The sequence below is a fragment of the Anabaena cylindrica UHCC 0172 genome, assembly GCF_034931625.1.
GTDB lineage: Bacteria > Cyanobacteriota > Cyanobacteriia > Cyanobacteriales > Nostocaceae > Anabaena > Anabaena cylindrica_A.
The window spans coordinates 47,948-105,618 of record NZ_JAYGGY010000004.1 but is presented as its reverse complement, the minus strand read 5'-3'; the positions used below and the strand labels follow the sequence as shown (position 1 = coordinate 105,618).

Below are 57,671 nucleotides of genomic sequence, written 5' to 3'. Positions count from 1 at the left end.
AAAATTCAATCAGACGGACAATTTAAAATTGTTTGGAATTCAGGTAAACCAATTCGTCCTATACCTTATCCTATCTCTCGTTCTAAAGCTGACTGGGAAATATTTATAAACAATCTGTATCAAGGCTGGAATCGAAATTGGGCTAATCCTAATACTAATTAAATAAATAAATAAATAAATAAATAAATACCTAAATTTGGAAGTGAAGGATTTGAAAAATAAAAAACTTGTTAATAAACTGCTGTTTTGGTTTTTATTAATTGCCTTAGTACCTCTGAGTATAGTTACCTCTATACAATATTACATTGCCAGGAATTCTTTAACAAAAGAAGTTGATAATAATTTGATTTCCATTGCAGACAGTAAAGCAAAATTTTTGGATTTTTATATTAACGAAAAAGAAAAAAATGCCGCAATTATTGCACAAATGCCAAATGTAATTGATGCCACAGAAAAATATCAAAAAGCATTTGATGAAAATGGAATTAATACCAGAGAATATCAGCAGGTAGATAAAAAATATCGCCAGTCTATTACTAATTATTTAGATATATTTGCTTATTCTGATATTTTGTTAATCTCTCAATCTGGAAATACTATATTTTCTGTCAATAACAGTAAAGAAATAATAGGTAAAAACTACTATCAAGAAACTTATAAAAATTCTGAACTTGCCAAAGTATTTGACCGTGCCAAAACATTAATGCAAGTAGAAATATCCAATTTCACCTATTATGCATCTAATCATGAACCCACTGCTTTTATTGCTGCCCCTATTTTTAAGAATAATTTGATTATTGGTGTAGTAGTGCTGCAACTGAATAATCAAGAATTTAATAAAGTAGTCAATGACTATACTGGATTAGGCCAAAGTGGTGAAACAATTGTCGGTTCATTAGTTGATGAACGCATAATTTTTACTGCTCCAACTAGACATGACCCAAAAGCAGCTTTTCAAAGATATATCAATATTAGCAACAATAAATCACACCCACTCAACCAAGCAAATCAAGGGATTAAAGGACATAGCATCACAATTGATTACCGAGGTCAAGAAACAATTGCTGCCTGGAGATATTTACCTTCTTTGAATGCAGGACTTTTGGTAAAAATGGATGTAGCAGAAGTTTTTACACCCTTAAAAACCCTCCAAAATATTGTTATTCTTTTAGGAATTATTACACTTTTATTAGTTATATTGGCAGCTATTGCAGTAGCAAAATCTATTTCTCAGCCAGTTATTGAACTTACCCAAATAGTTCAAGAATTTGCTCAAGGAAATCTCAAGAAACAAGCATCTGTTCTTAGCGATGATGAAATTGGTCAATTAGAACTGTCATTTAATCGCATGGCAGCACAACTGAAAGCATCCTTTGAAACCATTCAAGAACGGGAACAGGAACTGACTACAGCCAAAGAACAACTAGAAAAAGTTTTAGCAGAGGTGCAGCAGGAAGCACATCAACTAGCTGCTCAATTGATTCAAAGTGAAAAGATGTCAAGTTTAGGACAGTTAGTAGCGGGTGTGGCACATGAAATTAACAACCCAATTAACTTTATCTATGGTAATCTTACTCCTGCCAATGAATACATTCAAGATTTACTTAGACTGTTAAAACTTTATCAGCAGCACTATCCTCACCCAGTCAAAGAAATTGAAGATGAAGTAAAAGCAATAGATATGAATTTCTTAATTGCAGACCTGCCTAAATTGCTGAGTTCAATGAGAATTGGTGCTACAAGAATTACAGAAATTGTGCGGTCACTGCGAAACTTTTCTCGTTTAGATGAGGCAGAAATGAAAGCAGTAAATATCCATGAGGGTATTGATAGCACACTAATGATTTTAGAAAATCGTCTCAAAGCTGCACCTGATCGTCCAGCAATCGAGGTGATTAAGAACTACAGTGATTTACCACTAGTAGAGTGTTATACAGGGCAACTTAATCAAGTATTTATGAATATTCTTGCCAATGCAATTGATGCTTTGGAAGAGAGCAAAATCAAGAACTTTGTAGGGTTGGAGAAACTCCAGATTCAAATTTACACAGAATTAATTAATGACAAACAAGTAATGATTCGCATTCTAGATAATGGCGTTGGTATCCCAGAGAAGTTGAAAAAACTATTGTTTGATCCTTTTTTTACTACTAAACCCATAGGCAAAGGTACGGGTTTAGGTTTATCTATTAGTTATAAAATTATTATTGAACAACATCAGGGAAAATTGCAGTGTATTTCTTCCCCTGGAAAGGGTACAGAATTTATCATCACCATTCCCTTATATCAAAATCTTAAAAAGGGTAACGAAGAGACTTCCAAATAAATCCAAATAAAAAATATCCCGTATTTGTGATAGCGTAGCGTGACGTAAGTCATGGGCAGAGGGAGGAAAAGTCGTTTTGATTTCACAAATTGGAGCATCTTTTTTGTGGAGTTTTCTCAAAGGAACTGGAAACCGGATGATTTTCCTGTATCCCCAGTCCCCAGTTTCTAATCCCCAGTTTCTGAATTTGGTGGTAATTTTTCCGGTGGTGCTTCTGCTGGAGGAGCAAGTACCGCATCTGGTGCAATTTCCTCAACAGGAATTGGCTGTTTTTCCTCAGTTTCTGTTTGCGCTTCTGCGACTAATTCAGGAGTGGGGGGATTTGGGGGTGTTGCTTCTGGTACATTTTCAGTTTTTGCTTCGTTATCACTTTCAGGTGTCACTTCCTCACTCACCTTTGCTGCTGGTGCTTCCGTCTCAGTCGTGGGGATAGAATCCACAGGTTTTTCTGGTGCGGGAACAGTTAACGCTTCAGCCGGTAATGCTTCTGTTGCAATTGGTTGTTCTGGAACAGGATTTCTCTGATCAATAATTTCCGCTGTAGGTTTTTCTATGGGTGCAGGTGGCTTTTTGCTCATAGTTTGCTGTAGCTTACCTTTGACACCACTGAAGACACCGCCAATTAAGGCTGGTAATTGTCCCAGCTTTTCCCGCCACGCAAAATTAGATACCTGTTCTTGTATACTCATCTTCACTAGTTCAGGACTGGGTATTGGCGTTTGTTGTACTTCTGGCGTGAGTTGTCGTCGTAATGAGAGGGTTTGCCAACCGAACCAAACCAATAGAGCGACACTAGCTACATGACCGAGCAAAAGACCTCCAGTAATACGCGGTGCAAAAATCCATAATACCAAGGCGTAAAATAATCCAACACCACTCCAGATAAAGTCATTCTTACGGTGGATTTCAGGAAAGAAAAAAGCTGTTATGTAAATTGCTAAACTTCCAAGTCCGACGATTAAGGCTAGGACATAGGTCAGCATTTTTGGATACTCCTTACTGTTTCATTTGACTCGATATTTTAATTTTGCAAATTTTGTGACTGAATTGTTGACTTAGATACAAATTAAAATTAATTATTGATGTTAGTTGTGATTCTTTGTCGTCTACATCAACTCTTAATATCTTCTTTAGGAGTGAAGCGAAAATCTCGGATTACCCTTAAAGAGAAAGGATCTGCAAGAGTTAGCCAAACAAATTTATGACCCTACAAAGCTTTGGTGTGATTGGATTAGCCGTTATGGGCGAGAACATCGCTCTCAACGTCGAGCGTAATGGCTTCCCAATTGCAGTTTACAACCGCTCTCGTGAAAAAACCGATGCTTTCATGGCGCAGCGTGCAGGTGGCAGGAATGTTGTTGCAGCTTTTACGCTAGAAGAGTTTGTTGCTGCACTAGAACGTCCCCGCAAAATTTTGGTGATGGTACAAGCTGGTAAACCTGTTGATGCGGTAATTGCCCAGCTTAAACCTTTATTGCAAGAAGGTGACATCATTATTGATGGTGGTAACTCCTGGTTTGAAGATACTGAAAGACGGACTCAGGAATTAGAACCTACTGGTTTACGCTACATCGGTATGGGTGTGAGTGGTGGTGAAGAAGGTGCGCTGAATGGTCCTTCTCTCATGCCCGGAGGTACAAAAAGCTCCTATGAGTATCTTTCCCCCATTTTCAACAAAATCGCCGCTCAAGTTGATGATGGTCCTTGTGTAACTTACATTGGTCCCGGTGGTTCTGGTCACTATGTAAAAATGGTTCACAACGGTATTGAGTACGGCGATATGCAGTTAATTGCAGAAGCTTACGATTTGCTGAAAAATGTGGCTGGTTTAAATGCAGCACAACTCCATGAGGTGTTTTCCCAGTGGAATACAACTGACGAACTCGATTCATTTTTGATTGAGATTACAGCTAATATTTTCCCCTACGTTGACCCTGAAACCAAGAAGCCTTTGGTTGATTTAATTGTTGACGCGGCGGGACAAAAAGGTACTGGTCGTTGGACTGTACAAACTGCTTTGGAATTGGGCGTTGCGATTCCTACAATTACAGCTGCTGTAAATGCTCGGATTCTCTCTTCAATCAGAGATGAGCGGATTGCTGCTTCTAAACAAATCAGCGGACCCAATGCTAAGTATACCGGAGACATTAAGGCTTTTGTAAACATGGTGCGTGATGCACTCTATTGTTCCAAAATCTGTTCTTATGCTCAAGGTATGGCGCTGTTATCTACAGCTTCCAAGACTTACAATTGGGATTTGAATTTGGGCGAAATGGCTCGGATTTGGAAGGGTGGTTGTATTATTCGCGCTGGTTTCTTGAATAAGATTAAGAAGGCATTTGACGAAAATCCAGCTTTACCAAACTTGCTATTAGCACCTGAGTTTAAGCAAACAATTCTGGATAGACAAGCTGCTTGGCGTGAAGTAATTATTACTGCTGCTAAGTTGGGTATTCCTGTCCCAGCTTTTAGTGCTTCTCTAGATTACTTTGATAGCTACCGCCGCGATCGCTTGCCACAAAACTTAACTCAAGCACAACGCGACTATTTCGGCGCTCACACCTACAAGCGTACCGACAAAGAAGGAACTTTCCACACTGAGTGGGTTCCCATTGCTGAAGCTAAGAAGTAAGACACTTCTGGTAAGGCTTTAAAGTGAATTCTTGCTGTTGATTTCGGCAAGGTTCACTGTAGGGGCGGGGTTTTCCCGCCCTTAATTGTTAAGATTGATACTAAGTTTTTTGAATATAGCAATTACCATTCAAGTGAGGTATGAGCTGTAATAATTAAACGCAGATGGACGCAGATAAACGCAGATATCTCGTAGAGGTTAATTGGGAAAGCATCTGATGAGATGAATAATTTTGTTTGAAGCAGAAGCTTTTACTGTCTCTAAATTGTATCTGGGTCAATATTTAATTCCCGTAATTTTGCCGCTAAACTTTCTGCTGTTTCTTCAGGCGTGGGGACTAATTTTCCTTCTGGGGTAAAATAGCGTAATAAACCCTCATGAATTCCCAAATATAATTCTAATTGTTGACTCCATAAATGTCCTTTTTCATTTGCTTCTAGCGGTTGATATTTGCCATCTAATAAATGAAATCCTGCAAATTCTAATGTATAGGGATCAAACCAAAAATAATCCGGTGTCCGAAATGTATCTTGATAAAGTTCTTTTTTAGATTCCCTATCAGTCTTCGCTGTTGTTGGTGAGAGAATTTCGACAATTACATGAGGATATTTACCATTTTCTTCCCACACTACCCAACTTTTACGCGTTTTGCGTTCTGTTCCTAAGACTACAAAAAAATCAGGGCCACGAAAATTTTCTGTTTTTTTCTGGTTAGGACTATAGTAAATACTCAGATTTCCCGCTGCATAGAAATCATTTCTATTTTTCCATAACCATTTAAGGCATTTGATTAAGAGCATAATTTGCTCTAGATGTAGTTCTGTTTCCACAGGGGGTTCATCACTATATAAATCGCTGGGAGGAAAAATTATATCTTGTGAGATGTTTTGTTCAGATGCTAATTCTTGAGTAATCATCATAATATGATACCAAGTAGTTATTTGTTTATTTGGCGATCGCACGATAGAGTAAAGTGCGATCGCTATTCACTCGATAGAAACGATCAAAAATCTGAGCTAGTTCCTGTTGCAGAATCCCAATCCCAGTATCTTGAACCTGAACCACAGCATAATCTCAGGTGTCTATTTTTTATACCAAGCTTGCCGCCACTGTTGCATTTGCTTAATCTCTGCATCTTGGGATTTGATAATATTTTCAGCCAATTTTTTAATTTCCGGACGCTGAGACTTTTGCAAGGCATCCTTTGCCATCACTACAGCCGCTTCATGGTGAGGAATCATGGCGTTGATAAAGCGCAGGTCAAATTCTGCATCAGCTGCACCCAAGTCCATATTCATCATCATGGCTTGCATTTGCTCAGATGACATTTCCATGTCATGACCCATTTTGGCATCATAAGCTATTGGTTTATCTCCCGCTTTGGGATACCAAGCTGTACGCCACTGTTTCATTTGGGTAATTTCTTGGTTTTGTGCTTTGGTAATTTCTTCTCCTAGCTTTTTGATCTCAGGGCGTTTCGATTTCTGTTCTATGTCTTTGGCCATGACTGTTGCTCCCTGATGGTGGGGAATCATGGCATCAATAAAGCGCAAATCATAGTTGGCATCGGCTGGGCCTAAATCCATTGTCATGCTGTGGTTCATCATGCCATTACCATGATCCATCTGTTGCTTGTCATTTGTAGCAACAGCAGTGGTGGCAGGGTTTGATGCTTGGTTTTGGGAATCGGTTTGAGAACAGGCTGTTAACAGTCCGCTGGGTACAGATGCGATCGCTATCAAGGTCAATGAAAAGAAGCTGTTTTTTAGCGTAGAAAGTTGCATAGGGAGCATCTAAATATTTTCTGATTTCATTCTAAAGTCTCTAGTTGGCTAGAGAGTCAAGCCTTGATGTAATTTATTTTGAGTCAGAAGTCAGGAGTCAGGAGTCAGGAGTCAGGAGTTCAGGAGTTCAGGAGTTCAGGAGTTCAGGAGTTCAGAAGTTCAGGAGTTCAGGAGTTCAGGAGGAAGAAGAAGAATATTTTTCTCTTCTGTTCCCTGTTCTCTGCTATATCAAATATTCTGTATCCTGAATCCTTACCCATTACCCATTACCCATTACCCATTACCCATTACCCATTACCCATTACCCATTACCAATTACCAATTACCAATTACCAATTACCAATTACCCATTACCCATTACCCATAAACTTAGCTTTCATCTCCTCTAGTTCTTTGTCTATAGGATTATTACTAGTAGGCACAGATGTAGGATTAGATGGTTGTTTAGGAACATTTTGTGGTTGTACTTTACCACCTGTAAAGTGTGTTTTTACTTCCTGTAATTCCTTTTCAATTGGATTAGGAGTTTGTGAAACAATGGTTGGTGGAGAAGTCAGGACTACTGAATTAACAGGTTTAGTGATAATTGTGGGTGGTATATTTGCTGGGGATTGATGATGATTTAAATGATTGAGAACTTCATCAGTTGTTTGGTAGCGACGACTGGGGATGCTTTCTACCATTTTGTCAATAATCTGACTCAATTCTTTACTGACGGGAGTTTTGAGATATTGCCCCCAAATCCAAGCGGCATTGTGGGTGTCATAGCTGTCGAAGGGCGATCGCTCTGTTAAAAGATTAATACAAGTTACACCTAAACTATAAATATCACTAGCAAAAATTGCCCTCCCTCGCATTTGTTCCGGTGCGACATATTCGGGACTTCCTATACTTGTACCTGTGTGATTCAAAGCTGTAGCTGTGGCAGATTTCGCAGCCCCAAAATCTACTACAACCAGTTTATGATCACTACTCCGACGAATAATATTTTCTGGCTTAATATCTCTATGAATGACTTGTCTGGCATGACAAAATTGCAGCACTGGCAATAGATCATTCAATAATTGCCGAATCTGCGTTTCATTAAAAGCACCTTTATGTGCTAATTCCTGGGCTAAATTGAGTCCATCAATAAATTCTTGTACTAAGTATTGCCTATCATCTTGGCTACAATATGCCAAAAGTGCAGGAATTTGGGAATGTTGCCCCAATTCGTCTAACTGTACTGCTTCTTGATTAAATAATTCTACCGCTTTTTGTACCGTATTTGTACCTTGGGCTTGGGGGTAAAACTGCTTAATAACACAGGGTGGTTTTGAGGGTTTATCCTCATCCACTGCTAAAAAAGTCCTACCAAAACCACCTTGTCCGATGGGTTTAATAGCGCGATAGCGTTCTTTGAGCAGTAATTTTGTGCCACAAGTTAGGCAAAACTTGACATCATTAGGGTTTTCGGGTTTGGAACAATGGGGGTTCAGACAGTAACTCATAAAAAAATCACTCGTACTTGTCTTTAATTGTGCCTTGTGGGTTGCCAAAGGGTGATGATTAAATTTTATTTTGCCTTTCAGTTAGTGTGAGAATCATCTACAAGGTAGTAATACCTAAACAACAGTAGGGATGTATGACAGAAATATATTCTTGTTCCGAACCCCATACTCTTTTTTCGTGCAGATGTTTAAGTCACTGGCTTAAAGTTCTATCTGGGATAGCATTTTAGAGTTTTTAGTGTAACAATTTAAGTCAGTAAAAATTAAAATTTCTGACTGCTCAAGAAATTTAAGTATAAGTTCACAGAGGTTGACTTAGTTGGTAGATAAGTGATTTTTTTTATGTAAAATTGCTTAATTTTTAGTAATAAAATTAAATATTTTACACATTTGAGATGCTTTCAGTCTCACTGTATTGGATTAATGATAATGCCTATTAATGACAACAAGGTAAAACTATGCCAACAATCTTATGGGAATTATTTCCGCGTTTTTTGGTGAATAATTCATATATGCCACATGGACATTGCTATCTGTGGCAAACGCCTCTTGTCGGGTTGCATTTAGTCAGTGATGCGCTAATTGCGATCGCTTATTTCTCTATTCCAGTCATGCTGATCTACTTTGTCAGCAAGCGGAGTGATATTCCCTTCTCCAAGGTATTTGTCCTCTTTGGGGCATTTATTGTCCTCTGTGGTATCGGACACCTGCTTGATATTTGGACACTATGGCATCCAGACTACTGGATTTCTGGCATTGAACGCGCTCTGACTGCTTTAGTATCTTGTTATACAGCTTTACAACTAATAGAACTCCTGCCGCAATTTTTGGCATTAAGAACACCAGAACAGCTAGAAGCCATCAACCAGGAATTAGAAAAGCAAATAGCAGAACGACAACGCACCGAAGAAACGCTGGAAATGATCGTAGCTGGAACTGCTTCGGTGACTGGAAACGATTTTTTTTCGGCACTGGTGCAGAATCTAGCTAAAGCCTTAAATGTGTCCTACGCGCTGGTGTCTAAGACAGTTAATAGTTCTACCCCCAGTCTGCGTACTCTGGCGCTTTGGGCTGTCTCTAATTTAGCAGAGAACATTGAATATGAATTAACGGATACTCCTTGCCAAGTGGTAATAGAGAATCAGCTATTGTGTTCTTATCCAAATAATTTGCAAGAGTCTTTTCCCAAGACTCCATTGCTCAAAGACATGGACGCACAGAGTTATGTAGGTTTACCCTTAATAGATATCAATCAAAATGTGATTGGTAATCTCTGCATTATTGATGTTAAACCCTTTCTGGTAGATGAGCGCACCACAACACTATTGAGCGTTTTTGCCGCACGAGCTTCGACTGAACTGCAACGACAATGGGCAGAAGAAGAAAAAGACCATGCCTATGAGGAACTAGAATTCCGGGTTGAAGAGCGTACTGCTGCACTGGTCAAAGTTAATAACGCCCTGGAAAGTGAAATTAGCGAACGGATTGTTGCTGAAGTTGCGATGAGGGCGATGGCAGAGCGGGAACAGGCGATTAACAGGGTAATTTTGCGAATGCGTCAAACCCTGAATTTGGAATCAATTTTCAATATCACCACCACAGAATTGCGACAAACGATAGAGTGCGATCGCGTTTTGATTTATCGCTTTCAACCAGATTGGAGTGGGGAACTAGTTTCTGAGTCGGTAAATCAAAATTGGAATATCTTGCTGCCCGGACGAGCAAAAGATCCGAAACTTACCCAAGTGGCTGTAGATCAACCCGATTGTGTCACCACTAAACTGAGTACTACAGAGGTTTTGAGCCATGATACCTATTTACAAGACAACAAAGGCGGTATGTTACGCCAAAAAAATACCTATTGCTGCGTTAATGATATCTACACAGCCGGATTTGATCTTTGCTATCTCAATCTTTTAGAAGAATTGCAAGCACGAGCTTATGTTATTACTCCCATCTTTTGTGGCAAAAAGCTCTGGGGCTTGTTAGCAGTTTATCAAAATAGTCATTCCCGCAATTGGCAACAAGCAGAAATTGGCATTGTCACCCAAATTGGAAATCAACTGGGAGTAGCAGTTCAACAAGCAGAACTACTTGCCCAAACCCAGCAACAAGCAGAGGAACTGAAACGAGCTAAAGAAGCTGCTGATGCTGCAAATCGGGCTAAAAGTGAATTTTTGGCGAATATGAGTCATGAACTGCGTACCCCCCTCAACGCCATTCTGGGCTTTACTCAGTTGATGCAGCAAGATAAATCCTTAACTATTGACTATCAAAGGTATATCGAAATCATTAACCAAAGTGGTGAACACCTGTTAGCGCTGATTAATGATGTGCTGGAGATGTCGAAAATTGAAGCTGGCAGGATTTCACTCGATGAAACAGAGTTTGATTTGTACAAGTTGCTCTACAGTTTGGAAGCCATGTTCCTGATGAAATCACAATCTAAAGGCGTACAACTAAGATTTAATAGTGATATTACTGTTCCCCAGCACATCAAAACCGATGAAAATAAATTGCGTCAGGTACTCATTAACCTGTTAGGTAATGCCATTAAGTTTACCGAAAAAGGAAGTGTATCCTTGCAAGTTAGTCATCAGGAGTCATTTACAGCGGACAAAGGAAGAGAGAATATTCTTTTATTTGCAGTTGAAGATACAGGCCCTGGTATTGCCTTAGAAGAACTGAGTGATTTATTTCAGGCATTTCAGCAAACACGAGCCGGTCAAAAATCTAAAGAAGGAACAGGTTTAGGATTGGGGATAAGTCAGAAGTTTGTGCAGTTGATGGGTGGAGAAATTACTGTTAATAGCGAACTAGGCCAAGGTAGTTGTTTCAGTTTTAGTATTCCAGTTAGTTTGACAAAAGCAGCCCTTAATTCCAGTTCATTTCCCATTGATCATGCAATCAGTATTGCTCCTGGGCAGTACTATCGGATTATGATTGCTGAAGATAATGCTACTAACAGATTGCTACTGAGCAAAATATTGATCAGATTAGGCTTTGAAGTGAAGGAAGCTGAAAATGGACAAATTGCGATCGCACTCTGGCAGCAATGGCAACCTCACCTCATCTTTATGGATATGCATATGCCCATTATTGATGGCTATCAAGCAACTCGGCAAATCCGCCAACTAGAACAGGAATTAGAAACTGAGCAAAGTCTCACCCCGACCAAAATTATCGCTCTCACTGCCAGTGCTTTTACCGAACAGCGACAGGAAAGCTTAGACGCAGGTTGTGACGATTTTGTCAGCAAACCATTCCGCTGGGAAGAAATTCTGGAAATCCTGTCCCAGTATCTTCAAATAGAATACTTGTATGAATCGACTTCTGACGACAATATTACCCTGAACACAATTTCGTTGCCATCTGAATATGTTCTTGATCAAATGGCCTTAGCCATCATGCCAGCGGAATGGATTCATGAATTACACTTTGCGGCAGTCCAAGGTAATGATATGAGTAGTCTTCACCTCATTGCTCAAATCCCCCCTGAGCAAACTTCTTTGATTGCAGCTTTAACTGGACTGATTGAAAGTTATCAGTTTGACAAATTGATGTTATTAACGCAACCAAAAGAATGAGGATACTAAGAGACTTCCAACTAAAAAAATATCCCGTCGTTGTGACGGCAAGGGGGCAGGGAGCAGGGGGCAGGGGGCAGGGAGCGGGGATAGCGAAGCGCTGCTGCAAGCAGTATATCTTTTTTGTGGAGTTCTCTAAGGTGAATTTATGACCATTGACAGCCAGCCGAATCAAATTACACCACAACCTGCTCAAATCAACATCCTTATTGTTGATGATGTTCTGGAAAATATTCGTCTCCTCTCCAGTATTTTGGAGCGCAATGGATACCAGACCCGTAAAGCACTTAGTGGTACAATGGCACTTACAGCAACTGTAGCGGCTCCACCTAGTCTAATTTTATTAGATATCAGAATGCCGGATATGAGTGGTTATCAGGTTTGTCAAGAACTGAAATCAAATCCCCAGACTGCTCACATTCCCATCATTTTTTTAAGTGCAGCAGATGATGTTGCTGATAAAGTACAGGCTTTTCAAGTGGGTGGTGCAGACTATATTACCAAACCATTCCATATAGACGAAGTATTAGCGCGGGTTCAACATCAACTGACAATCATTAAAGCTCAACAAACGATTTGCGATCTCAATGCACAGTTAGAGGAACGAGTGAGAGAACGGACTCAACAGTTAGAAATCGCCAATTCCCAACTTGTAGAAATGGCTTTTCAAGATCCATTGACTAAGTTACCTAACCGTGCATTGTTAATGGAGCGACTTTGGCAAGCTATCAAAGAAAAAGAGTCAAATCCTGATTATCAATTTTCTGTATTTTATTTGGATTGCGATCGCTTTAAAATTATCAATGACTCCTTAGGACACCCAGTAGGAGACGAGTTACTGATTGCCGTTTCTCAACGTCTCAAATCCCTGTTACATCCAGAAGATGTCTTGGCTCGTCTAGGAGGTGATGAATTTGTTCTCTTGCTCACCAGACTCTCTGATCCTGTGACAGTTATTCACATAGCCGAAGAAATTTCTAGCCATTTCGCCCACCCATTTTATCTCCAAGAGCGAGAGGTTTTTCTCTCATTTAGCATTGGCATTGTTGCCGACTGCTCAACTTATTCTGAACCTGATGCTCTGCTGCGAGATGCCGACATAGCAATGTATCAAGCCAAATCCGCAGGTAAAGACAAATACGAAATATTCGCCCCAGCAATGCACCAAACTGCTTGTGAGCGATTACAAATGGAAACAGATTTGCGGAAAGCCATTCAACAAAAAGAGTTTGTTCTCAATTATCAGCCGATTATTAATCTGGCAACAGGCAAAATTATCGGTGCTGAAGCCCTAATTCGCTGGAATCATCCTACTCAGGGATGTATTTCTCCAGTGCAATTTATCCCCATTGCAGAAGAAACAGGTTTGATTTTAAAATTAGGTCACTGGGTACTTAAAGAAGCCTGTTATCAACTTCGTCTCTGGCAGCAAAAACAAATTGTAGATTTATCATTTACCATCAGCGTTAATATATCAGCTTACCAGTTTTCTCAATCTAACCTTGTAGAACAAATTGATAACATTTTAGTAGAAAGTCAACTTTCCCCAGAATGCTTAAAGCTAGAAATCACCGAAACAGCCATTATGGAAAATTTTGCCTCTGCTGCTAATATTATTTCTAATCTGCGAGAACGACATATTCAATTGAGTATAGATGATTTTGGCACAGGCTATTCCTCACTCAGCTACTTGCATTATTTTCCCGTTGATAACCTCAAAATTGATCGCTCATTTATTCGGTATTTAACTAAAAATTCTGATAGTTTGGGATTAGTGACTGCAATTATCCAAATAGCTAAAACAATGGGCATGACTCTTATAGCTGAAGGAATTGAAACTAGTGAACAACTGAGCCAACTGCAACTATTACATTGTCACTTCGGTCAAGGTTACTTTTTTTCTAAACCTCTAGACTCTGACAATCTAGCTAAATTAATATCGACAAGTTTTGAATAATCTCATAAATAACATCATGATTCCTTAATTCTACAAGCTTCCAGATTTAACTGTAAGATCAATCTAAAATTTAAAATTGTCTGATTTTTGTTTTTACGTAAAAAAATACCATGAATATGCGTCCACAAAATAACGCATTTATAGCGGATATTCTCATTGTTGACGATAAACTTGAAAATATTCGTTTTTTATCTGATTTTCTGTCTAAAGAAAATTACCAAATTCGGAAAGCAATCAACGGACAAGCAGCATTAATGGCTGTTAATTCACTTCTTCCTGATTTGATACTTTTAGATATCAATATGCCAGGAATGGGAGGTTATGAAGTATGTAAATATTTAAAAAATGACCCCAAAACTAGTTCAACTCCTGTAATTTTCTTAAGTGCTGGTAATGAAGTTGATGATAAGGTTCGTGCCTTTGAAGTTGGCGGTATAGACTACATTACAAAACCATTTCATTTAGAGGAAGTACTAGCCAGAGTCAAAACTCAATTAAAACTTCAAAATTTACAAAAGGATTTAATATCTAACAATGAAAAACTAAAAAATATGTTTCTATCATTAGAAGATGCTCAATCTGAACTCATTCAAAAAGAAAATCTAATTAATGCAGGTCGAATCGCAGCCGGAATTTCTCATGAAATTAATAACCCACTCAGTTTTATCCTTTGTAATATTAATCCTGCCTCTGAATATAGTGAACAATTAATTAGTCTGATTAATCTTTATCAAAAAGCATTCCCAGATGTAACTCCACAAATCAAAGATTTGATGGCAGAGATTGAATTAGATTTTATGCTGCCAGATTTCACAAGGATTCTTCATTCTATTCGCACCGGAGCCGAACGAATTCGCTCAGTAATTCAAGCTCTACATATCTTTTATAGTCTTGATAAATCAGGCATAAAAATGTTTGATATTCACGAAAATATTGATGACAATATTTTCGCATTAGATTATCAATTTACATTAAAAGATGGTTTGCCTATTTCTGTTATCAAAGATTATGCAGATATTTCACCATTTACTGGATATGTAAAGCTATTTAATCAAGCGATAATCAATCTTTTACAAAATGCTATTGATGCACTGGAAGCAAAAATTGATTTAAATATTGATGGTTCATTTCAACCTACAATTTGGATTCATACATACACGACAGAAAATAAAATAATCATTAGTATTAAAGACAATGGCATAGGAGTTTCCGCAGAAAATAGATCGAATCTATTTCAGCCATTTTTTACAACAAAATTAGTTGGTAAAAAATATGGATTAGGTTTATTTACTACCTACCAAATTATTAATGATCTTCATAAAGGTAATTTAATTTACCATAACTGTCCTGAAGGAGGCTCAGAATTTGTGATTGAACTTCCGATATCAAGATTGTAAAATCAACTTCCTCCTGACTCCTGACTCCTGACTCCTGACTCCTGACTCCTGACTCCTGACTCCTGAACTCCTGAACTACTGAACTCCTGAACTCCTGACTCCTGAACTCCTGAACTACTGACTCCTGAACTCCTGACTCCTGACTCCTAAATTCTTACGCATAAACAGCCGTATTTATTTTTCTCTAGGTTTTCTTAGTAGCCAGCTAATTTATTACTCAAGGATTCTTTCAATAAATCTCGATGTAAAAAGGCTCCATTTACTAAAGATTGTATTTTCTCAGATGATAATGCTTCACTATTGTGATAATGATGAATCCAAGTTTTACTCATTAAATCTACATCAGTTGGTAAATCCTTTAAATCCCATCCAGGTATTTCTAAATCTTCCATCAAATGGTTGACTTTGGGGTCATAACTTAATGCGAAGCAACGACAACCTTCACTAGCTGCCATAATTAAGCTGTGTAGACGCATTCCTATTGCCATTTCTACACCACGAAATATACCTTTTAGAAGTTGTGGATCTTCTGCACAAATAATTTTACTAACATCTTTTAATTGCAGTTGAATTTTTTCTGCAATTCCTAAATCTTCACTTTTTTGAAAAGGCAATAATAAAATAAATGTTTGGGTAGCTTTTTGTAAATCAACTAAGGCATGAATTAAATTTGCTAACCGAGTTTCTGTAAGTTGGGGATGATTTCTTAAAATAACGGCAATTCTAGGTTTTGGTAAATCTGCTAATTCTGTTACTGGTTTAGATTCTAAAGCCCAAACTGGATCAGGTGCAAGAATATGAGGTACACCCCAGTTTGATAATAAAGCGGCACTAGAGCGATCGCGTACACTGATTTTAGTACAAAGAGCAAAATTTCGCTTTGCTAACCAACGAGTTTGCGATCGCAATAAAGGCCCTATTCCCTGTCCCCAAGCTACAGTTTTCAAACCCATAGCTTGAGCTAAAGCCATTAATCCCCCATAATAAAAAGGGCTAATGCTGCTAGTCGTATCCTGCATTAAACTTCCACCACCCCAGATGAAAGCATCACAGGAACGCAAAGCTTTGATAATCTGCAAAAAACCCATACGGTTGTAACTTTCCACACCGTAACGCTTTTTAGTTTCTTCAGGATTCCCAGAAAGCACCACAGGCGTTACATCAGGTGGTAGCATTTGCAGAAGTGTTGCCAACAAAGCTTCATCACCACCATTACCTTTACCGTAATACCCAGACAATAATGCCCGTATCTTCACCATTTTAAATTTTAGATTTTGAATTTTGAATTAATTATGCACGCTCTTTCGATTCCCACCTGGATAATTCATGTTTCTAGCGTCATTGAGTGGATAGTCGCTATTTGGTTAATCTGGACTTATGGTGAACTCACAAAAAACCGTAGTTGGTGGGGATTGTCCTTTGCCATGTTACCAGCTTTAATCAGCGCTATGTGTGCTTGCACTTGGCATTATTTCGACAACGCTGAATCGCTAGAATGGATAGTGACACTGCAAGCTGCCATGACATTAGTTGGTAATTTTACCCTTTGGGCAGCAGCCGTATGGATTTGGCGTTCTACCAAGTCTGCAAACCCAGTTGAACCAAAAACTATCAAATCAGAGCAATGATCTCAAAAGAAACCCTTTTTGCCCTTTCTCTGTTTCCCTATTTGGGTTTCTTGTGGTTTATCAGCCGCAGTCCACAAATGCCACGTTTAGCCCTATATGGATTTTACGGCACTTTGGTATTCGTCGGCGTTACCATCCCCGCAGGTATTTATGCCAAAGTCGCTTATGGAGAACAATTAGCCAATATAGATTGGTTACATGGTGGTGCAGAAGTATTTTTAACCCTGTCTAATATTTTACTAGTGTTAGGTTTTCGTCAAGCAGTGCAAGATTTAGGTGACAGGGAACAGGTGACAGGTGACAGGGAACAGGTGACAGGTGACAGGTGACAGGTGACAGGTGACAGGTGACAGGGAATAATTATTCACCAATGACCAATGACTAATGACCAATGACTAATGACCAATTACCAATTACCAATCATGCAAGTAATACCAGCAATTGATTTACTAGAAGGTCGTTGTGTGCGACTGTATAAAGGAGACTATGAGCGATCGCAAGTATTTAGCGAAAACCCCGTCGAAGTTGCCAAACTCTGGGCAGAACAAGGCGCGACAAGATTGCATTTAGTTGATTTAGATGGCGCAAAAGCTGGGAAAATCGTTAACCTAGCCGCAATTGAAGCTATCACTAACGCAGTTTCTATCCCCATTGAAGTAGGTGGGGGATTGCGCGATCGCTCCAGTGTGCAACAATTATTTAATCTCGGCGTAAATTGGGCAATTCTGGGAACCGTCGCAGTCGAACAACCCCAGCTAGTTCAACAACTCTGTCAAGAATTTCCCCAACAGATTATAGTTGGCATAGATGCCCGTAACGGTTTAGTCGCAACTCGTGGTTGGTTAGAAACCTCTGAAGTTTTAGCCACCCAACTAGCGACACAAATGCAAGAATTAGGTGCAGCAGCCATTATTTACACCGATATTAACCGTGATGGTACACTAGAGGGGCCAAATCTAGACGCATTACGAGAACTCGCAGGGGCAATTTCCATTCCTGTTATCGCTTCTGGTGGTGTAAGTTCAATTACCGACTTGTTAAGTTTATTAGCCTTAGAACCCCAAGGTGTAACAGGCGTAATAGTTGGCAAGGCTTTGTATACTGAAGATATTATCCTCAAAGAAGCATTACGTGCGATCGGCCCAGGACGCATTCAAGATATTCCACCCAACCTAGATTTTTCTAGCTTTGCTTGAACATTCCAGATTTCGGGAATGATTTATCTTACTTTTGTAGATAAAATTATCATCGAAGATCAAGGTGAATTCTGATGTCTAACCAAAAAGCAACTTCCAAGCCAAAGCTTAAAGCACAGCAGATATACACAAAAGCTAAAAAACCTCAGCCCCCGAAAGGACTAGGAAAACCAAAAACAGAATAATTAACTCAAAATTCATACCAAATGTAGAAATGTAATTCTATTTACGTCTCTACATTTATTTTTTATTTGACAAGTTTTAACACCGCAAGTCAAAGTTAAATTGTTGAAAATAGGATCTGTCGCCGGAGTTGCACCAGGGGAACGGCTATATTAATAATGATATGCGACGCTCACTCACTGGAATTGAAAATAGCAAATTCTCACTATCACAATTATCGCCAGAGCAATATTTTACTGGTAAACATCCGCGCTTTGGTAAAACCAATCCAGAATTGATGAAAATTCCTTTTTGGGAAGCGATGATTTGTGATGGTTGTTCTGCTTATACAGCAAAAAATACTTTTCAGGATCTAGAAAATCGGCAAGATAAAGTATGGTGTTATGATAGATTTGGTAGAACTATTACAGAATTACCAGATGGCAGAATTGTTGAAATTGCTGGCGAACATGAAGACTACTATGACCCAGATTTTTGTATATATAACGATGTCGTAGTCTATCAAGGTGACGGTAATTTTCAGATTTTTGGTTATCCTCAAGATGTTTTTCCACCAACTGATTTTCATTCAGCTACGTTAGTGGGAGAATATATATATATCATTGGCAATTTAGGATATTTCGGTACAAGAATCTATAATTACACTCCAGTTTATAGATTACATATCCACACATTTAAAATAGAGAAATTAAAAACAACTGGAGAAAAGCCAGGATGGATCAGTGAACACAAAGCTTACTATGCAGAACCAGGTAAAATACATATTACTGGCGGTAAATTGTGTGTAATGGGTAATGGAAAATCAGAAGATTATATAGACAACTCGGTTGATTACGTTTTTGATTTAATCAAATTAACTTGGAGTCGTGCTACTGTTTAAATTGATTCTACTGCTCCTTTTATGTAATCGGATTTTTCACTCCATCTCCATGTTAATTGTATGGTGGTCTTACAAAAGAAGCAGTAGAGCCAGAATTATTTATTTTTTACCTGACTTTTAGCCTGTTCTAAGGCTATCTCTTTAATAGCCTGATATGAATTCACATTTGCAGTCCCTTCAATTGCTTTAACAGCCAAATCCTGAACTTGTTTGAGAGCAGATTCTAATTGTTTAGATAGGTTCTGTAATCGAATCTCCTGATTAGTAATCGTCAATTCTAAAGATTGTAACCTTTGTTCATAAAAACGCTTTTGTCCTTCTACTTCTTTAGCATTTAAATCGGCTTTTACCTTAGCTTGATAACTAGCAATACCTTTACCCTCCTCAGTCGCTTTTTTAATTGCAGCTTCTTTATCTTTCGGTAAAGCCTCTACCTTAGTTTTCAATTCTTCAAATTGCTTTTCTCGCTCAGAAATTGCCTTTTCTCTTTCAGCCCGTTGTTTTTCTGTGGTTTGTTGCAATTCTTCCAGTTGTTTATATAAAATTTTCTGCTGCTGTTCATATTCATCATTCGCTAATTTACGCTGGAGTTCTAAATCATATTTATACTCTGCTGCGTCTCGTTGTCTAGTTCTGTTGAGATTATCATTCCGTTCTTTAATTGTGCGTTGATGTTCCTCCTGTTCTTTTGTCCAAGTATTCCTCAGTTCTAATATTTCTTGCGATAAAACCTCATAGCGTTCACTATACTCTTCATGATAAGCTTTTTCATTCTCATCGTAAGACTCTATCAAAGTATCTAAAATATTCTCAGATACTTCTAAATTATGCAGTTGGGATAGTTGTTGAATTTCAGTTGTCACAGATTCCCCAATTTCTGCTAACTTAGAAGCTTTTGTACTAAGCTGTTCCGATAATTCATTTGCAGCACCACCAAAACCTAGCTGAATTTTCATCAAGCTTTCAATAGTATTATTCATCTTTTGCTGAATGCTAGTAGGCTGTGTCATGGCTGGTTTAGATTCTGCTTTTGGTTTTTCTTGAGGTACAGATTTAGTTTCTTTTTGAGCTTGTGATAGTTCAGTTTTGAGAGCAGATTGCTCTTTGGCTAACTCTTCATAAGCCTGAAGAATTTCCGCTTTTGTATTTTTATCAGTTGGTTTTTTTGCCGCCATAATTAACCTCTACAAATTTCAGAATATCTAGCCTAAAAATCAGCTAATTTGCATAACTAATAGTTCTATTTTTTTGTGGGCATCTTGCTTGCCTTAATTATGCAAATTAAATGCGGTATAGTTTGTAGGTTGGGTTAATGCAAGAAAACCCAACATTATCAAGATTCAGTGCTATTTAGAATTGGCACTATCAAAAGCTCTCATTGCCAAATCTTGCGCTTGTGTGAGTGCAGTTTGTAGTTGAACAGAAATGCCTTCAATTTGTTGTATTTGTTTCTGAATTGTTTCCTCCAGAGATTGAATTTTAGCTTCGTAACTCTGTTTTGTGGATTCCCATTCTTTTTCAAATAAATCAGCTTCAACCTTCGCTTTTTGGCTGGTGTCTTTAATTGCATCTTCCCTAGTTTTCTTAACTGCTTCTTCCAGTTCGGTAGGAAATACAGCAATTTTTTGTTGATATTCAGTCAATAGGGGTTGACGTTCAGTGAGAATTGTTTCTCGTTCTGACCAATCTTTATCCCTCTGTTGGGTATTCTCTTGTATTTCCAGTTCTAATTTACGTTTTATAGCTTGATAAGTATCTGTATTTAGCTTGTGAGTATTTTCTAATTTATATTGATATTCCTCTTGTTCTTGCTGACGTTCTTTAGCTAATAAGTCAATATATGCTTGCAGCTTTTCTGCAAATTCAGTCTGCTCTTTTTGCCATTCTTTTCGTTTGAGAGTAACTTCTTTTTCTAATGATTCGCGTTTATTAGCAGTATCTTGTTCTAAAATTTTTAACTTTTCTTGATGTTCTTGAGTAAAAATATCTAATGTATCTGCTACAACTCTAATTTGCTGTAGTTCTTGTAGACGTAGAGTTTCAATTTCTATAGCCTGATTGAGTTCATCTAATTTAGAGTTTTCTTGAGCTAATTTTTCAGAAAGTGCATTAACAATGCTACCAAATTCTAATTGTAAATCAGCTAAACCTTTAACAATACTATCAACGGTATAGGTAGAAGCTGCTGTTAAAATTTCTTGGTTTTTAGCTTTTTCTGCTTCCTCTTGTTTGGTGGCTATTTTGGCTTCTAGTTTTTTTCTTTCTGCACGAATTTGTTGAAATGCTTGTACTAGTTGTTGTTTGCTGTCTTTGATTACACCTGTTGTCATATTTTAACTCCCTGAAATAAGTAATGATTAAGTAGGTAGAAAGATATACCCTATGCAGACATAAGATTAGCTTTTGAAACAGTGTTGTTAATGCAGTATAAATACTGAAAAACTGATATAAGCACACTTTGTCATCAAGAGTTATTGCGGTTAAACTTGCTTGATTAAGTTGTAGTAAATTTGTACTAAAATCATACTCAACTAATTTGTGATTGTCAAGACAAAATTTAACTCCTTGAGGAGCAATCAGGTTGAATAATGAGTCAGGAGTGAGAATTAATTAGTAGTGGGGGATTCATACCCACTAATTCAAAAATCAGCAAGTATATAGATTCAGTGAGGCTTTTAAGCCAAGTTATACATTCGCCAGTCGGACAAAATACCCAACTGCATTCTGACTCCTGTATTCTGTCTGATAAATATATAACGGCACCAAAAATACTTTGTCGCTAGTAGGCAATGTGATTTATAGTATAGTTATTTTGTGATATACAGCACAATCTAACAAAAATAGCTCCACTGAAATAAATGTGGATTGTCGGCAGTTAAAAGATTATCGATACAAGTATAGTTTCAAAACCCTGTGTTATCAATGTATACCAGCGAATTAACGAAGTATTCTGCCAAAACGGATCTCGGACAAACCAGCCGCATTCTCGTAGTTGAAGATGAAGAACTCATTCGGGAAATGCTAGTTGTGGCTTTGGAAGAAGAAGGCTATGGAGTGATCACTGCTACTGATGGACGAGCAGCTATAGAATATCTCAAAAGCTACGAACCCAATTCCGGAGAATTACCCTTTGACTTGGTACTTTTAGATTTGATGTTACCGCAAATCAATGGGTTGGATATCTGTCGTTTGTTGCGTCATCAAGGCAACTCAGTTCCTATTTTGATGTTAAGTGCCAAAGGTGGCGAAACTGACCGAGTACTGGGTTTAGAAGTGGGAGCAGATGACTACCTGACTAAACCATTTAGTATGAGGGAATTGGTGGCTCGCTGTCGCGCTTTACTGCGCCGTCAACAACGTTTAAGTATTGTGCCGCAAATTCCAGTACTAAAGTATAAAGAAATTAGCTTAAATCCTCAAGAGTGCCGAGTGTTGGTTCGGGGACAAGAGGTAAATCTATCACCTAAAGAATTCCGCTTGTTGGAACTGTTTATGAGTTATGCTCGCCGGGTATGGTCACGAGAGCAGCTACTAGATCAGGTTTGGGGTCCAGATTTTGTTGGTGATAGCAAAACTGTGGATGTTCATATCCGCTGGTTACGGGAAAAGTTAGAGGAAGATCCCAGTCATCCAGAATATATTGTGACTGTGAGAGGTTTTGGTTATCGGTTTGGCTAATTGTGGAAGATAGTTGTTAGTTTTTAGTAGTTACATAGCAACTAACTACTCAAATGCTTTTATTAGGATTTTGTCTTGGTTTAGTGGTCGGTATTGGGTTCTTGTTTTGGCAACAGGTGCAAATGAACGGCTATTTGGAGCAAGTACTCCAGCCGTTAGGTTCCCATTCTGGTAGGATAGGGTTGCCTTTGTTGCCACGCTTACGGCAGGAAATGTCAATGGTGAAGCGACAAAGGCAAGATTTGCAGTTGTCGTTGGCAACTTACAAGGAATTACTAGATTTTGCACCTTTAGGATATTTGCAAGTAGACGAAGAAAATCAATTGTTATGGTGTAATCAGCAAGCGCGGGAAATTTTGCATCTGCAAAGGTGGCAACCGGGACAGGTACGCTTGTTGTTAGAGTTGGTGAGGTCTTATGAACTTGATCAGTTAATTGAGCAAACTCGTGATTGGCAAAAACCCCAAGTGCGAGAATGGGTTTTTCACCCGTCTCGTGAAAATGCTACAGCTATGTTGGAGTTAAAGCCTTTGACTTTACAGGCTTCTAGTTTACCTTTGATGGCAGGACAAGTGGGGGTATTTTTAGAAAATCGCCAACCGTTGCTAGATATGAATCAGCAGCGCGATCGCTCTTTTTCTGATTTAGCTCATGAATTGAGAACTCCCCTGACTTCTATTCGTTTGGTAGCAGAAACTCTCCAATCCCGCTTGGAACCGCCTTTGGATCGTTGGGTTAACCGTTTGATGCAAGAAGTTGATCGACTAATTAACTTGGTGCAAAGTTGGTTAGAACTGACGCAAATGGAAACCAACGCCACCATGCAATTGCATTTAGAATCCCTGGAAGTGCGATCGCTCATCGCCTCGGTGTGGGAAACTTTAGAACCACTTGCAAAACATCAAAATCTGAATATTTCTTATTCTGGCCTCGAAAACATCTACATTCAAGGCGATAAATCCCGCATTTACCAGGTATTTGTCAACTTATTGGATAACAGCATCAAATACAGCCCCTCAGGGACAACTATTTACATTGAAATTAATATTATCTCTGTTAATGAGTTGCTTGGGAGCAATGCCAACTCTCAAATCGTAGAAATTAATATCATTGACTCCGGTATTGGTTTTGCTGCTACGGATTTACCCCATATCTTTGAGCGATTTTACCGGGGAGATAAAGCCAGACATCATGAGTCACTTCCTCAAGGCCAAACGACAACAGCAATTACTGGTAGCGGCTTGGGTTTAGCGATCGTCCAGCAAATGATCATCGCCCACGGTGGAGAAATCAAAGCCATGAACCATCCAGAAACAGGTGGCGCTTGGATGCAAATTCACCTACCAAGGATCATGGCAAACTCACCACAGCAAGATTATAGTTAAAAAAATACAATTTTGAGATTACAAGTGTGAAAGCTGTTATACATGATTCCAATTTTGAAAAATTACAGCCATCACGCGCCATTAGGCGCTTAGAACGCGATGTATTGCGTATGGGAGCTTTGGTAGAACAATCATTTCGCCTCAGTCACCAGGCATTACTTGCCCGCGATTTAACAGCAGCTGAGGAACTCCCCCGATTAGATAAAAAAATTGATCGCTTTTATAGACAAATAGAATCTGACTGTACATCAATTATGACACTACAAGCACCTACGGCTCAGGACTTACGTTGCTTGAGCGCTTATATGCAATTAGTCAGAGACTTAGAGCGAATTGGCGATTACGCCAAGGATTTAGCCAAAATCGCCATTAAAATATTTCCTTATCCACCTCATGATACTCTACCAGAGATTGCATTGATGTCTCATCATGCCCAAGCAATGTTAGCAACCAGCTTAGTAGCTTTAGCTGATTTGGATGAAGTTAGCGGACGGCGTATTAAGTATTTAGATGATGCTGTTGATAACGCTTATGATCATCTCTATCAGACCTTAGCGTATCAAAGAGATGTTCCAGGCATAATTGAGCCAATTCTGCTCTTAACATTAGCAATTCGTTGTCTAGAACGAATGGCAGATCATGCTACTAACATCGGTCAACGAGTCGCATATATTGTCACCGGTCAACGTTCTTAGCATTTCAATTGCTTGTTGTTTTGTTGGGCATAACTTGTACTAGTATACTGTCCTCACATTTACATCCTCACCATCAGAGTTTTTATCGGTTTTAGCTAAAAGCTAACCTATTCTTAAACTTTCACTATTACAGTAAATGGGAGATAACTCAAAAATATCTTCTATCTAATTCCTGTTGACCATTAATTCTGTTTATTTGTCAGGATACTTCATTTAAATTTCCTACCCATTTAACCTAAAAATGACGTATTCTACTAATCAAACTCTAAAATCTCCTGAAAATAAACAATTTCCCCAACATTTATTCACTCGTCGCTCTGTAATTCCCATCAGTAATGATGTTTTATGGCGTATTGATCGCGGCATAGTTCGTACCTCAACCTGGAATGAAGATGGATCATCTATCACCTTAGGTTATTGGGGCTTGGGAGATATAGTTGGCTATCCTTTATCCAAAGTTAAACCCTACCAAATTGAATGTTTAACAAGTGTCGAAGCAAGCATTATTCCTCATCATATCTGGCATGAAGATATCAAAGCTTTATTACGCCACATTCAACAAGCGGAAGAATTGATAAGCATACTACATCAAAAACCAACTTCCCTAAAATTGTGGCAATTTTTAGTGTGGTTAAGTGAAAAATTTGGTCGTGACGTAGAACAGGGTAAACTAATTGATTTAAATGTAACTCATCAGGATCTATCAGAGGTACTCAACACAACCAGAGTCACAGTTACACGGCTCTTACAAAAATTTGAAGAAGAAGGAAAAATATTACGTTATAAACGGAGTATTGTTTTAAACTTACCACCCAAATTAACAAGAGAGCAATTAGATTAGCAGGGTGAGACTCTTTCCTTAGATTTTCACAAACAGAACTATAAGCAATCAACTAAAAACTTCTGGATTCTGAATTTCAGAAGTATTAATCTTTGTCGAAGATGTCTAATGCTATCTTGTATCCTTCCACATCTTTATAACTTTATTAGAATTTAGTTTTTTCCATACCCCATGCTTCTTACCCTCTGTGGGTTTTATCACCAAACTTAGTTTGATAGGTCAAAAATTAACAAAAGGGGTTGTGCTAACTATGATAAATAATGTATAGTCATTACTGAAACTTTGTGAGTGAATTCCCTTAAGTTTAAAGGGGCTTTATCATCACTTTGATTTTTTTTAAGTGTGTGTGAGAGAGTAAGAAACATGACAAAACTATTTTGGAATATCCTCAAAGTAAGTCCAGTTATTGCAGCGACATTTTTGTCTGCTAACAGTGCTTTTGCTGCTGAAGTTGAAGTTAACGAACAAGCAACAAGCGTTGCTCAGTTATCACAAGAATCAAATAGTATTGGTCAAGTAACTTCCGTTTCTCAATTTTCCGACGTACAACCAACAGACTGGGCGTTCCAAGCTTTGCAGTCTTTAGTTGAGCGTTATGGTTGTATTGCAGGTTATCCCAACGGTACATACCGTGGTAATCGAGCTTTGACCCGGTATGAATTTGCAGCTGGTTTGAATGCCTGCTTAGACCGGGTTAACGAACTGATTGCTACAGCTACCGCTGACATGGTAAACAAAGAAGATTTGGCTACCTTGCAGCGTTTACAAGAAGAATTTTCTGCGGAATTAGCAACTCTGCGCGGTCGCGTTGATGCTTTAGAAGCTCGTACTGCTGAATTAGAAGCAAACCAGTTTTCCACCACAACCAAATTAAAGGGTGAAGCAATTTTCGCTTTAGAGCAAGCTTTTGGTGATAAGAGAGCAGATAACGGTGCAGACTTAGAGGCAAACACAACTTTCTCTGATCGAGTGCGGTTGAGCTTAGAAAGCAGCTTTACTGGTACAGATAAGTTACAAGTCCGTTTGCAAGCTAGAAATATAGTCCAAAATAACGAAGTTACTGGTACACGGATGACCCGCTTAGGCTTCGCAGGTGATAACGGTAACAACGTAGAAATTGATAAAATTAACTACGCTTTCAACTTTGGCGACAAGATTCGTGTCAAAGTTGATGCAAATAACGCTGAGTTGTACGATAACGTCAATGTTTTCAACCCTGATTTTAAGAGCAGTGGTTCAGGCGCTCTTTCCCGATACGGACGTTTTAGCCCCATTTATCGTCAAGGTGCAGGTGGTACGGGTTTAACTGTGCAATTGAATCCTAAAGGTGCATTTACCTTAAGTGCATCATATTTAGCCCCGGTTGGTTCTAATGACCCCAGTGAGAAAAATGGGATTTTTGACGGCAATAGCACCATTTTTGGTCAGTTAGAATTCAAACCCAACAAGGCTTTCAACGTGGGTTTAGCTTATGCTCGGACTTATCAACGAAGTGGAGAAGTAGACCTTTTTGGTAGCACAGGTGGTAGTCTAGCCCGCAGACCATTTAATAATTTTGCTACTACATCTGACAACTATGGTTTACAAGCTACGTTTAGCCCTAGTGCTAGATTTAGTCTTGGTGGTTGGGTTGGTTACACCACTGCACAAAGTGAAGTAAGTAATGCAGATGCAGACTTGTTTTACTGGGCTGCTACTTTAGCTGTGAAAGACATCGGTAGAGAAGGTAACACTTTGGGTCTTATCTTCGGTCAACCACCTAAAGTTACTGGCGGTAGTGCTGGTGTTACTAAAGATTCCGATACTTCTTACCACTTAGAAGGTCTGTATAAAATGAGAATTTCTGATAACATTCTCATTACCCCTGGTTTGTTGGTAATCTTCAACCCTGAACACAACGATAGCAACGATACCATCTATGTAGGTACTATACGTACTACCTTCAGCTTCTAAATTGAGTAATGGACATCTCCGCAAATTAAATGTACATTTACTAGAAGCCTTGTATAGAAGTTCCATTGAACTTCTATACATTTTTTCTTGAGATGTCTCATGAATTAATTATGGCTCTTGCACTATTTTTATGGTGATTTGAGGATTAACTATAACAAAACCCTTCCATAACAAGGGTCATAAAAAAATTAATCCCTAATTTTCAATGAATGAAATGCCTATTTAATAAAGCTTTCAACGATTTTGAAATTCGTTTTCCATAAAAAACTGAAGAACCTTAGTTATTAGCATCAATACTTTCGTCAAATTCAAAAAAGCTTTTTTAAGTGTGTGTGAGAGAGTTAAGAACATGACAAAACTATTTTGGAATATTCTCAAGGTAAGTCCAGTTATTGCAGCGACCTTTTTATCTGCTAACAGCGCTTTCGCTGCTGAAGTTGAAGTTAACGAACAAGCAACAAGCGTTGCTCAGTTATCACAAGAATCAAATAGTATTGGTCAAGTAACTTCCGTTTCTCAATTTTCCGACGTACAACCAACAGACTGGGCGTTCCAAGCTTTGCAGTCTTTAGTTGAGCGTTATGGTTGTATTGCAGGTTATCCCAACGGTACATACCGTGGTAATCGAGCTTTGACCCGGTATGAATTTGCAGCTGGTTTGAATGCCTGCTTAGACCGGGTTAACGAACTGATTGCTACAGCTACCGCTGACATGGTAAACAAAGAAGATTTGGCTACCTTGCAGCGTTTACAAGAAGAATTTTCTGCGGAATTAGCAACTCTGCGCGGTCGCGTTGATGCTTTAGAAGCTCGTACTGCTGAATTAGAAGCAAATCAATTTTCCACCACAACCAAGTTGAAGGGTGAAGCTATTTTCAGCGTGTCTCAAGCATTTGGTGATAAGCAAGCTGATAATAAAGAAGGTACTAATCCTAACGCTGAATTAGACGGTAACACCACTTTTTCTAACCGGGTGCGCCTGACCTTAGAAAGTAGCTTTATGGGTACAGATCTGTTGCAAACCCGTTTGGAAGCGAAAAATATCATCGAAAACAATGGTGTTACAGGAACTAACATGACCCGTTTGGGTTATGACGGTAATACTAGTAATAATGTCAGAGTTGATAAACTAAACTACGCTTTCAACTTTGGTGAAAGAATTCGTGTCAAGATTGATGCTGTTGGTGGTGAGTTGAATGAAAACGTCAACGTCTTCAACCCTGATTTTAAAAGCAGTGGTTCAGGCGCTCTTTCCCGTTATGGACGTTTCAGCCCCATCTATCGTCAAGCTGGTGATGGTGCAGGTATAACTGTTAACTTTAATCCTCAAGGTCCATTGACTTTAAGTGCAGCTTATTTTGCTACAGGTAGGAATAGTGCTGCTAATCCTGCTGAGAAGAACGGGATTTTTGATGGTAACAACACTATTTTTGGGCAGTTAGAATTCAAACCTAACAAAGCTTTCAATATTGGTTTAACCTATGCTCGCACTTATCAGAAAGCTGGTACAACAGACCTGTTTGGCAAAACAGGAAGTTCCTATGCCAATGGTATTGTGAATAATCTCGGTGTTCCTGTTCCTGTTGTATCTGATAACTACGGTTTGCAAGCTACCTTCCAACCCAGTTCTAAATTGACTCTTGGTGGTTGGGTTGGTTACACTACAGCGAACAACCAAGTTGGACCTGAAGATGCAAGCTTTTTTTATTGGGCTACTACCTTGGGTGTGAAAGACTTCGGTAGACAAGGCAATACTTTGGGTCTAATCTTCGGTCAACCTCCTAAAGTTACCGATGTTAGCAATCCTAATAACATTCTGCCTGGTAGTTTTACGAAAGAATCCGGCACTTCATATCATGCAGAAGCCCTCTACAAAATGAAGATTTCCGACAACATTATGATTACCCCCGGTTTGCTAGTAATCTTCAATCCTGAACACAACGATAGCAACGACACCATTTATGTAGGTACTCTACGTACTACATTCAGCTTCTAATTTGAGTGATGAGTTATTAGCAAAGTAGGCGTTTCTTCTGTTCTACAATTTTAAACCTGCCGTTAGGCGGGTTTTTATTTGCACATTATTAGCTGTTTATTTGCTAGATGTAACCATTTCGCCGTAAGTCCCTACTGATTCGGAGTACAAAATTGAAGTGGGGGACTTAGGTTGGGTGATTATCTCGTTCCTAGTCTCTGACTGGGAATGCTATCACAGAGGCTCTGCCTCTTATCGTCACAGAAGGCAGAGCCTTTCTTTAGCCCACATTCCCATACAGAGTATGGGAACGAGAAGAGTATGGGAATGAGAAGGGTAAAACCTGAGTGTGAGTGTCAATAGGTTTTTTCCTAAAGATAACAAAAGAAACTATCCTACTCAATCCACGTCTTAATAAATATCACAAGTTATTGGAACCTATCTTATGAGTCGTCTTATGCGTTGGAAATCTAGCACTGCTGCACTTATGGCAATGGCAATTACTACAGGTGCAGTTACCCCTTTGTTTGCCTTTGCTCCTGCTCAAGCACAATTCAATCTTAATCAATCTCGAAACACTACTATTCCAGCAAATGTCACCTTACCTGTTACCTATGAAAAAGAGAAGGTAATTGTTAAGCCTGGTGAAACATTATCTCTAACTCTGAGAATAGCTAATGATATTATTGATAGCAACCGAAATGTTTTGATTCCTGCTAGAACTGAAGTGATCGGAGAATTACAACCAGTCAATTTAAATAATAGTTATTCGAGAAATAGAGATGATGTAAATAACCAAGGTGTGCGCTTTGTAGCAAGAGAATTAGTATTTGCTTCAGGGCAGCGGCAGCAGATTTATGCCAATTCTAGAACTATTACTGAGACTGAAAGAATCTCCCAGGGAAGTGATACCGGACAGATATTAACTGATGCTGCTATTGGTGCAGGTGCTGCTAGTGTGATTGCATTGATTACAGGTAATAAGAAAATTGAGATTTTGGAAACTCTTGGTGGTGGTGCCGCAGGAGCTTTAGCAAGTGTGCTGATTCGGAAAAAACAAGCTGATGTCTTTGTTCTGCGGCCTGAAGATGATTTAGATATCACACTTGAGTCCAATTTAGTACTTTCTCGTTACTAGACTTAATGTAATTGAAGTCGTGAATTTTATTACTTTAGAATAGCGATCGCCACTGTAAATAATGTGTGCGATCGCTTGCTTTTATATCCTCAGTCATATTTACTGTATTACTAAAGTCCTATGCACCTCTATTCCTAAAGTCCTATTTATCAGTAAACCAAAGCTATAAGTCAAACTATTGACAAAATATAAGAAACATAGGGAACTGTTTAATGTCAAAATTGTCTAGGTAGTTAACAGAACAGTTAACAAAAAGAACACATAATTTTTACAGGGTAAAACCAATGTTAAATTTAAATCGCTTGCAATCACAAACAGCCCTATTGATGGCCTTGAGTGTCACAGTTGGTACTGTAGCCCCCTTCATCACAGCTACACCCTCCTTAGCTCAAACTAGTTTTTCAGATGTCTCATCTAACTACTGGGCATCACAATTTATTCAACAATTATCACAACGGGGTGTAATTGCAGGATTTCCTGATGGCACATTCCGTCCAGAAGAACCAGTCACACGCGCTCAATTTGCCGCGATGATTAACAAGGCTTTTAACAAGTCAGCACAACGGCAAGCAATCAATTTTAACGACGTACCTAGTAATTATTGGGCATACAGCGCCATTCGGCAAGCCTACACCATCGGTTTCCTCTCTGGATATCCAGGCAATGTCTTTAGACCTAACCAAGCTATTCCCCGCGAACAAGTTTTAGTGTCCCTGGCTAACGGTTTGGAATATGCTGCTACTAATAATGTTGAAAGCACTCTGGGATACTTCAACGATTCCGCTAGTATTTCTAGTTACGCTCGCACTCCGATTGCTGCGGCAACAGAGAGGTCTATCGTAGTCAACTATCCTAATGTTAACTTTCTCAATCCTGGTGTTACCGCTTCTAGGGCGCAGGTAGCAGCTTTTATTTACCAAGCATTGGTGAGTTCTAATCAAGCTACAGCAATTAACTCACCTTATATTGTTGCTCTTCAACCCACTCTACCAACATCTGTCACCATTCCCCAAGGAACTACTATTCCCGTCAAGTATGAAAAGGCAGAAAAAATTCTTGTCACCAAAGATGAAACTGCACCTTTAACTTTGACAACATCACAAAACGTGATTACTCAAGATGGTGCGGTTGTGATTCCTGCTGGTAGCCAGGTTATAGGTGAACTCAGACCGGCACAGGGTGGTTCTCAATTTGTGGCTCAGAAATTAGTTTTACCATCCGGTCAACAATATAACATTAGTGCAACTTCTGATGTGATCACCAAAACTGAAACTGTGAGAAAGGGTACTAGCACTAGTTCAATTATCAAAAATACCGTATTGGGTGCAGGTGCAGCAGCGGCGGTATCTGCGGTGACAGGCGATCGCGCTATTGCCACAGAAGAAGTACTTGGAGGTGCTGGTATTGGGGCGTTAATTGGTCTTTTCTTTGGTAAGAGCAGCGTTGATTTAATTACCATTGAACCCAACACTGATTTACAAATGACAATTAATCAAAACCTGTTAATCTCCTTCCAATAGGGAACAGGGAACAGGGAACAGGGAATAGGTAACAGGTAACAGGCGGAGAATTATCTATAACCTCTTTCCAATGACCTCTTTCCAATGACCTCTTTCCAATGACCAATGACCAATCACCAATCTTGAACTTCAGGTAGCCAAATAATAAATTTTGTTCCTGGGTTTGGAAGTGAATTCATGTTTGAGTTAAATGCAGGGCTGAAAACCTCTATTTCACCTTGCATTTGTTCTATTAATTGTTTTGCGATCGCAATTCCTAAACCTGTACCGGGAATTTTTGTTTGTGCTTGTACACCCCGGTAATGTCTTTCCCCCAGATGCTCTAAATCTTGCGGTGGAATACCAGGCCCATTATCACTAATGGCTATCCCTTGAAAATTAGTTCTTCTTTGCCCTGCTTGAATCCAAACTTTCCCACCAGAGGGAGTGTATTTCAAAGCATTATCAATAATATTATTTAAAACTTCTTGTAATGCTTTGATATTAGCTTTAACTAAGGGTAAATTTTCAGGAATATCTGCAATCAAATCGAGATTGCGTTCTTGGGCTATAGCTTGAGTCGATATTAATAATGGTACTAATAAATCTGTTAGTGAGCAATCAGTTATCTTTTCCCCTGTTCCCGGCAATAATAGCAGTGGCTTGGCATCTTTTCGTACAGATGCTTCCACAACTTGAGATTCTCTGAGAGAAATTGGTCTTAAATCTGCCTCGCTGAAGTCAATTACTTGATCAAACTGTTGCAGTAACTCTTGCAAGCGATCGCTCTCTCGGATGATACTAGTTGCTACATCCCGGTTAGGATCTCCCGGTCGCAGTCGCTTAAATAGCAGTTTACCAAAAGTACGGATAGCGGTTAAAGGGTTGCGAAACTGGTGCAAAAGATTATCTAATAAATCCCGTTGTGCTTCCTGGAGAATTTGTTGCTGATGTAACTGCTGCTCTAACCAAGCCCGACGTTGATCTAAAATACAAGCGATCGCTATAGTTTGGGCTATCCGTTGAATTTCTCTTTCCTCCCCCTCATCCCAAGCTCTGTCCTCCCTCCCCGTCACCAACAATCCCATCATCACACCCTCATAGATCAGCGGTAAAACAATTTGATTACCACAGAACATCTCTTCATCTTCTAAATTGGGTTGGGCTGTATCTGTACTTGCAGATTCCTGTAATGGAGTAGGAGGTGTTGATTTTGCCGTCAGTAACTTCCCCCGCTGATTTGGTAATCTCAAAACCGAATCAAATTGTATTTGCTTACCTAATGCCGTCTCTGCTAATTGCTCCCTTTGCCTTAATACCGACGTTTCCGGGTAAACAACCACCGGAATTAGTTGTGCCTCACCCGTAGAAGTTTCTACCAATTCCTGTGTTAAATATACAACACTCAAAGACGCTCCCAGTCCTTGGGTTAGCAGTGATATTTGCTCTCGACACAGAGCAATAAAATCAGAACTGGCAGACATTAACATTTTTTAGTTTTGGCTCAGGATTAAGGACTAGTACAAGAAGATAGGAGGGAAGAAAACAAGTTATATCCAATTTTTCAGCTTTTTTCACTAGATAGTTCTTTTTTTGTAAGGATTCAGGATACAGAATATTTGATATAGCAGGGAACAAGGAAAAGAAGAGAAAAATATTCTTCGTCCTTCGTCTTTTTTCCTCCTGACTCCTGACTCCTGACTTCTGACTCCTAAATTCTTACCTTTTTTTCTCTGCTCCACTAGCAGAAAAAATTAGCAAAAACACTACTTTAGTTTACTATCTCATCTTATCAAGCTTACCTAAATCTTCTCATTAATGCTTTATTCCCAGGAATGATATTTTTAGTCAAGCATAGCAAAAAGAACTATCCGGTTAAAAAGGTTCACTCATCTGCATCAAACAACCTTTCTTCCCTAGATCACTCCTATTTTCTGCCTCCTGCCTTCCTACACAACCTAGTAATATTTTCTCTCCAGTTCAAACAGATAAATTTTGTTGTATCAAAACATTAAAAACGCTTGATTTTTTAAACTACAACTCATATAATTACGACGGGTTTTGTAGCTATGACTACAATCTTTTAGCTTGAAAGAGGAGGACAATAGGTTGGCAAGGAGACGTAAACGGAAAAGTCGTCGTCGCCAAGAAGGACGACGGATTTTAGAACACGTGCCTCAATATAGCATCGAGAGTGGCGAAGATAAACCTGTGACAGCAGCGAGAAAATTCATTCAAGCTGAGGGTATTTTGCCTCCTGCCTTGCTACTTGTAAAAAGAAACGAACACACCACAGACCGTTATTTCTGGGCTGAAAAAGGTCTGTTTGGCGCTCAATACGTAGAAGAAAATCATTTCTTGTTTCCCAGCCTGCGAGTTTTGGAACCTCCTGCTGGTCAAGAATTAGTGGCTGTGGGCAGTCGTTAACATCTAAAATGATCCTCTTCCGCATTGAATCTGACTTCTGACTCTGACATTAATTAACTGGCAAAATTGCTCAGTTTATGCAAAAATTCAATTTTTTTTAAGTTTGTAGCTGAACTGCCAGTAGAGCTTCTCCAAATTGGAATATCAACTCCTTTGCAGCCGACTCAGTTGCCGGAATTGATATCTAGTATGCTGATGCAGCAGGGAGTAGCAACAGAGATAAACGCATTTAAAAGCATTTTAATCGTGTTATCATGATTTAGATTGCCAAGACTTTCTGTCAACCAATCTAAAATTTTCCCTACGACATAAGTCGTAAGAAAAACTGCCAACACTAGATTTGTTTTGTCTCCTCTCTACTGTTCCGTTTCTTCAACAGTCAGTCAGAAGTCCACACCTCATGATTAGGTGATTGTCTTAGCAACCAAGATTCAATCAACCATCTCTAACTGTAAAGCCCTCTGTAACTCAGCAAGTTCATCTCGATGGCCAATCACAGTTATTTTACTTGAGGAGTGTTGTTCCCTTTGGATTGATTCCATTTTGAGTGACACTTTCTCAAGTCTTCCAGATTTTTGCCAATAAAATATACCACTTAAAGGTGACAGCAGCACTAAAGAAAGTAAAAATGGACTTTGACTAGAAAAAAGTTGAGCTAAAACTAGTGATAGACAAGCAAAGCCAACAGCTGCTAAAAAAGTCAAAAATATAGCTAAAAACCAGCTAGGTCTGACAAAACCTTCAAAAGTCACTTGATTCTTTTCTTGATCTACAGATGTCACACGATAGGATCGGGATAAAAAATACTCCTTTAGTTGACTCATCAAAGCGGCTTCATCCTGCTCAGATATTAATTGCGCTCTTTCTATACGGTCTTTGGTAGAAGCGCGAATAAAGAAGAACAGCCCTACTGATAACAACAAAGTTAGTAGGAACGTAGATGGCACAATAGCAGTATCCATAATTAATTGTTACTGTTTGACTGGATCAGACATACTTATTATCAATTATTATTGATTAGGATTGTCAGGATTTTAAGCGTATACAATAATTGTTTTTGAACAATCCCCAATCCCCAGTATCTTATGACACAAAACTCCGAAACCCCATCCACTAATCTCCTAGCGATCGCCCAAAATTTTCGTTTAGCTGGTTGGATTAGTCTATGGATTCAACTAGTACTGGGTGTTATCTCCGGGATTATTGTCTTATTATTTGCCGTCTTTAGTCAAAGATCAGGAAGCCCTAACAACAATCCTGGCACCGGATTTGGTGTATTTCTGGCTATTTGTGGATTGGTTGTTTTAGGTGTAGGCATTTACTTAGCCTATCGTTACACCAGAATTGGCAAACAACTCCAATCACCCAATCCCAGTAACCGCCCACGTAAACTGGAAACAGTGCAAGTCATCAGGTTAGGGTTATTGATCAATTTAGGAGGAATACTAGTTACTCTTTTAGGAACGCAAGCGATCGTTGGTACACTGGTAGCCAGGTCGATATCTCCCCAGGCGGTAACTAGCCAACTTTTTGACCCCAACCGGATTATTAGCGGTTTAGATATGCTCGTAGTGCAAGCAAATACAAACACCGTCTCAGCCCATTTTACTGGGTTGTTAGCATCATTATTTCTCCTTAATCGTATTACTAAAACTTAATCTGGGCTAATAAAGTAGGTTACAACAAGCCAAAAATCACGATATGCTGATGTTTTGGCAGGCAAATAATAAGCTAAAAATAGAGAAAAACCTGTGCTGGATATTAAGCAAATACGGGAAAATCCCCAATTCATTCAAGAACGGTTGAACAGTCGTAGTGGTAAGTACGACATCCAACCCATACTAGAGTTAGATCAAAAACAACGGGAATTGGAAGGGAAACGTAATCAACTCCAAGCCCGCAGCAACGAAATTGGTAAACTCGTTGGCCAAAAGGTAAAATCTGGTGTTAATCCTCAAGATCCAGAAATTCAAGCTTTAAAGGATGAAGGAAATACCCTCAAAATCACCTTAAGCGAACTTGAACCCCAAGAAAAAGAACTAAAAGCCCAAATTGAGCAACTGGTTCTCGCACTTCCCAACTTACCCAGCGATTCTACACCCATTGGAAAGAGTGAAGATGATAACCAAGAAGTACGGCGTTGGGGTGATGAATATCTACCGCAAAACCCGAATATTCTCCCACATTGGGAAATTGGCGAAAAACTAGGTATTCTCAACTTTGAACGGGCTGTTAAAGTTGCCCAAAGTCGATTTGTAACTCTTATCGGTGCGGGTGCGGCTTTGGAAAGGGCATTAATTCAGTTTATGCTGCAAACGCACACTGAAGCTGGTTATGTAGAAGTAAGTCCCCCATTATTGGTAAACACTGATTCCTTAACCGGAACCGGTCAGTTACCCAAGTTTGCAGAAGACAGTTTTAAATGTGCAGATGATGATTTGTGGTTAATCCCCACCGCAGAAGTTCCTGTTACCAACCTTTATCGGGGAGAAATTCTCAACTCAGAAGAATTACCAATTTATCATACTGCATATACTCCATGTTTTCGTCGAGAAGCTGGAAGTTATGGACGGGATATGCGGGGTTTAATTCGATTGCATCAATTCAATAAAGTTGAGTTGGTGAAAGTTGTTAATCCTAGTGATTCTTTTGATGAATTAGAGAAATTAGTAGGTAGTGCAGAGAGTATTTTACAAGCTTTAAAGTTGCCTTATCGGGTGATAAATTTATGTACTGCTGATTTAGGTTTTGGGGCAACAAAAACCTATGATTTAGAGGTTTGGTTGCCTTCCTCTGGGAAGTATCGAGAGATTTCTAGTTGTTCTAATTGTGTTGATTTTCAAGCACGAAGGGCAGATATTCGCTTTAAGGAAGCGGGTAAGAAAGGGACGCAGTTTGTGCATACTTTGAATGGTTCTGGTTTAGCTGTGGGTAGGACTATGGCGGCGATTTTGGAGAATTATCAGCAACCAGATGGAACGATTAAAGTACCGGAGGTATTGCAGGTTTATTTGGGTAGGGAGGTTTTGTGATAGAGATAAAAAGCAATAAATGATCTCTATTAAGTTGCTAGGTACTGTGCATCAGCTTTATACATGGGAGGTGCATTTTGGAGATTTGAGCTTAAGTATTTTCGATTATGCAATCACTGCATAAGCATCCAAAAGTAACCAACCATGCGGCAATTGTGAATAAAATTCACAGAAATTATTGACAGTTTTGTGAAAAGCATCCATAATGACTGTGAATAGAGTTCACATACTTAATTTTTAAGTATTTCCATGCACGACGATGATTTGATCGGGCTATATGAGATAGCCCGACTAGCGGATGTTAGTCCAGCTGCTGTAGGGAACTGGAGAAAAAGACATCCAAATTTTCCTATTCCCGTAAAGCAGCTACAGTCAGGACCAGTATTTCAACGGCGACAAATTCTTCACTGGCTTAGAAAAAAGGAAAGACCAATGGCAAAAGTGATTGCACTGTTCAACAATAAAGGTGGCGTTGGAAAAACAACTACAATTTGGAATTTAGCAACATCACTAGCAGAGCAAGGTAAGAAAGTATTAGCAATTGATTTTGATCCACAATGTAATTTGTCTATTGCGGCTTTAGGTGATGAAGAATTTGCAAAGTATCTAGAAAGTTCTCGAGAACTGCCCTATGGTAGGACTATACGTGCTTTTGCCCTGCCCTACATTCAGCAAAGTGCGCCAGGGAAGCCCTATATTGCAAAGCCTAAACACAACAAGAATAACAATCTTGACATTGTACCTGGAGACTTTTGGCTTAATAATTTCTCTGATATTCTTAATGTAGGAACAGATGTGATTGGAGGGGCTGGTTTATACCGATTTTTGATGCCATCTAGTTTGATTGAAGCAGTAGAAAGGGAATTTAATGAGCATTATGACTTTGCATTAATAGATTTGCCTCCATCTTTTAACACTCTGGTTAGGGCAGCTTTATACTCGTCAGATTATTTTCTTGTTCCATGTACACCTGACCTTTTTTCTGCTTACTGTGTAGGTTTGATTGGACAAGTTTTACCACAATTTATAGAAGATTGGGAACAGGGTAAAAAACGATATCTTGAGTCAAATTCATACGATATAGTAATTCCTGACAAGGGACAACCAAAGTTTGGTGGTTGGATTTTCAATGGGTTTGATACTAGGAGAAAGACTCGTTCTGATGAAATCGCAAAAACAGGTGCTGACCAAGCTCAATTTATAAAAGTTCAAAATTCTATCGAAAATAACCTTATACCCAAACTCAAAGAGATTGAGGCTTATTCGGCTATTCCACATTTTGTTAATAAAGATCCTATTGCTAGTATTGAAGATTTGAACGTCATGGCTCCCGATAGTATTGTCCAGAATACTCCAATCAAGTATTTACCAGAGGCACTGCCAACTCGTGAGAATGTTCTTAGTGGCACTTGGTCACCTAATCAAAGGAAGCTAATGAAAAAGATGGATAAAGAATATGATGAGTTGGCAAAATTTATGATTGCTAAATTTTAACTTTGTCACTGTTTTTATCATTATAGATAAAATGCGATCGCTCATTTTGTAGGGTGCGTTACATTTCATTAACGCACCATTTTCTATTAATATTTAACTGTCTGAATCAGGATATCCAGGATTAAAGGATTAACAGGATTATATTTAATTTTCATATTCTGGGATATTTTAATTAATGTAATTGCTGAGTATGTAGATTTTTTTAATAAAGCATCCTGTAAATCCTCAAATCCTGAGCATCCTGATTCTGACAGATTTGGTATAATTAACATGATCATTTACTAATTAAGTAAACTATGAAAACACTAGACATAAAAGTAACTATAACAAATGATGGCAAATTATTAGTCAATTCTCCTGTAGATATACCAATGGGTGAATATAACGCTGTTATTGTATTAGAAGATCGCCCAATTGATCATCATGTTCAAACTTCTGTGCAAAATGCTCAGGCTATTTTTAGAAAATATATTCCTGCTAGTATAAAACTTTCTGAAGAATTAATTCAGGAACGAAAAGAGGAAAGTTTGAATGAGTGAAGTTGTTGTAGATGCTTCTGCTATTTTAGCTTTGCTTAATCAAGAAACTGGTAGCGAAGAAGTTTTAAAATTTATTGGTAAAGCTGCAATTAGTACAGTGAATTTATCTGAAGTCATAGCAAAATTAGCAGATGCAGAAATCCCGGAAGAAGATATTAGACAGATTATTTCTAATCTCAATCTTGAAGTTATTGATTTTAATGAAGAACAAGCTTTAAAAGCAGGAATGTTGCGCCCAAATACTAAATCAATCGGGCTTTCATTTGGTGATAGGGCTTGTTTAGCATTAGGTATTTTTCTGAATCAGCCTGTTCTAACAACTGATCGGTTGTGGGGTAGTATTAGCGTGGGAGTTGAAGTTAGATTATTACGTTAGACATTAATGAAATATAATGCACCGTTTTTTATTAAAACTTAACTGTCAGATATGGCTAACGCCACGCTGCGCGAACAGGATATCCAGGATTAACACGATTATATTTGATTTTGATATTCTAAAATACTTGAATTAATGTAATTTCTGAAGAGATAAATGAATATTAAAAAATCATCCTGTACATCCTCAAATCCTGAGCATCCTGATTCAGAGAATTTTTAGCTACAATTAAAGCATAAACAACTAACATGAATTAGAGGAAATAATAATGAATACAGCCAAACTTAGCAGTGACGGTAATCATCAAACAGTGATATTACCCCCAGATTTCAAAATGACAGGTACTGAAGTCTATGTTAAAAAAATTGGTAATGCCATTATTCTTATTAGTACAGATAATCCTTGGCAAACTCTAATTGATAGTTTAGACCAATTTTCTGATGATTTTATGATGACTAGAGATCAACTTCCTATTGATAAAAGAGAGGATTTTTAAATGCAATATCTTCTCGATACCAACATCTGTATTTATCTGATTAAGCAAAAGCCAGAAAAAGTTATAGCACGATTTCAAACCTTGTCAATTTCTGATATTGGTATTTCTTCCATTACCGTTGCTGAATTAGAATATGGTGTTTATAAAAGTCAGCAACAAGAGAAAAATAAAAATGCCCTCACTGCTTTCTATATTGATATGAATAAAAAAATGCAAATGAATTTACCTAACTGGATTACTTGTTCTCGACTTTTGGGAATACCATTTTTACTTTATGGTTTATACAATCCCAGCAATGAAGCTAAATGGATATGTTTAACGATATTTTTAATTGCAGCTTTGACTGATTGGTTAGATGGTTATTTAGCCAGGAAACTTAACCAAATTACTGATTTAGGTAAATTTCTTGATCCTTTAGTAGATAAATTATTGGTACTTGCACCATTATTAGTTTTGGTGGAATTAGGAAAAATACCAGCTTGGGGAGTGTTTGTGATTTTAGCACGGGAATTAGCGATCGCAGGTTGGCGCGTTAATCAAACCACCATCACTGGTGCAAATATTTGGGGTAAACTCAAAACAGTCAGTCAAATCATAGCCATATCACTACTAATTGCACCCTTATCAACGGCTTGGCAACTTCCTTCATTAATTGCCTTTTGGCTGTCTGTCGCTTTGACTGTGGTATCTGGTATAATTTATTTTATACCCCCGAATTTAACTAATACTCAAGAGTATACTCAAAAAACCAAGCCTAACTTACCTTAGTTGTGTTGATTTATTAAATCTGAAACCAGAACTCGGCACAAACCAGAAACTCATGAGAATATAAAGAAAATATTAAATAATTGCAACATCATGATAACTGCTAAATTGATCCAACAGCTTTGGGCTATAATTGAATCCACACAAGTTAGCACACTGCTCCAGTTTGACGATACTGCTTTAGTACAGTTGCTCCTCCAGCAATTAACAGCCAAGCAGAGTCTGGACGCTAAAGAAACTCCTAGCATTGATAATTACATCAAATCTAAACTTCCCCTAATTCGTGATACAGCTGAAAGCAGAATGTCTTTTGGTCAACGCAACAACTAACACTTTCAAGAAACAGTCACGAGTAACTAGTGTAACGTTGGTAGCAAAGTACTCAAGAAAATTTTGTTTCTTTTAATTCATAGGGGGTGGCAGTAACGTCTGTATAGTTGCTCTTAACTAAATAGTAGTTACTTTTAGTAGTTCATTGCCCAACATCTCTCAGAGTTCAAACAGTATAATATGATGAATCACTGGCTAAGTATTGCCCTGGTAGCTTATCTAATCGGAGCGACGATTGAAGGGGTAAGTACAGTCAGTCAGCTATCTCATTCAACAATAGAACTAAATAAAAGTACAAGAGATAATAATTCTCAAGAATCTGACACTCCACCTATTCAAAATTGGCGAATTGTTGCTATTATTGCCACAGTGAGTGTCTGTGGAGCCTTTTGCTGGCCTTGTCGTCTGCTGCATCGTTCAATTAAAGACGGTAATAACAGTTTTTAGCGTTAAAAATATTCTTGATCAAATACAAAATATATTCTGAATCAGTTAGTTTAGAGTTAACTGTTAAGGATAATTATATGTATCAAACAGATCCACCTATTCCCGCTAAAGAAACTCTTCCTACCATGTATGATCTCCCCAGTGAGTACCCGGAGGATTCTGGTTTGCCTGACGAATTTCATATTTTACAACCCAGACTTTTAACAGACACTTTTTCTCCTCCTGATTATCCCGTAGATCAGGTATTTGTTGCTACAGATTTAAATCTTTATTATGATACGCGTAATTCATTATGGTATAAACGCCCAGATTGGTTTGCAGTTGTGGGTGTTTCTCGTTTATATGAACAGAGAGAATTACGTTTAAGTTATGTAATGTGGCAAGAACTAATTGCTCCTCTTGTCATGGTAGAATTATTATCGCCAAAAACCGAAAAAGAAGACTTAGGAAGAACTTTACGAGAAGTTAACCAACCCCCAACTAAATGGGAAGTGTATGAACGAATTGTCAGAGTTCCTTACTATATTATTTTTGATCGTTACACTGATAAATTACAAGCATTTCAATTAGTTGCCGATAGCTATCAAGAAATAGATGTTAGTTCTGGTAAAATTTGGATGCCAGGAATAAATTTAGGTTTAGGACTTTGGCAAGGAACTTTTGAAGGCATTGAACGTTTATGGTTACGCTGGTATGACAATTCAGGAAATTGGATTTCTACTCCTTTAGAACTTCTGGAACAGGAAAAACTGCGTTCCGATAAATTAGCTGCCAAATTGCGAGAATTAGGAATTAATCCTGATGATTTGTAAGATGTAAATAAATCGAATGTAGGAGTTTAGTAACTACAGATTATATCCCCAAATTCATGCATAATTCAGGGATATTTTATTGATTTTTCAATTCCTGATTAGATAGCTTTTAAAATTTCGTCATCTATAGAAAAATCCACATCAGTTTTATCTCTGCCACTGGTTAAATAATCGCTTTCTAAAGAATCTTTTAGTCCAGAGATTAAATCATATTCAGGTTGCCAATTTAATTCTGTCATCGCTTTATTTACCGATGCAAAAAAGTGTTGTACCCGCATAGGGAAGGCTTTACGTTTACCAAAATCAAACTTTTTCGGGTCATAATGAACAATTTTAAGATCATCTGGTGATTTGCCAGCAGCTACAGCACAAGCACGAGCTAAACCATCAAAAGTGACAAAGCGATCGCCTGATATATTATAAATCTGCTGGATAGTCTTTTGATTGCCGATCACCTGAGTCATTGCCTGAGCTAAATCCTTGACATGACCTAGCTGGGTGAGGTGCATTCCATTCCCAGGAATCGGAATCGGGCGATCGCGCACAATTCTATCAAAAAACCAGCCTTCCAATTCGTTATAGTTTTTGGGCCCGTAAATATAAGTCGGACGAATAGAAGTAAAAGGAATTCCTAATTGTTGCAGATAAGCTTCCGTTTCATGCTTACCCTTGTGACGACTCTGAGGATCAACCGTATCACCTTCTAGATGAGGCATTTGGTCAGACTTGAGATATACCCCAGCCGAACTCATGTAGACAAAATGTTGGACACGTCCTGCAAAAATTTCTGCTAGTGGTTGCGTATCAGTGAGTTCCCTGCCATTATTGTCAAAAATGACATCAAAGTTTTCTTGTGATAACTTAGCTTTTAACTGGCTAGGGTCAGTGCGATCGCCTATAATTTGTCCTACTCCCTCTGGTGCTGGAAAATTACCGCGATTAAACAACACCACCTCATGCCCAGCCTCTACCAATAGCTGAGTCAAGTAGACACCGATAAACCTAGTTCCACCAATAACCAGAATACGCATAAATTCTCAATTCCTATGTCAGCTATTGTCTTTCATCACCATTATCTTTGAGGTTATCAGGTTGCAGCATCATCCTGGAACATCTTTTGGTAGGATTACATCTTACCGAATACCGAGTACCAAGTATCGAGTATCGAGTATCGAGTACCAAGTATCGAGTACAAGAGAAACAATTAAATTTCCCTCTGCCCCTTACATTAAACTGTGTCCTTGAAATATGCTTTGGTTCATGAGTGGCTCACACCTAAAGCCACAGGTGGTTCAGAACTTGTTGTCCAAGAAATTTTGAATCACATTGATGCTGATTTATATGCCCTAATTGATTTTGAATCTAGCAATCCTGAAAGTTATCTCTACAAGCGTCAGATTGGAAAAACCTTTCTTCAGCACTTGCCATTAGCCCGCACAGGGGTACAGAAATATCTACCGTTGTTACCATTAGCGATCGAACAATTAGATTTGCGCCAATATGACGTAATACTTTCTTCCTCCCACGCTGTAGCTAAAGGAATCCTGACAACTCCTGATCAGATGCATATCTGTTATTGCCACAGTCCAATGCGCTATGCTTGGGACTTGACATTTGATTATTTAGACCAAAGCAAACTGGGGAGAGGCGCAATTGGGTGGATAACTAGATATTTATTGCATAGTTTGCGTCAATGGGATGTATTGAGTGCAAACCGGGTTGATTACTTTATTGCCAACTCCCAGCATACAGCAAGGCGAATTTGGCGTTGTTATCGACGAGAAGCAAAAGTCATTTACCCACCAGTGGATATTGATAACTGTCCCTTTTCATCTGAAAAAGAGGATTTTTATCTGATCGTTTCCCGATTAGTCAGCTATAAACAAGTATCCTTGATTGTTCAGGCTTTTAATCAACTAAAACGACCATTGGTGGTGATTGGTACAGGACCAGAAATGAAAAATCTGCAAGCGATCGCAAATCCTGATATTCAAATACTAGGATGGCAACCTGATGATGTAGTAAAAAAATATATGGCTCGTGCCAAAGCCTTTATCTATGCAGCTTGCGAAGATTTCGGCATTGCCTTAGTCGAAGCCCAAGCTTGTGGCACTCCAGTCATTGCTTATGGAGCAGGAGGCGCTCTAGAAACTGTTCGAGATATTCGCGCTTGTTTCGATACAGGAACAGGTATATTCTTTAAAGAACAAACAGTAATAGCTTTAGTAGATGCAGTAGAAAAATTTGAAGCCTATCAGGATTTTTTAAAATATGAGTATATAAGATTACACGCAACTCAGTTTTCTCGACAGGTTTTTGCAGATAACTATCTAGGTTTTCTGAATCAGTGTCAAGAAAAAAGACCGTTCCCCAAATAATGGTCAGGGTTATTGTATTTTTTTTGTAGGTTTTTGGGAATATTACCCCAGAATCACTGCCTTTTAGCTTTAAGATCGGGACTATGTGTGGTGTGGATTATTAAGGAGTATGATGACTGCCCAGAGCTCACTCCTCTCCGGCAAGCGTTACCCACGGAAAGATGCTAGTGCCTCGACGCATACTTTAGCAAAACGTGGTCAAAAGGCTAAACCCCCCAAGGTAAAACCTAGAGGTTTGGCTTTTCAGGGTTTAAACGGAGAGTTTGCCAAACGACTGTTCGATATTGTATTTTCGCTGTCGATTTTGATTTTGTTTTTCCCCATATACATAATTTTGGCTTTACTGATTGCGGTCAGTTCAAAAGGCCCAATTTTTTATGTCCAAGAACGGGTTGGTAAAAACTATCGCCGCTTCAAATGTATTAAATTCCGTACTATGGTGAGGAATGCCGACGAAATCCTCGTGCAAATCATGGAAACATCCCCAGAGTTGCGCCAGGAATTTGACAGCACTTTTAAGCTCAAACAAGACCCCCGGATTACCAAAATTGGTCACTTCCTACGAATTACCAGCTTGGATGAATTTCCGCAGTTTTGGAACGTGTTAACAGGAGACATGAGTGTAGTTGGTCCACGCCCCCTAGTAGCGGAAGAATTACCAAAATACGGCTGTCACATCGAGCATATTTTAACCATCCGTCCGGGAATTACTGGATTGTGGCAAGTATCTGGACGTAATGATATTCCTTATCCACGGCGAGTCCAAATAGATCTGCATTATGTCAAATTCAGGAATTTTTGGCTAGATTTATGGATCATCTTGAAAACGATAGATGTAGTTATCATGCCCAAAAATAACGGGGCATACTAAGAAAATACTCAAATTTGAGTTTATGGGGCAATTCATGAATTGCCCCTAAATTTTGGATTTTCGTATAAATTGTTAAAGCACCACTGCATACGGAAATGCTTTAAGAACATAAATTTTATTCAGTCTTTATAAAAATCAATAATCAATGAAATTTTGGCAAAGATATGAAAAATTACCAAATTATACTCAGAACTTAACCCCACATCATGAGAGACTTAGTTGTTAAAGTACTTTTTATTAAGTATATTGGTCTACATTTAAGTTTTGATAGCAACTAAGACTTGTAGGTTTATAATCATACAGTTTTAGAAATGATTTGCTAAGGTATTTATTATATCTAGTAACTTTTACAACATCAATCAGAAGGAATAATTGGGCATGACAGAACAAAAACGAGCTTTAATTACTGGTATCACTGGTCAGGATGGTTCATATCTGAGTGAGTTTTTGCTAGAAAAAGGTTATGAAGTTCATGGTATTATTCGTCGAACTTCTACCTTTAACACAGACCGTATCGATCACATCTACGAAGATCCTCATAAAGAAGGGGTCAAATTATTACTTCACTATGGCGACTTGACAGACGGTACGACATTGCGCCGGATTTTAGAAGAAGTCAAGCCTACAGAAATTTATAATCTGGGCGCTCAATCTCATGTCAGAGTCAGCTTTGATTCACCAGAATATACAGTAGATGCGGTTGGCATGGGAACTCTTCGTTTATTAGAAGCTATCCGTGATTACCAGCAACGCACAGGGATTCAAGTCAGGTTCTACCAAGCTGGTTCCTCGGAAATGTATGGCTTAGTGCAAGCAGTACCTCAAAGTGAGACTACACCCTTTTATCCCCGTAGTCCATATGCTTGTGCAAAAGTTTACGCCCACTGGCAAACAGTGAATTATCGCGAATCCTACAACTTGTTTGCTTGTAATGGCATTCTTTTTAACCACGAATCGCCCCGTCGGGGTGAAACCTTTGTCACCCGTAAAATTACCAGAGCAGTTGCCCGTATTTTTGCTGGGAAACAAAAGAATATATACATGGGCAATTTGGATGCCAAGCGAGATTGGGGCTATGCCAAAGATTACGTAAAAGCTATGTGGTTGATGTTGCAGAAAGACGAGCCGGATGATTACGTGATTGCTACGGGTGAAACTCACTCGGTGCGCGAATTTCTCGAATTAGCTTTTAGCTATGTGAATCTCAAATGGGAAGATTATGTGGAATTTGATGATCGTTATCTACGCCCAACAGAAGTAGATCTGTTGATTGGTGATCCTACTAAGGCGCAGCAAAAGTTAGGTTGGAAGCCTTCCGTAACCTTTCCAGAACTTGTATCCTTGATGATGGAATCTGACTTGCAAGCTTTGGGTTGCACTTCCCCTAATGGAAATGGTTCACAACAACCCAAAGATATTGCTACTAATCGTCAGGAATTAGGCGCTCTCCACTTTTGATCTACACCCCTAAGGATAAAAATATGACTGCCTTAGAACTAAAAAATAAACGGATTGTTGTGACGGGTGGGGCTGGTTTTCTAGGTCGTCAAGTGATAGATCAGCTTTGTAAAGCTGGGGCTGATCGTGAGAAAATTACAGTAACGCGATCGCATGATTGTGATTTGCGGGTCTGGGAAAATTGCCAGCGTGCAGTTGACCAACAAGATATTGTTATTCATCTAGCAGCTCATGTTGGCGGTATTGGTCTCAACCGCGAAAAACCCGCAGAGTTATTTTACGATAACTTGATGATGGGAACCCAGCTAATTCATGCTGCCTATCAAGTGGGTTTAGAAAAATTTGTCTGTGTTGGTACTATCTGCGCTTATCCCAAATTCACACCAGTCCCATTCAAAGAAGAAGACCTCTGGAATGGTTATCCAGAAGAAACTAACGCTCCCTATGGAATTGCGAAAAAAGCCCTTTTAGTTCAACTACAATCTTACCGACAGCAGTACGGCTTTAATGGTATTTACTTGCTACCAGTGAACTTATATGGGCCTGAAGATAATTTTGATCCTAGAAGTTCCCACGTTATTCCAGCGTTAATTCGCAAAGTTCACGAAGCCCAAGTCAAGGGAGAAAAGCAACTTCCTGTTTGGGGTGATGGTTCTCCTACCCGCGAGTTTCTGTATTCAGAAGATGCTGCACGAGGCATTATCATGGGTACTCAATTATACAACGACTCTGACCCCATTAATTTAGGAACAGGTTATGAAATCTCTATCAAGGATTTAATTAATCTGATTTGTGAATTAATGGAATATGAAGGGGAGATTATCTGGGAAACTCACCAACCCAATGGTCAACCACGGCGCTGTTTAGATACCGAAAAAGCGAAGCAAGCCTTTGGATTTACCGCTCAAGTCAGTTTCCGAGAAGGGCTAAAGAATACCATTGACTGGTATCGTCAACACGCTGCATAGGTAAAAAAGCAGAAGTTTTATCTCATCTCGCTTATCTCGTTCCCAGTCTCCGACTGGGAATGCCATCACAGAGGCTCTGCCTCGTTGTCAGCAAAAAGCTTTCTAGAATTCATTTCCATACTCTGTATGGGAACGAGAAATGAGAAACTTTGATTCAAGCATTGAAAATTGGACATTATCAAAACTGATTTATCACTAAATAAGGCAAAACTCCGGCGTAATTTGCTGAAAACACGTCAATCTCTAACGGTAGAAGATTGGAGAGAAAAGAGCGATCGCATTTGTTCACAAATCCAAACCTCAATTCTATTTACCCAAGCAACCACTATCCTGGCCTATTTCAGCTTTCGTCAAGAACCTGACCTCAGTCCACTTTTTACAGACTCTCAACGCCGTTGGGGATTTCCTCGCTGTGTGGGTCAGTCCCTATCTTGGCACTTATGGGAACCTGATAATCCGCTTCAAATTGGCAATTATGGCATTAATGAACCCCATTCAGCAGCACCTATAATCAATCCTGGTGAAGTAGATTTAATCCTTGTTCCTAGCGTAGCTTGTGATCAACAAAAATACCGTTTAGGCTATGGTGGTGGTTATTATGACCGTTTGTTGAGTTCTCCAGCTTGGGCTAAAACACCTACCTTGGGCGTGGTTTTTGACTTTGCCTATTTATCTCAACTACCTATTGCAAATTGGGATAAACCGTTACAATCTGTTGTAACCGAAGTAAAACTACATCACATTTAAAAATCGGAGCGGCGGGATTCGAACCCACGACCTCCACTACCCCAAAGTGGCGCGCTACCAAGCTGCGCTACGCCCCGTTTACTTAACTTGAAACTTTAGATTTTTGGATTGGGGATTCTTCCAAATTTGTGAATCTAAAATTAATTAAGTCACTCTTACGAGAGTAACATGAGTTTCAGGAAAATAGCAAGCCTCTTTCAAAAGATTTTTAGCATTGCTGTAGCTTGCAGTAACTCTGGTACAGCCTCAGCTTCCCATTTACCTTCTACACCCCTGCCTGTATTGAGGATAAAGCGTAAATTATAGGAGTTGGCATAGCCTTCTACCTCCATCCACAATAAATTGCTTTCAGCTTCACAGGCGATTTTTTCCTCATCCATTAATTCTGCGGCTAAATGCTTCATTGTGTCTCCAAGCTGGTTTAAGAGCCGACAAAAATCATTTAATTCAATTTCGGTTAATTCTATCGCCCAGTCGTCTGTACCTACTAAGCCTTTAAATTCTGCTGCGTCGGGATTCCAGCCTATACGCCAACCTTTACCGCTTTTGAGGATTTTGTGCATGGTTTTTTTAACGCAGAGGAACGCAAAGTAAAACGCAGAGGGACGCGGAGAGGTTTTAGGATGGGGGGTTGAAGATATCGACTAGGACTTGGACTAGTTGATTGCGTTGGTTGCGGGTAAGTTTGGCTATGGTGGTGCGATCGCTCTCTAGTGGATTTTGCTTTAAGGAATCATTACCTGGATAGGATGCTTCATAAATAGTTTCGTTTGCATTTAAATAATCTGCCAAAGTTAATTTCCAATCTAAGCGATATATGGGCGATCGTCCTTTCACATAAATGTGGTAACGAATCATCCGACTAACTAAGGTGTTGTTTTCGGCAACCTTACCTGTATCTTTGCTGGTATATTGGTTTTCTTTTGGCAAGTCAGGTAGTTGCTGATAAACTAACTGCCAAACATCGCTAGGGCTGATTCTCTGAGCTACAGCAGGTGAAATGCTAGGAAAATTTGAGCTTCCTAAACCCAAAGTCAATACACTCACTGCAATCAAGATAATTATCAACCCTGAGTTGAACTGCAAAAATAAAAAATTTTTCTTTTTCATTCTCCAAGCCTGTAGGGGCGGGGAAACCCCGCCCTCGATTGTATTGCGTCCCACAGAGAACCACTATGAGTGGTTAAACAAAAAGGGCATCGGGGACTGGAAACCAGGAAAAAATTTTTCCCAATCCCGTGCAAATTATAATTCGCCGATAATCTCTGGTTGAGTCATTTCATCAGACATTTCAATAATTGCTCTGAGTACGGGTTTCATCATCACATCTTCGTTATTTTCAAAGTCTTCATAACGCCGGCGCTTCGCACGATTTGCCACTTGAACTGTAATCCGATAGCGATTTGAGGCGGCGCTAATTAGCTCCTCAGCACGGTGCATAATCTGAGACTGGGTTGTCTCGAACTTGGAACGCTTCAGCATAGTTAGTGTTTGTTGGGATTCTTCCTCAGTTTAGCAGTACTTATGGAAGCTGAGAGATTTGAATCACATATATTAGAAGGATACAGGATTTTTTTTAGATGCACTTATGTCTAAATGCAACTTAGTTACTGGCAAGAAATCTCTTTCACTAATACTCAGCTTGAGTCTCACCACCTTTATTTTACCCACCCTCCCATCAAAGGCGGAAAATATACCCCAACCTTCTGATGCACCATTGGAATTGAATGTACTTACTAAGCCGACAGCTGCTGTGATTACAGCTAATACTATCAACCCCAAAAACTTAACCATTCCTAGTTTATGGTGGGCAAAGGAAAATTCCGAAAATAAACTTCTAGATAACTGGATAGCATACCCAGCGTCTGCAAAAGAAACAGCCCGTGTAGACTTGATTGTGAATCAGCAAGTTTGGAGCTTACTAGATTATTTAGAGCGCTACAAATTCGTGAACGGATTGGGTAGCATGGCTAGGAATTTTGGTTATAACATTCGAGTTTTTAATTATCAACAAGAAATGTTAGCAACTTATACTTGTAATTTGGGAAAAAGCCCAGCTTTATGTAATATCAAAATGAGTATTCAGAGTAAATTAGGGTTACGTCAAAATTTACAGTCAACTGAAGAATAAAATTCAGGCATTGACAATTAGCTTAAATTTTTCATCTTGATAAATAAAGATTCATATTGCTTTGTTGTTGCTGGTGAAAAGGGTAATAAAAATTCGCTTTTGTCAAAAACTTCCTGATTTGTTAATAACAGGTTTTCTAATTGTTTCTGGATATCAGCAGCAACAATATTGTTCGCCATTGGTGAATTGGTTTTAGTCAGGATGGCAATTTTTTTGGCTATATTTGGTTGCCAACAAAAATCAATCCATTGGGATGCTAAAGCTCTTTTCTCAACCCCTGCGGGACTTACCCATAAGTCTGCCCAAATGGCCGTTCCTGATTGGGGAATGACTGCGGTTAGTTTTGGATAACGACTTAACAAAGGTATAACATCATTTGACCAACCTACTGCCAACCAAGTATCTCCGGTGATCAGCGGTTCTAAATAGGTAGTGGAGTCATAGAATTTTACTTGTTGATTTAATGCCTGTAATTCTGCTTCTAAAGAGGGAATTTGGTCAAGATTTTCTGTATTATATGATTTTCCCAATTTTTTTAAAACCAGACCAATTACTTCTCTGGGGTGATTAAGGAGAGAAATGTGCGATCGCAATTCACTACGCCATAAATCACTCCAATCCTTTGGTTGCCAATCTAATTTTTGGAACTTTTCTCGATTATAAACAATTACTGTATTACCCCAGCGATAAGGCGCACCCCAAACCTTACCTTGAGGGTTAATATTACCTTGATCGTCTCGCTTTACTAGTTGCTGCCACTTTTGATCTAAAACAGGCCATTGTTTAATTTTTTCTGCTTCTAGTGGTTGAATCAGTTTCTGTTCAATTGCCGCTTTTAGCCAATAGTCTCCTAATGTCACCAAGTCAGATTTAGAGGGTGTTTGATTTTGGGTGAATGGAATATAACGCTTCCATACCTCTTGATTATCCTTTTTTGGTTGCTGCCATATTTGTAATTTCTGAAATAGATCATAAATCTGATCAATGGGTACAAATTTTGATTTTACCTCTGACTGCAAACTTTTGTGAAACTGATTAACCACCTGAGGAGGTATAGAACCTTTTAACAGCTGTACATTGAGTTGTGCCTGGTTTTTACCATTACACCCAATTAGGAGTTGGGAAACTGCGAATCCGCTTGTACCTACCAAAAAAGACCGTCGATCCATTGATTTTTTACTTTGGGACTATAATTGAATTCTCTAAATAAATTTTTTTATGTGATTTTTGAGCAAATAGCGCCGCAATTTCCTAATTTTAGACGTTGGGGATAGATTGTCAAGGTAATACTATCTAAAATTACGATTTATACTCTCAATCCTCGATTAACTTCAAGTTAATCATCTTTAATTAACTATCTTAATAGAATATAAATAAATTCTAAAGAATTAACCAATTTTTAGCATAGTTTATGTCAATAAACGCAAAATATTTAACTTTTTTTTGCATAAAATCGTGAACAACACCGTTGATGTTTGTGGAATTGTATGTATAAATGATAATTTAGTTAGCGAACTACTCAAAAAAGATGAAAGATTAAATAAATCATAAATATTTTTAACATTGGAAGTAAATTGAATAACATTAGAGAAACTATTTTGTGATCAAGGTATTAAATGGAGCCATTACAAAAACAAATACTGACTCTGACCGAAAAGGTAGATGCTATCTATGAGGTGATTGAAAACCTTGATAGGAAACTATCTCAGGGCTTGTCTGATTGCTTTTTAGAGCAAAAACAGCCAAAAGATAATTATTTAGAAAATCATGAAGTTGAACATTACAAGTTTAGAGGGCGGAGCAGTTGGAATGCTGATTTAGAGCATAAGGATGTATTGATAGATGGTATTTATCCAGATATGAATCCCCAAACTGGTGACAAGCAAATAACACCAGAAATTCAAATCCAAAGACTGACAGCACAATTAACAGCGGCGTATAATCGCATTGCGGCTTTGGAAGAACAATTATTGCGAGAGCGAATTCACTAATTGGTCAAGCTGGGCTTCAATGGCTGCTAAAAGTTGTTCTTGCTGCCAATTTTGATTTAGATAGGCAGCGATACAAGCGGCTCCAGCACCAACACCTTCTTTAACAAAACCCTGCTCATAAGCTCGGAGTTGGGGATAACGAGAATTAGCAAAACTTAACTGTGTAGCCAACAGGGGAGGAGTTTCTTGTCCCCAATTAATGCTATTTTTACCTAAACTGAGGGCTAAATCAACGGTAGCCCCAGTAGGATCTTCTGCTACCCAACGAGTCGTACCAACGACTATAGCTTCTGGTTGCCAAGATAAAGAGTAAGATTGAGCGATCGCTTGAACCAGAGCATAAACAGCCAACATTTGTGTACCACCAGCTAATAGAACTCCACAACGACGACTAGCTGCGATCGCCATCCCAGCCACCACCACTTGCATAGGATCTCCCACCGCTGCTACAAGTGCAAGAGGATCAAGAGGATTTTGATTTTTAACTTTCTCTAAACCAGCTTGCACCACAGCCAACTTTTGCTCATGGTTACAAACAGGATGACTACTGTTAACTTTACCTACAGCATCAATCCCTAAACCAGTTAAAATTGCCAACGCAGTCGTAGTCCCACCCACAACGCACTCACTTAAAATTAGATAACTTTCAGAAATATTAGCACTCAGTTGAGAACCCCAAAATAAACCCTGTGCCAACAAATGTTTCACCATCCCTATTTCCATAGCTACACCTGTACTTAAACACCTAGCACTCGCACCACCCAAATCAATCATTGGCACAGCCGGAACCTGTGGTAAACCCGCATTAAATAAATAAACTGGTAACTTCAACCCAGCCACCACAGCACGGGAAATCAGCACAGGAGAAGCGCCAGCAGTCAAAGGTGGTAGAGGATACTTAGGCAGATGTGCAGCACCATAATACAAAAATTCAGCATCAGCACAAGCCGTATACTGTCGATCCTCTGGAGTCAAACCAGCCGCCGAAATTCCAGGTAGCAAAGCAGTTTCTGTAAAACCCAAAACACAAGCAAACACAGGTAAACGACCACGATAACGTTTTAACCATGCTTCACCCTGTTCAATTTGTGTATAAATCTTAATCATAGTCAAAGGGAACAGGGAACGAGGAATATGGAAAACGCATTTACCCCCAAAAATTCACGAAACTTAAAGCGGCTTGATTCGACTAAACCTCATAATCCATCAGCACTTGTACCCAACGTGGGGGACGGGGAATAGGATTTCCCAAACGATCTAAAAGTAACCATGCGGCCAGATGTACCACAAACAAATAAATCAAGTTGTTAAATGCAATTAAAAGCACCGCACCCACTTGGATGAAAAATACACTCGGAGTCGCCAATATCTCCAACTTCAGGAAAATCCATTCGATTATTTCTGTCACCTGGTTAATCACATAAACCCACAAGTCTTCACCAGATAACACCGACAGCAACCACAAGCGAAAAAACACACCCAAAGTCCCCAACAACATCCCTAAAATAATCGAGACAATCCACGGTACACGACGATGCCACGTCGCACCCAAGAGGACACCCATCAAAGCAAAAGGCATCACAAATAACATACTGCGAACTGGCCCCATCAGCACCGCTAACAGTAAGCCAGAAGTCACAGCAGCCATCCATGCAGCACGTTTACCCCAGCGTAAGTAAACCAGAGCGATGGGAACCGGAAAAAATATTCGTAACACTGGCCCCAAGGGAAAATAGAAATTAATAAACCAAATCAAACTAGCAGTACTGGCTAAAAATGCTGTTTCTACCATCCTTAAAGGTGCATCAACCTGAAGTTGAGGGCGTTTCAACTGCTTTTGTTGATCTACCTGATTACTGGGGTTTGGTGATACAGAAGATGGATTTTCCTCCGGTTCATCTGACAGAGAATCTAGAATATTCATACTGAACAAGGTGTTAAATGATCATTTTTTCCAAAGCTGACACATCAGGGATACACATAACATCTTGCTCCCGTACAATCAAGCCTTTTTTTTCCAGCCTTGTCAATACACGTGTCACTGTTTCCCGTGCCAGACCACTTAAACTACTTAATTCCCGGTGAGGTAAATTAGGAATTTCCGTGCCTGTCTGTCCTCTTTTTCCCTGTCCTTCTGCCAAAAATAGCAAGGTATCTGCCACCCGCGATTGACTATCCGATTCCCGCAGGCGTAATCGCCGATTTACTTGTCGTAAACGTCTTGCCATCAATTGCGCTAATCTGAGTCCTGCTAAGGGTTCTGTTTGCAACAACTTGACAAAATCTTGAGCAGGCATACTCCCAATCATTGTCTGAGTAAGAGTAATGACATCAGTAGAACGGGGAACTTCATCTAGCGCCGCCATTTCTCCAAATAATTCTCCATGCCCAATAATATTTAGTGTTACCTCTTTTCCTTCTAAATTGTAGGTACGGATTTTTACCCACCCATCTAGAATGAAATACACAGAACCACCCCAGTCATTTTCTAGCAAAATTACTTGATTAGCAGGGTGGGTACGGGTAACAAGATGGGATAGGGATGTTTCCACAATAGATTCAGGCAACCCTTCAAAAAAGGGCGCTGAAGTGATCCAGTTATGAGCGGATGTCTGCAAGCTATATCGATCTTCCATTAGGACATATTTATTAAAGCTGCTATCAACTGAACAAGCAAGATCGTGTTTTAAGTCCAAGCTATAAAATTACAGCCGCTTTTTAAAGGGGAAACTAAACTATGTTACACAAGAAAACGACCAGATAATTTTTTCTTAGCAATCTTTATTTTCTCTTAGTGTTTGCTCATTACGGACACATGATTTATTCTTAAGTTCAAAGTATAACATTAAGGATGAATTCTACACTTAACACAGTCCAAAATTGAGTGACCTGCCTGAAAAGGGAGCAAACCCTGAGGATCAAGTTGCATCTCCCACTAATTCATAACATAATTGCCCTCAGAAGTCTGAGCAATAACTTTTGCCACTGAGAACTTCTGTAATCGTAAATACCATAAAAATCAAAGTACATTTCTAAATAAGGTAATTTAACGTGACTTCCCGTGCAGATGAAATTCACAAACTGATTGCAGACATTGACAACTTACTGTCTAACAGTGGCAATCGTCTCTCTAAACTGCTGTCTGGTCAGGGACAAGAAGACAAAGACGTTTTACAACGAGTGCGAGACTTTCTTGTGAAACTCGACGAAAGTGAGGAATCAGCAGAAAGCAGCGTCCCCAAGGAGTCTGAGACTCCACCGCTCTCATCTTTGTTGACAAGGTTTGTAGAGCAGGAGCAGAACCAATCTGCCTCACATTCCTATCAATCACAACAAGAACAAAGTAATTTGACCGCAGGGCAATTCAAAGATGAAATTTCGTTTTTGCTTCAACCCTTACAAGCAGAATTGTCAGGACTTTTGGAAGAAAGAGCTGCTCTTGTTAAGGAAATTAGGCAGCTAGAGCAAAAGCGACTGCAAAACTATTCTTTAACACAGCAGTTAGCGAACCAAGAGCAGATAATTTCCGAATTTTTGCAAGTGCTAATCAGTCGCTTAGTGCCAAATTTATTACCATATTTGACAAAAACTTTGCCTACTTCTCCTGGTTTGTCAACAAGTGAACAGAAGCAAGAAGCATTAAATTCTGCTGTGCAACCTGTTTTGGGTTCAGTTGAGGAGACAGATCGATTAGCAACTCTGGCAAGGGAGTTAGATCAACGCTTGCTATCACTAGATGGAACTGTCAATGTTGTCTTTAGCTCACTAGAGCGCAACATCACCACCTATCATCAGTCTCTATCCCAAGCGCTGGCAAAAATGCACAGTCAGGGCATCCAAGGTGAACAGTTGATGGCAAATTTTCTCAATAATTTGACTCAGCATTTACAACAACAATCTCCAGATGCTCAATCTTTTCTGTTTGGGGTAGATACTCAAACAGTATCATCACCAACTTCTTATAATGCTGAGGAATTAATTCAGGATATTGCTGCTGAGACAGAAGAATCTCCCGCTGTGGAAAATTTGGATAGAGTGCTGTCAGAACTGACGGCAGATGAGTCACTAGCTTCAGTTACTGAGACTTTGAATATCCCCGATGAATTACAACCAGAGGATGCTGTTGAAGAAGAATTAATTCAGGATATTGCTGCTGAGACAGAAGAATCTCCCGCTGTGGAAAAT

Annotated in this window: 53 protein-coding genes, 1 tRNA gene and 2 pseudogenes (1 of these 56 cut by a window edge); 38 read left to right on the top strand and 18 right to left on the bottom strand. The window is 39.0% G+C overall.

The genetic code is table 11. From position 1 onward, the window contains the following. Both urtA and VB713_RS02420 read left to right on the top strand, forming a co-directional pair. Positions 1–162, top strand: partial view of an urea ABC transporter substrate-binding protein gene (urtA, locus tag VB713_RS02425; RefSeq protein WP_323309988.1) — the 3' portion only. It extends 1,098 nt beyond the left edge of the window; the window shows 162 of its 1,260 coding nt (coding positions 1,099–1,260); its start codon lies beyond the left edge, outside the window; the stop codon is at positions 160–162. 49 nt (positions 163–211) lie between these two features. After that, positions 212–2,326 (top strand): ATP-binding protein, encoded by a 2,115-nt coding sequence (locus tag VB713_RS02420; protein ID WP_416242405.1) that lies wholly within the window; start codon positions 212–214, stop codon positions 2,324–2,326. Between the two features lie 167 nt (positions 2,327–2,493). On the opposite strand, the gene VB713_RS02415 is transcribed toward VB713_RS02420, so the two are convergent. Then, positions 2,494–3,309 carry a Ycf66 family protein gene (locus VB713_RS02415; RefSeq protein WP_323309986.1) on the bottom strand — a complete coding sequence of 272 codons (816 nt, stop codon included), beginning with the start codon at positions 3,307–3,309 and terminating at the stop codon, positions 2,494–2,496. 218 nt (positions 3,310–3,527) lie between these two features. Here VB713_RS02415 and gndA point away from each other — a divergent pair, with 218 nt between their 5' ends. Beyond that, positions 3,528–4,958 (top strand): NADP-dependent phosphogluconate dehydrogenase, encoded by a 1,431-nt coding sequence (gene gndA / locus VB713_RS02410; protein WP_323309985.1) that lies wholly within the window; start codon positions 3,528–3,530, stop codon positions 4,956–4,958. A 260-nt stretch (positions 4,959–5,218) separates the two neighbouring features. On the opposite strand, the gene VB713_RS02405 is transcribed toward gndA, so the two are convergent. The 3 genes from VB713_RS02405 to VB713_RS02395 all read right to left on the bottom strand — a co-directional run bounded on the left by VB713_RS02405 (position 5,219) and on the right by VB713_RS02395 (position 8,232). After that, positions 5,219–5,878 carry a Uma2 family endonuclease gene (locus VB713_RS02405; protein WP_323309984.1) on the bottom strand — a complete coding sequence of 220 codons (660 nt, stop codon included), beginning with the start codon at positions 5,876–5,878 and terminating at the stop codon, positions 5,219–5,221. A gap of 162 nt (positions 5,879–6,040) precedes the next feature. Then, entirely contained in the window at positions 6,041–6,751 is a 711-nt protein-coding gene (locus VB713_RS02400; RefSeq protein WP_323309983.1) for a DUF305 domain-containing protein, read from the bottom strand. A 341-nt stretch (positions 6,752–7,092) separates the two neighbouring features. Next, positions 7,093–8,232 (bottom strand): serine/threonine-protein kinase, encoded by a 1,140-nt coding sequence (locus VB713_RS02395; protein WP_323309982.1) that lies wholly within the window; start codon positions 8,230–8,232, stop codon positions 7,093–7,095. A 458-nt stretch (positions 8,233–8,690) separates the two neighbouring features. Between VB713_RS02395 and VB713_RS02390 the strand changes: the two genes are divergently transcribed. The 3 genes from VB713_RS02390 to VB713_RS02380 all read left to right on the top strand — a co-directional run bounded on the left by VB713_RS02390 (position 8,691) and on the right by VB713_RS02380 (position 15,173). After that, on the top strand, positions 8,691–11,819 hold the full coding sequence (locus VB713_RS02390; RefSeq protein ID WP_323309981.1) for a GAF domain-containing protein: 3,129 nt from the start codon (positions 8,691–8,693) through the stop codon (positions 11,817–11,819). A gap of 148 nt (positions 11,820–11,967) precedes the next feature. Further along, positions 11,968–13,776, top strand: coding sequence for a putative bifunctional diguanylate cyclase/phosphodiesterase (locus VB713_RS02385; protein ID WP_323309980.1), 1,809 nt, complete (start codon positions 11,968–11,970; stop codon positions 13,774–13,776). 110 nt (positions 13,777–13,886) lie between these two features. After that, on the top strand, positions 13,887–15,173 hold the full coding sequence (locus tag VB713_RS02380) for a response regulator (protein ID WP_323309979.1): 1,287 nt from the start codon (positions 13,887–13,889) through the stop codon (positions 15,171–15,173). 194 nt (positions 15,174–15,367) lie between these two features. Here VB713_RS02380 and csaB read toward each other — a convergent pair whose 3' ends face one another. Next, entirely contained in the window at positions 15,368–16,432 is a 1,065-nt protein-coding gene (gene csaB, locus VB713_RS02375; protein ID WP_323309978.1) for a polysaccharide pyruvyl transferase CsaB, read from the bottom strand. A 33-nt stretch (positions 16,433–16,465) separates the two neighbouring features. On the opposite strand from csaB, the gene VB713_RS02370 reads away from it, so the two are divergent. From VB713_RS02370 to VB713_RS02355, 4 genes are all read left to right on the top strand, one after another. Next, the gene (locus VB713_RS02370; RefSeq protein WP_323309977.1) at positions 16,466–16,801 is read left to right on the top strand and encodes a DUF2499 domain-containing protein; all 336 of its coding nucleotides are present in this window, start codon (positions 16,466–16,468) and stop codon (positions 16,799–16,801) included. Next, entirely contained in the window at positions 16,798–17,130 is a 333-nt protein-coding gene (locus VB713_RS02365) for a DUF3593 domain-containing protein (RefSeq protein ID WP_323309976.1), read from the top strand. The genes VB713_RS02370 and VB713_RS02365 overlap by 4 nt, the downstream gene beginning before the upstream one ends. A 93-nt stretch (positions 17,131–17,223) precedes the next feature. Further along, the gene (gene hisA, locus VB713_RS02360) at positions 17,224–17,997 is read left to right on the top strand and encodes a 1-(5-phosphoribosyl)-5-[(5-phosphoribosylamino)methylideneamino]imidazole-4-carboxamide isomerase (protein ID WP_323309995.1); all 774 of its coding nucleotides are present in this window, start codon (positions 17,224–17,226) and stop codon (positions 17,995–17,997) included. Between the two features lie 346 nt (positions 17,998–18,343). After that, positions 18,344–19,060 (top strand): hypothetical protein, encoded by a 717-nt coding sequence (locus VB713_RS02355; protein WP_323309975.1) that lies wholly within the window; start codon positions 18,344–18,346, stop codon positions 19,058–19,060. A gap of 95 nt (positions 19,061–19,155) precedes the next feature. Here the strand turns inward: VB713_RS02355 and VB713_RS02350 are convergent, their stop codons facing one another. Both VB713_RS02350 and VB713_RS02345 read right to left on the bottom strand, forming a co-directional pair. Then, on the bottom strand, positions 19,156–20,235 hold the full coding sequence (locus tag VB713_RS02350) for a hypothetical protein (protein ID WP_323309974.1): 1,080 nt from the start codon (positions 20,233–20,235) through the stop codon (positions 19,156–19,158). A 171-nt stretch (positions 20,236–20,406) separates the two neighbouring features. Continuing rightward, a complete protein-coding gene (locus VB713_RS02345) occupies positions 20,407–21,390 on the bottom strand; it encodes a hypothetical protein (protein WP_323309973.1) in 984 nt (327 codons plus the stop codon). Positions 21,391–21,982: 592 nt separating this feature from the next. Here VB713_RS02345 and VB713_RS02340 point away from each other — a divergent pair. From VB713_RS02340 to VB713_RS02305, 8 genes are all read left to right on the top strand, one after another. Then, a complete protein-coding gene (locus tag VB713_RS02340) occupies positions 21,983–22,738 on the top strand; it encodes a response regulator transcription factor (RefSeq protein WP_323309972.1) in 756 nt (251 codons plus the stop codon). A 53-nt stretch (positions 22,739–22,791) separates the two neighbouring features. Continuing rightward, positions 22,792–24,123 carry a PAS domain-containing sensor histidine kinase gene (locus VB713_RS02335; protein WP_323309971.1) on the top strand — a complete coding sequence of 444 codons (1,332 nt, stop codon included), beginning with the start codon at positions 22,792–22,794 and terminating at the stop codon, positions 24,121–24,123. A gap of 26 nt (positions 24,124–24,149) precedes the next feature. Beyond that, a complete protein-coding gene (phoU, locus tag VB713_RS02330; RefSeq protein WP_323309970.1) occupies positions 24,150–24,818 on the top strand; it encodes a phosphate signaling complex protein PhoU in 669 nt (222 codons plus the stop codon). Between the two features lie 241 nt (positions 24,819–25,059). Beyond that, positions 25,060–25,659 (top strand): Crp/Fnr family transcriptional regulator, encoded by a 600-nt coding sequence (locus VB713_RS02325; protein ID WP_323309969.1) that lies wholly within the window; start codon positions 25,060–25,062, stop codon positions 25,657–25,659. Between the two features lie 363 nt (positions 25,660–26,022). Next, positions 26,023–27,612, top strand: coding sequence for an iron uptake porin (locus tag VB713_RS02320; protein ID WP_323309968.1), 1,590 nt, complete (start codon positions 26,023–26,025; stop codon positions 27,610–27,612). 349 nt (positions 27,613–27,961) lie between these two features. Beyond that, the gene (locus VB713_RS02315) at positions 27,962–29,608 is read left to right on the top strand and encodes an iron uptake porin (RefSeq protein ID WP_323309967.1); all 1,647 of its coding nucleotides are present in this window, start codon (positions 27,962–27,964) and stop codon (positions 29,606–29,608) included. A gap of 424 nt (positions 29,609–30,032) precedes the next feature. Next, entirely contained in the window at positions 30,033–30,725 is a 693-nt protein-coding gene (locus VB713_RS02310) for a conjugal transfer protein TrbI (protein WP_323309966.1), read from the top strand. A gap of 284 nt (positions 30,726–31,009) precedes the next feature. Continuing rightward, positions 31,010–32,245 carry an S-layer homology domain-containing protein gene (locus VB713_RS02305; protein ID WP_323309965.1) on the top strand — a complete coding sequence of 412 codons (1,236 nt, stop codon included), beginning with the start codon at positions 31,010–31,012 and terminating at the stop codon, positions 32,243–32,245. Positions 32,246–32,358: 113 nt separating this feature from the next. On the opposite strand, the gene VB713_RS02300 is transcribed toward VB713_RS02305, so the two are convergent. After that, a complete protein-coding gene (locus tag VB713_RS02300; RefSeq protein ID WP_323309964.1) occupies positions 32,359–33,714 on the bottom strand; it encodes an ATP-binding protein in 1,356 nt (451 codons plus the stop codon). Between the two features lie 619 nt (positions 33,715–34,333). Between VB713_RS02300 and VB713_RS02295 the strand changes: the two genes are divergently transcribed. Next, entirely contained in the window at positions 34,334–34,651 is a 318-nt protein-coding gene (locus VB713_RS02295) for a DUF3155 domain-containing protein (protein ID WP_015213790.1), read from the top strand. A 431-nt stretch (positions 34,652–35,082) separates the two neighbouring features. Here VB713_RS02295 and VB713_RS02290 read toward each other — a convergent pair whose 3' ends face one another. Further along, positions 35,083–35,613 (bottom strand): cofactor assembly of complex C subunit B, encoded by a 531-nt coding sequence (locus VB713_RS02290; protein WP_323309963.1) that lies wholly within the window; start codon positions 35,611–35,613, stop codon positions 35,083–35,085. 123 nt (positions 35,614–35,736) lie between these two features. Here VB713_RS02290 and VB713_RS02285 point away from each other — a divergent pair, with 123 nt between their 5' ends. From VB713_RS02285 to VB713_RS02235, 11 genes and pseudogenes are all read left to right on the top strand, one after another. Next, complete coding sequence (locus VB713_RS02285) at positions 35,737–36,309, top strand: DUF3611 family protein (RefSeq protein ID WP_323309962.1); 573 nt, start codon at positions 35,737–35,739, stop codon at positions 36,307–36,309. 93 nt (positions 36,310–36,402) lie between these two features. Then, a complete protein-coding gene (gene serS / locus VB713_RS02280) occupies positions 36,403–37,683 on the top strand; it encodes a serine--tRNA ligase (protein ID WP_323309961.1) in 1,281 nt (426 codons plus the stop codon). A gap of 249 nt (positions 37,684–37,932) precedes the next feature. After that, positions 37,933–39,177 carry a ParA family protein gene (locus VB713_RS02275; protein WP_323309960.1) on the top strand — a complete coding sequence of 415 codons (1,245 nt, stop codon included), beginning with the start codon at positions 37,933–37,935 and terminating at the stop codon, positions 39,175–39,177. A gap of 296 nt (positions 39,178–39,473) precedes the next feature. Further along, complete coding sequence (locus VB713_RS02270; RefSeq protein WP_323309959.1) at positions 39,474–39,716, top strand: hypothetical protein; 243 nt, start codon at positions 39,474–39,476, stop codon at positions 39,714–39,716. Then, the gene (locus VB713_RS02265) at positions 39,709–40,092 is read left to right on the top strand and encodes a type II toxin-antitoxin system VapC family toxin (RefSeq protein WP_323309958.1); all 384 of its coding nucleotides are present in this window, start codon (positions 39,709–39,711) and stop codon (positions 40,090–40,092) included. Before VB713_RS02270 ends, VB713_RS02265 begins: the two co-directional genes overlap by 8 nt. Before the next feature lie 268 nt (positions 40,093–40,360). Next, positions 40,361–40,588 (top strand): AbrB/MazE/SpoVT family DNA-binding domain-containing protein, encoded by a 228-nt coding sequence (locus tag VB713_RS02260; protein ID WP_323309957.1) that lies wholly within the window; start codon positions 40,361–40,363, stop codon positions 40,586–40,588. Continuing rightward, positions 40,589–40,750: pseudogene (locus VB713_RS02255) on the top strand (PIN domain-containing protein); the annotation flags it as partial. Positions 40,751–40,804: 54 nt separating this feature from the next. Next, on the top strand, positions 40,805–41,356 hold the full coding sequence (pgsA, locus tag VB713_RS02250) for a CDP-diacylglycerol--glycerol-3-phosphate 3-phosphatidyltransferase (protein WP_323309994.1): 552 nt from the start codon (positions 40,805–40,807) through the stop codon (positions 41,354–41,356). A 90-nt stretch (positions 41,357–41,446) separates the two neighbouring features. Beyond that, positions 41,447–41,683 carry a hypothetical protein gene (locus VB713_RS02245; protein WP_323309956.1) on the top strand — a complete coding sequence of 79 codons (237 nt, stop codon included), beginning with the start codon at positions 41,447–41,449 and terminating at the stop codon, positions 41,681–41,683. A gap of 180 nt (positions 41,684–41,863) precedes the next feature. Then, the gene (locus VB713_RS02240) at positions 41,864–42,130 is read left to right on the top strand and encodes a hypothetical protein (protein ID WP_323309955.1); all 267 of its coding nucleotides are present in this window, start codon (positions 41,864–41,866) and stop codon (positions 42,128–42,130) included. A 77-nt stretch (positions 42,131–42,207) separates the two neighbouring features. Further along, positions 42,208–42,942, top strand: coding sequence for a Uma2 family endonuclease (locus tag VB713_RS02235; RefSeq protein ID WP_323309954.1), 735 nt, complete (start codon positions 42,208–42,210; stop codon positions 42,940–42,942). 98 nt (positions 42,943–43,040) lie between these two features. Here VB713_RS02235 and VB713_RS02230 read toward each other — a convergent pair whose 3' ends face one another. Further along, positions 43,041–43,973: an NAD-dependent epimerase/dehydratase family protein gene (locus VB713_RS02230; RefSeq protein WP_323309953.1), complete on the bottom strand. Its 933-nt coding sequence runs from the start codon at positions 43,971–43,973 to the stop codon at positions 43,041–43,043. A 204-nt stretch (positions 43,974–44,177) separates the two neighbouring features. Here VB713_RS02230 and VB713_RS02225 point away from each other — a divergent pair, with 204 nt between their 5' ends. The 5 genes from VB713_RS02225 (at position 44,178) to VB713_RS02205 (ending at position 49,364) form a co-directional block, all read left to right on the top strand. Then, positions 44,178–45,320: a glycosyltransferase gene (locus VB713_RS02225; RefSeq protein ID WP_323309952.1), complete on the top strand. Its 1,143-nt coding sequence runs from the start codon at positions 44,178–44,180 to the stop codon at positions 45,318–45,320. Positions 45,321–45,432: 112 nt separating this feature from the next. Further along, positions 45,433–46,191 carry a sugar transferase gene (locus tag VB713_RS02220; RefSeq protein WP_323309993.1) on the top strand — a complete coding sequence of 253 codons (759 nt, stop codon included), beginning with the start codon at positions 45,433–45,435 and terminating at the stop codon, positions 46,189–46,191. A gap of 378 nt (positions 46,192–46,569) precedes the next feature. Continuing rightward, positions 46,570–47,649: a GDP-mannose 4,6-dehydratase gene (gene gmd, locus VB713_RS02215; RefSeq protein WP_323309951.1), complete on the top strand. Its 1,080-nt coding sequence runs from the start codon at positions 46,570–46,572 to the stop codon at positions 47,647–47,649. A 23-nt stretch (positions 47,650–47,672) separates the two neighbouring features. After that, a complete protein-coding gene (locus VB713_RS02210) occupies positions 47,673–48,617 on the top strand; it encodes a GDP-L-fucose synthase (protein WP_323309950.1) in 945 nt (314 codons plus the stop codon). A 174-nt stretch (positions 48,618–48,791) separates the two neighbouring features. Further along, complete coding sequence (locus VB713_RS02205; protein WP_323309992.1) at positions 48,792–49,364, top strand: 5-formyltetrahydrofolate cyclo-ligase; 573 nt, start codon at positions 48,792–48,794, stop codon at positions 49,362–49,364. A 3-nt stretch (positions 49,365–49,367) separates the two neighbouring features. Here the strand turns inward: VB713_RS02205 and VB713_RS02200 are convergent. From VB713_RS02200 to VB713_RS02185, 4 genes are all read right to left on the bottom strand, one after another. Beyond that, positions 49,368–49,441, bottom strand: a tRNA-Pro gene (locus VB713_RS02200). Positions 49,442–49,561: 120 nt separating this feature from the next. Next, positions 49,562–49,927 (bottom strand): DUF1818 family protein, encoded by a 366-nt coding sequence (locus tag VB713_RS02195; protein ID WP_323309949.1) that lies wholly within the window; start codon positions 49,925–49,927, stop codon positions 49,562–49,564. A 55-nt stretch (positions 49,928–49,982) separates the two neighbouring features. Next, positions 49,983–50,474: a hypothetical protein gene (locus VB713_RS02190; protein ID WP_323309948.1), complete on the bottom strand. Its 492-nt coding sequence runs from the start codon at positions 50,472–50,474 to the stop codon at positions 49,983–49,985. 135 nt (positions 50,475–50,609) lie between these two features. Beyond that, entirely contained in the window at positions 50,610–50,846 is a 237-nt protein-coding gene (locus VB713_RS02185; RefSeq protein ID WP_323309947.1) for a DNA-directed RNA polymerase subunit omega, read from the bottom strand. Positions 50,847–50,952: 106 nt separating this feature from the next. On the opposite strand from VB713_RS02185, the gene VB713_RS02180 reads away from it, so the two are divergent. Continuing rightward, entirely contained in the window at positions 50,953–51,495 is a 543-nt protein-coding gene (locus VB713_RS02180; protein ID WP_323309946.1) for a hypothetical protein, read from the top strand. 17 nt (positions 51,496–51,512) lie between these two features. On the opposite strand, the gene VB713_RS02175 is transcribed toward VB713_RS02180, so the two are convergent. Beyond that, the gene (locus VB713_RS02175) at positions 51,513–52,664 is read right to left on the bottom strand and encodes an extracellular solute-binding protein (protein WP_323309945.1); all 1,152 of its coding nucleotides are present in this window, start codon (positions 52,662–52,664) and stop codon (positions 51,513–51,515) included. 447 nt (positions 52,665–53,111) lie between these two features. On the opposite strand from VB713_RS02175, the gene VB713_RS02170 reads away from it, so the two are divergent. Continuing rightward, positions 53,112–53,486, top strand: coding sequence for a hypothetical protein (locus VB713_RS02170; RefSeq protein WP_323309944.1), 375 nt, complete (start codon positions 53,112–53,114; stop codon positions 53,484–53,486). On the opposite strand, the gene cobT is transcribed toward VB713_RS02170, so the two are convergent. The 3 genes from cobT to VB713_RS02155 all read right to left on the bottom strand — a co-directional run bounded on the left by cobT (position 53,463) and on the right by VB713_RS02155 (position 56,122). Continuing rightward, positions 53,463–54,593 (bottom strand): nicotinate mononucleotide-dependent phosphoribosyltransferase CobT, encoded by a 1,131-nt coding sequence (gene cobT, locus VB713_RS02165; RefSeq protein WP_323309943.1) that lies wholly within the window; start codon positions 54,591–54,593, stop codon positions 53,463–53,465. The two genes, VB713_RS02170 and cobT, sit on opposite strands and share 24 nt — an antisense overlap. A gap of 82 nt (positions 54,594–54,675) precedes the next feature. After that, positions 54,676–55,410 carry a DUF2232 domain-containing protein gene (locus VB713_RS02160; protein ID WP_323309942.1) on the bottom strand — a complete coding sequence of 245 codons (735 nt, stop codon included), beginning with the start codon at positions 55,408–55,410 and terminating at the stop codon, positions 54,676–54,678. A gap of 13 nt (positions 55,411–55,423) precedes the next feature. Then, positions 55,424–56,122, bottom strand: coding sequence for a Crp/Fnr family transcriptional regulator (locus tag VB713_RS02155; protein WP_323309941.1), 699 nt, complete (start codon positions 56,120–56,122; stop codon positions 55,424–55,426). Between the two features lie 415 nt (positions 56,123–56,537). Between VB713_RS02155 and VB713_RS02150 the strand changes: the two are divergent. Then, positions 56,538–57,671, top strand: a pseudogene (locus VB713_RS02150) (hypothetical protein); the annotation flags it as partial.

Bases quoted from the DNA above. Each gene is read 5' to 3' on its own strand.
- VB713_RS02290 (WP_323309963.1), bottom strand. From the start codon at position 35,613: ATGGATACTGCTATTGTGCCATCTACGTTCCTACTAACTTTGTTGTTA.
- VB713_RS02405 (WP_323309984.1), bottom strand. From the start codon at position 5,878: ATGATGATTACTCAAGAATTAGCATCTGAACAAAACATCTCACAAGAT.
- VB713_RS02320 (WP_323309968.1), top strand. From the start codon at position 26,023: ATGACAAAACTATTTTGGAATATCCTCAAAGTAAGTCCAGTTATTGCA.
- VB713_RS02345 (WP_323309973.1), bottom strand. From the start codon at position 21,390: ATGACAACAGGTGTAATCAAAGACAGCAAACAACAACTAGTACAAGCA.
- VB713_RS02325 (WP_323309969.1), top strand. From the start codon at position 25,060: ATGACGTATTCTACTAATCAAACTCTAAAATCTCCTGAAAATAAACAA.
- gndA (WP_323309985.1), top strand. From the start codon at position 3,528: ATGACCCTACAAAGCTTTGGTGTGATTGGATTAGCCGTTATGGGCGAG.
- VB713_RS02300 (WP_323309964.1), bottom strand. From the start codon at position 33,714: ATGTTAATGTCTGCCAGTTCTGATTTTATTGCTCTGTGTCGAGAGCAA.
- VB713_RS02185 (WP_323309947.1), bottom strand. From the start codon at position 50,846: ATGCTGAAGCGTTCCAAGTTCGAGACAACCCAGTCTCAGATTATGCAC.
- VB713_RS02220 (WP_323309993.1), top strand. From the start codon at position 45,433: ATGACTGCCCAGAGCTCACTCCTCTCCGGCAAGCGTTACCCACGGAAA.
- VB713_RS02160 (WP_323309942.1), bottom strand. From the start codon at position 55,410: ATGAATATTCTAGATTCTCTGTCAGATGAACCGGAGGAAAATCCATCT.
- gmd (WP_323309951.1), top strand. From the start codon at position 46,570: ATGACAGAACAAAAACGAGCTTTAATTACTGGTATCACTGGTCAGGAT.
- VB713_RS02305 (WP_323309965.1), top strand. From the start codon at position 31,010: ATGTTAAATTTAAATCGCTTGCAATCACAAACAGCCCTATTGATGGCC.
- VB713_RS02285 (WP_323309962.1), top strand. From the start codon at position 35,737: ATGACACAAAACTCCGAAACCCCATCCACTAATCTCCTAGCGATCGCC.
- VB713_RS02380 (WP_323309979.1), top strand. From the start codon at position 13,887: ATGAATATGCGTCCACAAAATAACGCATTTATAGCGGATATTCTCATT.
- VB713_RS02390 (WP_323309981.1), top strand. From the start codon at position 8,691: ATGCCAACAATCTTATGGGAATTATTTCCGCGTTTTTTGGTGAATAAT.
- VB713_RS02315 (WP_323309967.1), top strand. From the start codon at position 27,962: ATGACAAAACTATTTTGGAATATTCTCAAGGTAAGTCCAGTTATTGCA.
- hisA (WP_323309995.1), top strand. From the start codon at position 17,224: ATGCAAGTAATACCAGCAATTGATTTACTAGAAGGTCGTTGTGTGCGA.
- VB713_RS02350 (WP_323309974.1), bottom strand. From the start codon at position 20,235: ATGGCGGCAAAAAAACCAACTGATAAAAATACAAAAGCGGAAATTCTT.
- VB713_RS02370 (WP_323309977.1), top strand. From the start codon at position 16,466: ATGCACGCTCTTTCGATTCCCACCTGGATAATTCATGTTTCTAGCGTC.
- pgsA (WP_323309994.1), top strand. From the start codon at position 40,805: ATGAATTTACCTAACTGGATTACTTGTTCTCGACTTTTGGGAATACCA.
- VB713_RS02340 (WP_323309972.1), top strand. From the start codon at position 21,983: ATGTATACCAGCGAATTAACGAAGTATTCTGCCAAAACGGATCTCGGA.
- VB713_RS02395 (WP_323309982.1), bottom strand. From the start codon at position 8,232: ATGAGTTACTGTCTGAACCCCCATTGTTCCAAACCCGAAAACCCTAAT.
- VB713_RS02155 (WP_323309941.1), bottom strand. From the start codon at position 56,122: ATGGAAGATCGATATAGCTTGCAGACATCCGCTCATAACTGGATCACT.
- VB713_RS02240 (WP_323309955.1), top strand. From the start codon at position 41,864: ATGATGAATCACTGGCTAAGTATTGCCCTGGTAGCTTATCTAATCGGA.
- VB713_RS02210 (WP_323309950.1), top strand. From the start codon at position 47,673: ATGACTGCCTTAGAACTAAAAAATAAACGGATTGTTGTGACGGGTGGG.
- VB713_RS02275 (WP_323309960.1), top strand. From the start codon at position 37,933: ATGCACGACGATGATTTGATCGGGCTATATGAGATAGCCCGACTAGCG.
- VB713_RS02415 (WP_323309986.1), bottom strand. From the start codon at position 3,309: ATGCTGACCTATGTCCTAGCCTTAATCGTCGGACTTGGAAGTTTAGCA.
- VB713_RS02245 (WP_323309956.1), top strand. From the start codon at position 41,447: ATGATAACTGCTAAATTGATCCAACAGCTTTGGGCTATAATTGAATCC.
- VB713_RS02335 (WP_323309971.1), top strand. From the start codon at position 22,792: ATGCTTTTATTAGGATTTTGTCTTGGTTTAGTGGTCGGTATTGGGTTC.
- VB713_RS02400 (WP_323309983.1), bottom strand. From the start codon at position 6,751: ATGCTCCCTATGCAACTTTCTACGCTAAAAAACAGCTTCTTTTCATTG.
- VB713_RS02230 (WP_323309953.1), bottom strand. From the start codon at position 43,973: ATGCGTATTCTGGTTATTGGTGGAACTAGGTTTATCGGTGTCTACTTG.
- VB713_RS02235 (WP_323309954.1), top strand. From the start codon at position 42,208: ATGTATCAAACAGATCCACCTATTCCCGCTAAAGAAACTCTTCCTACC.
- VB713_RS02365 (WP_323309976.1), top strand. From the start codon at position 16,798: ATGATCTCAAAAGAAACCCTTTTTGCCCTTTCTCTGTTTCCCTATTTG.
- VB713_RS02265 (WP_323309958.1), top strand. From the start codon at position 39,709: ATGAGTGAAGTTGTTGTAGATGCTTCTGCTATTTTAGCTTTGCTTAAT.
- cobT (WP_323309943.1), bottom strand. From the start codon at position 54,593: ATGATTAAGATTTATACACAAATTGAACAGGGTGAAGCATGGTTAAAA.
- VB713_RS02385 (WP_323309980.1), top strand. From the start codon at position 11,968: ATGACCATTGACAGCCAGCCGAATCAAATTACACCACAACCTGCTCAA.
- VB713_RS02310 (WP_323309966.1), top strand. From the start codon at position 30,033: ATGAGTCGTCTTATGCGTTGGAAATCTAGCACTGCTGCACTTATGGCA.
- VB713_RS02270 (WP_323309959.1), top strand. From the start codon at position 39,474: ATGAAAACACTAGACATAAAAGTAACTATAACAAATGATGGCAAATTA.
- VB713_RS02190 (WP_323309948.1), bottom strand. From the start codon at position 50,474: ATGAAAAAGAAAAATTTTTTATTTTTGCAGTTCAACTCAGGGTTGATA.
- VB713_RS02260 (WP_323309957.1), top strand. From the start codon at position 40,361: ATGAATACAGCCAAACTTAGCAGTGACGGTAATCATCAAACAGTGATA.
- VB713_RS02355 (WP_323309975.1), top strand. From the start codon at position 18,344: ATGCGACGCTCACTCACTGGAATTGAAAATAGCAAATTCTCACTATCA.
- VB713_RS02180 (WP_323309946.1), top strand. From the start codon at position 50,953: ATGTCTAAATGCAACTTAGTTACTGGCAAGAAATCTCTTTCACTAATA.
- VB713_RS02195 (WP_323309949.1), bottom strand. From the start codon at position 49,927: ATGCACAAAATCCTCAAAAGCGGTAAAGGTTGGCGTATAGGCTGGAAT.
- VB713_RS02170 (WP_323309944.1), top strand. From the start codon at position 53,112: ATGGAGCCATTACAAAAACAAATACTGACTCTGACCGAAAAGGTAGAT.
- csaB (WP_323309978.1), bottom strand. From the start codon at position 16,432: ATGGTGAAGATACGGGCATTATTGTCTGGGTATTACGGTAAAGGTAAT.
- VB713_RS02175 (WP_323309945.1), bottom strand. From the start codon at position 52,664: ATGGATCGACGGTCTTTTTTGGTAGGTACAAGCGGATTCGCAGTTTCC.